Here is a 57,671-nt window from a genome sequence, read left to right on the forward strand (position 1 = left end):
TGGGAGTTGTTAAGTATGCTGCATCTGAATGGGAGAGGAAAATGACTGAGAACGACCTTGACAAGCTCGAGGCGCAAGGGCTCGACGTGAGTGCGTACCGCGAACAGCTGGCGGAACGCAGGGCACGCGAAGCCGAACAGCAGAGGCGCGACAGGGCGAGGTGGAACAATCCCACATCGCTCGAAAGGCTCACGCCCTACGTGGCGATACCCCGCAGCATTAAAACACAGTTTTTCAAGAGGATGGCCGGCAGGGCGCCTTGGTTCGGAAAGATAAAGTGGCTGCGCAAGTACACAGAGGGGCACATTGTGTATGTCGGTGTGGTAAAAGCCCCGGCCGAGGCATGGAAGGGCGAGAAACACGATGCCTCGACACACACTGTCGTTGGCGTGTATGCCACAGACGACGCCCATGCCTGCAACGCAGGGTGGGTGAGCCGGGTGGCCCTGGCCCTGAGGAACATGAGCGAGGGCAAGCAGCGCGTGGCGCCGGGGTGCGAGCGCATCATCGACATGATTGCCGACGAGGGCGACCGTGGCGAGATGGCTCTGCCGGAGACCGTGGCCGAGGGGGCAACGGCATTTGTGCGTCGGATCGACATCGACGACAGGGAGTTGCCAAATGGATATCTTCCCACCGACGGCATAGTGCCCCACTTCTGCTGGGAAGGCACCATCAGGTGCATCCCTGCCGACCTCTATGCCTGGCCCTCAGCCTGACGGCACGGCCGGCTTGCACCTTCATCATGTCGGATGTGGCGGATGTGGCCCACCGTAGGGCATTGTCGGTGGCGAGTGATGGCGTAGTTTTAGAAAATAAAATATTAACTTTAAAATCCAAGAAAATGAAGAGAGTTATCAATTCAATGGTTATGTTCTGCATGGTAGTGCTGTTGGCTGCGTGCAAGGGCGACATCGGGTCGCTTGTGAAAGAAAAAGAATATCCTATGGACAAGGCCGAGTCGTATGCCAAGTTGATAGATATGCTGAAAGAAAAGGTTGACCAGAAGCGGTTTAAGATAGTGGCTATGTCCTTCTGCGAGAAAGGAGAACTGACCAACAACATGTTGTTTGTGAACCTTACGATGATCAATCCCGACAACATGGCGTTCAAACAGACGTTTTATACCGACGGCACTGTGGGCGACATGGACGAAAAAAGCATGTCTTTCAACGACGTTGACTACAAAAAGCTGAAGGGCATAGAGCTGTCGGAGATAGACCCGGCTCAGCTGGAGAAATACATCACCGAGGCAAAGAAGCTCGTTCCGCAGGGATGCACATTCAAGTCGGTCAGGTCTTTCGACATGAATGAGGTGCTTCCTGAGAAGTTGTCGCTGGGTGTAGACGAAGCCGAAGTCGGTTCGATAAAGAAATCCATATCCATCGGTTTCACCGAAGACGGCAAGGAGACCGAGGAAAGCGCCGGCAAGGTGGTGAATGTATATTACACGGCCGATGTCAATGTCAATCCCGACGGCACCGTGTCGTTGGATGATTGACCATTGTTCCGCCACATGGTTATATCTTGTCTTGGGGCCATGCCCGCAGTAGGGCATGGCCTTATGTCGGGCCGTCTGAAGATACAATAGCTTATTATCAAAATAAACTGTTACTCGATGAAAACATTCAATTACGTGGCCAAGTCCGTTTACCGCGACAACTTGGTCAACATTATTCTGTCGTTGATGCTCATACTCGTACCGATTGTCCATCCTTTCGGTATAAAAATTGGCGCCGCCCGCATCCTCGACCCGTTTCCAACCACGGTCATCCTCGTTGTTGCGGGACATGTCTTGATAATCAGGGTGCTCATGGCCATCAGGCATGCGCGCTTGCTGGCCAAGGCCGGAGGCGTCATCACAGTAGACGGCGGCCGCATCACCTATCCGTTTGCAGGCAGGCGCAAGTCGGAGATGCGCGAGCTGTTGATAGCCGACATCACGGCCGTCAGCTATGACGAAGACGACGGCTTGCTTTCGGTAGAGCTCACCGACGGGTCGGAGGTGGTCTTCGACCTCGATTTGTTCGACAACCTCACCCGGTTCAGAGAGTTTGCCGCCCTCATCCATAAATAATGCGGCGTGCAGCACTACCAGCCGCCACCATGCCCCCTATGCCATAGCCTTGCCTGATGGATGTCCAATGCGGGCGGCCATTTGCCATTAACCCATGGTGCAGAAAGCCTGTGGCTGTACTTGGTGGAGCGATGCCACATGGCGTGAGTCAATGGGGGCGTTTGATGGGCATGGCCGGTTGTGCCGCGCCGTGCTGTTTTGCATGCCGTGCCGTGCTGTTTTGCATGCAGGGCAGTCGCATTGGGTCGCCGGACACCAGGCTCTATCTGGAAGTCATTAATGGCCGATGGCAGCGTGCATGCCGTGAAGCGCCTCATTGAGCAAAGGCTTGCGCCTGCGTCCGTTTGCCGTTGTGCAGGCTGTAGTGCAGGCGGGCCTCCCCTCCTGCCAAGGGCAGTGTAGTGGGGGGCTTGCCGCATGCTGCGCCCTTGTCTTCGTGATGGCCGTTTGCAGTGTGGGCAATGTCGTGCGTTTAGTGGGCGCTGCTGTCATTGCGTATGTTGCCGTATGGCAATTCCATATTTGCCGTATCGCATCCCGATACGTGTCGTTTCACAATCCCAAACGCTGCATATTCATTATGTGCTTCAGTCGTGGTTGCTGCCTGTGGCTTTCTTTCTTGCCTGAAGTTGTACATGTTTTTTCACCGTATTGTCCCCAATCGGGCGTCGGCCCCCGAACAACGGCCGTGGAATGTTGCTTTGCAGGGCTAAGTAGGTGTTCAAAATTAATTGCCATCAAATTGTGCGCTATGTAGGAGATGCATGCCAAAGTCCGAAGAGGGAGCGTAGCGGGCTACGCGACCGACGAGACTTTGGTATGCGGCCCGAAAGAGCACACAAGATGGTGGCAAAGATATAGAGGACACCTGCAAGGTCTATTGTATCGGTTAATTTTGAACAGATACTTATAATAATAACCCATTTAAGCTTTTTACGAAAAGTCTTTTTACCCCATTCCGTAAAGATTGTTAAATGTTGGGCGGTATCCGCACTTCGTCCGGGTTACGTTTGCTTTTGTTGATAAAACTTGTTAAGTTTGCGCACAAGCGCATATAGTGCCCTTGCAGGGCATCCCGGTGTTGCGCATGGTTGTGCCCGCCAATGTCCATTGCAGCCCGTGCATGGCTGTGATGCCTCATGCCATCAGTCGGGCGCAGTATAGTTGTGAATGCAGATTTGTATGAAGTAGTGTATGAAGAATGCGTTATTGATTGTAGCAATGATGTTTGGGCTGTTGCAGCCGGGCAGGGCCAGTGGTGTCGTTGGCAAGTGGTATTGTTCACAAGCCTTTCTCGACAGTCTGTACCTGTCGGCAGTATGCAATGAATATAAAGGCATTTTCGAATTCCGCAACGATGGTACATTCAGGCTGAACGTATCGGGTAGCACCGCCGCCGGCAGGCGGCATGTTTCCACTGTGCGCGGCAAGAGGTCTGGCCGTCAGGCTGGCACGGTTGGCGGCGGCACAATCTACATCAGGCTCCGTGGCCGTTACAGTGTGGCAGGCGGCGTGATAACAACCGAGGTTGACCCGGGCAGCGTGAAGTGTTACTCCAATTCCGGGCTCGACAATCCCGACATGTCAGACGAAACGATGTCAAACGCGGAGTTGAGATACATGGAATACCAGGCAGGAAGATATGAGGAAGCCGAAAAGCGGCTGGCAGAATACACACAGTTTGTTGTCGACAGTAAGCGGTATATGTGGTAGTGGGACAACCGAAGGTTTGTCGCCAACGATTCAGTGATGCTTGTTGACGGCGGAATAAGGCTGACCGCCGAGCGCGAGAAGCCGTCGGACCTAATCCATGAAAATTCGTCGCCCCATCTCAACCCCCTGTACGACAACCAAGATGCTGTCGGTGCCATCAAGGTGTTGGGCAACCGGAACAGTTCGCCGGCACAGTTGCAGCGTGCCGCCAGGACGCTCGAAAAAGCCGTGGAGGCCGATTCGGCAGCCAACCTGATGTTCAGCCTCGGCAATGTCTACCTGTTGGGCCGTGGCGTTGCCGCTGACGGCAATCGCGCGGCCGAACTGTTGGGCAAGGCCGCCGGTGCGGGCTATGCCAAGGCATATCATGTGCTCGGGATGATGTACAAGGAGGGTCGTGGAGGCGTGGCCCGTGATTTTGTCCGTGCATATACTTGTTTTTCAAAAGGAGCCGATGCCGGCAATCGCCAGTGCCTGTATGCAAAGGGCTATATGCTCTACAAGGGATTGGGTTGCGGGCAAGACTATGCCGCGGCAGTGGCTGCCTTTCGTGAGGCTGCAGGGATGAAAGATGGAATGTCGTGGTATATGTTGGGCATCTGCCACCGCAACGGATTCGGGTGCATGCAAGACTCGGCAGCCGCCAAATACTGCCTTCGGCGCGCCATTGTCCTCAAGTGCCGTGAGGCCAGGGCCGAAATGGTGCGCAAGCATGAGGAGACATACCTCAGCAACGTCTATGGTGATGATGAGAAATATGCCAGCCTGCCCATATCCATGCCCGACATCGTTCCGGCCTCTGCCGACACCATGCTTGTCCCTGGGCGCTACGAGGGCTTCATGGTGATGTACGACTACAGCGGCGACAGGCTGGTGGCGCTCTTGCGCATGTCCATGGCGGTAGACCGCGAAGGGCGCCGGGTTGGCGGCACCATCGTTACGGGCACCGACAGTGTGGCCTACAGCGGCGAGATTGCTGCCGACGGCCGCCTGGTGTTCACCGGCGGGCAGCTGACGCTTGCCGAGAGGTATGAGCGCAGCGGGGCGCTTGCATACAAGTCTTCTGATGGTGTTAATTCTTCGTAATTATCTATAAACCACCGATTTCAACGGATGTTAACCGCATCTTTTCCGCCTTTTTTCCCGCCGTCGTGCAAAAACACATTCCAATAGGCGTGGCTCAACCTCCATAATATTTACCGACATTTACCTCTCCGAAAAAGCCGTTATCTGCATCCATTAAAAATGTTTTTTCTTTACGGTGTACGGACAGAAATCGGTGGGAAGTGAGGGGTACATTAACAGTTCAAGATAGGTAAGGTATCCATTTCTGTAATGTATTAACAATGAGGAAATAGAGTAAGATAAGGTGAACTACCAGATTGCCCATAAAATATCAACGGATAAATTTGTATTTGTCGGAAATTTGTTGTATTTTTGCGACACAATTAACAATTATGCCTACACAAAGTAGCATCATAAGTAAGCAGATTAGTGGACTGGAAGCAGGAACAGTGTTCTTCTCGTCCGACTTGTCGGACACAGGTGTAAAGTCATCACTGATACAAAAGGTATTGGAACGTGAAACTAATGCCGGGAGAATTATGCGCCTTGGGCAGGGCATCTATTATATGCCCAAGGTTGATGATGTGTATGGTCTGGGCATTATCTACCCCTCATTGGAAGAGATAGCAAGGAGGCTGGCGGAAAGGGATAAGGTTCGCATTGAGCCTACGGGGGCTAATGCAGCCAATCTGTTAGGATTATCCACACAAGTGCCGATGAACCTATGTTTTCTAACGGACGGTAGCTCAAAGGAGATAAAGATGAGCAATGGTCGCACCTTGAAGTTTATCCACGCTCCGCTGAAAAACTTCACGTTCACGAACCGCACCCTGATGCTCATCACCTTTGCTTTGAAGGAAATAGGCAAGGACAACATTCTGTCCGAACAGACAGACCGCATCAGAAAGCTGCTGGCAAATATTCCATTGGAGCAAACCAAGGTGGACTTGAAGCTCATGCCGGCATGGATTCGGAACTACATATTGACATTCTATGACTAAGTACTTTGATTTGGACGACAATGGCAAGCGGCTCTTCATTGAGCAGACAGCCATTCATGTGGGCTTGCCCAAAACCGTTGTCGAGAAAGACCTTTGGGTTACGCTGATGCTGCAAGTGGTGTTCCAGCTGCCGTTTGCAGACAAGTTGGTGTTCAAGGGTGGCTCATCGCTAAGCAAGGTGTGGGGCTTGATAAACCGAATGTCGGAAGACATAGACCTCGCGTACGGCGACAACTTTGGCACATTTAATGGTGATAGCCCTACCATCAAACAAATCAAGAAGTTGCGCAAGGCTTCCTCGGTTTTTGTCCGCACGGAATTCTGCGATTCTTTGCGTGAAGCAATCGTGCGGCTGGGCTTGGATGCTTGGTGTAACGTAGAGCCACAAGAAGATGGCGAAGGCGACAACACTTATCCCGAGCCTCGTCAGGTATATGTAACCTATAAGAGCTTGTTTCCCGAAGAGTATGGTCAAATCACCTCTGAGTACATCAAACCAACGGTTATATTGGAGGTGAGCGCACGATCACTCATGGAGCCACACGCAGATGCAACAGTAAACAGTATGTTGTCAGAGGCTTATCCGCAAGTAGATACTCAAATTTTGCAGTCCAATATCCGTACCGCCCTCCCGGCAAAAACATTCTTGGAGAAAGCCTTCTTGTTGCACGAACTCTTCTCCACCGACAGATGTGCCAATGCTAATCGTAAGTCAAGGCATTTGTATGACTTAGAGCGCATGATGGATGAGCCTTTTGCACGTGAGGCCGTGACCGATGATGCCCTGTGGCAAAGCATAAGTCACCACAGAAAGCATTATACTTCGATGAAGGGTATAGATTATGACACCGACATCAGAAAGGTCATTACTTTGTTGCCACCCGAAGAATATCTGTCAGCATGGGAGCTGGACTACAACATCATGAGGGAAAAGATGATTTTGGCAGGAAATGCCATCCCCTTTAATCAGATGTTGGAGCGAATGACAGAGTTGCAAGCTCGCTTCCGCAGATAGTCACCCCAAGTCGAAAACTGTCATTTATGACGGTTTTCTGCACGAAATCGGGAAAATGGGGAGAAGTCCGCAGGTTTCTCTCCATTTTCTTGATTGTATTTCAATAAGTTAGCTTTCAAGTAGCATAATCGGGTTATAGACATCGTGTTCGACGACATTGCCGGAAAGCTGTGCGGCCGCTTCGGTTTGTATTCCACCAAGCTGCAGGAACCGGGTCGTCCCGTCTATTTCGAGCTCACGCGCCGCGCATCCCGCCCCGCCGGCGGCTGACGGCACTGCATGGCGGCCCCCGGCTCCTCCCTCGCATGCCGCATGGCATGGGGCGGGCCGGGGGCGTTTGGCGGTGGCTGCCGGCGGTTGCGGCCGGGCGTCACCTGAGATACTTGCCGTAGAACTCGGCAATCTTGTCGAATGGAATCTTCTCCATGTTGTCGTAGAGGTCGGTGTGGTTGGCCCCGGGGATGATGAGCAGTTCCTTGTTGTCGCCCTTCAGTTTCTTGCGCGTGTCTTCGCTGAAGTAGCGCGAGTGGGCGTTCTCGCCGTGAATGAGCAGCACCGCGCTGCGTATCTCGCCCGCATATCCCAATAGCGGCATGTTGAGGAACGAAAGGCTCGACGTCTTGTTCCATCCGCCGTTAGAGTTGAGCGAGCGCGGGTGGTAGCCGCGCTTTGTCTTGTAGTAGGCGTGGTAGTCTTTCACAAACTGCGGCACGTCGGCCGGCAGCGTGTCGGCCACCCCTCCTGCCAGGGCGTACACCCCGTTCCTGTAGTCTTCGGTTCGCTGTTCGTTGAGCTGCTGGCGCAGTTCGTGGCGCGCGTCGGCGCTGTCGGCAGCGTCAAAGTATCCGTTGGCCGTCACCCTGCTCATGTCGTACATCGTGGCCGCCACGGTGGCCTTGATGCGCGTGTCCACGGCAGCGGCGTTCACGGCCATGCCACCCCATCCGCATATTCCCAGTATGCCTATCCGCCCCGGGTCAACGTCGTCGCGCGACGACAGGTAGTCTACCGCGGCGCAGAAGTCTTCGGTGTTGATGTCGGGCGATGCCACATAGCGCGGCTGCCCACCGCTCTCGCCGGTGAACGAAGGGTCGAAGGCTATGGTCAGGAATCCACGCTCGGCCAGGGTCTGCGCGTAGAGGCCCGAAGCCTGTTCCTTCACAGCCCCGAACGGGCCGCTGACAGCCACGGCAGGCAGTTTGCCCGTGGCGTTTTTAGGGGCGTAGAGGTCGGCCGCCAGGGTTATTCCGTAACGGTTGTGGAACGTTATCTTGGTGTGTTCCACCTTGTCGCTTTGCGTGAAGACCTTGTCCCACGCCTCAGTCAAGTTCAGTTTCTCTTCCATAAATCTATTTGCGTTAGGATTGTTTTGTTGGGCGCAGGCCGCCGTGCTGCATGCCATGGCGAGCACGGCGGCGGCCAGTAAGTTTGTTTTCCTGTTCATAAGTAGCTGTTAAAAATTAACCGATACAATATACCTTGCAGGTGTCCTCTATATTTTTGCCACCATCTTGTGTGCTCTTTCGGGCCGCATGCCAAAGTCTCGTCGGTCGCGTAGCCCGCCAAGCCCTCTCTTCGGACTTTGGCATGCGGCCCGAAATAGCGCACAATTTGATGGCAATTAATTTTGAACACCTACTTATTATAGTTAGTTTTGTGTTGTCCGGGTGTCGGTTTACCTTATGAAGTTGGTCATTACTCTCGGTTCCGGCGTCGGTGCCGGGTGCCTGCCGTCCTCCATGTTCTTCAGCATCCACGCCATGTTCCTGCCCAGCGTGCGCATTGTTTGCAGCCCCTCGGCGTCTTGGCTGGCTTCGCCCGGAGTGCGCCCGTGCACGATGTTCCAGTATTGCGAGCTCACCACAGGCATGTTTGTTATGGTGAAATACTTGTTGAGGCGGTCTAAGGTTGCGCTGCCACCGCTCCTGCGGCACACGGCCACGGCTGCCGCTGGCTTGTATTGCATAAGGTCGGAGGCCGAGTAGAACAGCCTGTCGAGCAGGGCGCACAACGACCCGTTGGGCCCGGCATAGTAGACCGGCGAGCCTATTACGATGGCGTCGGCCGTCTGCAGTGCCGTCCTCACCTTGTCGTACAGCGTGTCGTTGAATACACACCGCCCCAGTTCGGCGCATTTGCCGCAGGCTATGCATCCCTGTACGGCCTTGGCCCCGATGGATATTATTTCGCTGTCAATGCCGTTTTTCTCTAATTCTCCCGCCACCTCGCGCAGCGCAACATACGTGTTGCCTTTGGCGTGTGGGCTTCCGTTTATCATCAGTACTTTCATTTCTGCTGGTTGTTTGTTGTCTGTCATTCAAGTTGTCTGGCTTGCGGCCAGCCTGCGCAGCCCCGTGGCTGCCGGTCGTTGATGGCCTGTTGCCGTTTATCGCCTGCAAAGTTACGCAAAAAGCCCCACGGCGTCGTTGCTGTGGGGCTCAAAGTTCTTTATTCTGAAGTCCATCTTACATTGTGGCGGTCACCGCCGTCGGCGGCACGCCATACTGCCTCTTGAACGCCGTGGAGAAGTGTGAGGGGTTTTTGAACCCAACCTTGGCGTAGACGTCGGCCACCCTGGCGCCGTTTTCGCGTATCATGTTGTATGCCACTTCGAGCCTCTTCTGTATTAGCCACTTCTCGGGCGTGAGCCCGCTCACCTTCTTGAAGTCGCGCTTGAACGTGGCCAGGCTCCTCCCTGTGTAGTGGGCCAGTTCCTCTTGCGTGAACTCATACATATAGTTAGAGTTCATGAAGTCGAGAATGTCAATCTTCCACGGCTCGTTGAAGTCGAACAGTGTTGGGGCGAAACGCTTGTCTATGTGCAGCAGTGCGAGCAGTCCCTCTTGCAGCTTCAGGTGCATGAAGTCGGCGTGGGGCTTCACTTCGGTGTCGAAGTATGGGGTGAGCGACGTGAACAGGCTTGCTATCTCGGCCGTCTTTGGCAGCTTCATCACCTGCGGCGGCAGTTTCGGCGTGTTGTCGTATGCATGGTTGTTGCCCAGTTTGGCAAACATCTCGCGCAGGAAGCCGCGCTTGAAGTTGAGGAATATTCCGCAGTATCGCTCGCCGTTGGCCGTGCGCTTGTAGAGCGTTATGTGGTGGTCGCGCGGAATGAACACGCATTCTCCCTTGTCTACGCGTATCTGCTGCTTGCCGTTGTCGACAATCATCATGCCCGAGTAGACGTAGTTGATGGCGAAGTCGTGCGACCGGTGTGTGCATCCGCTCGTATCGTCGTAGAAGAAGCTGAAGAACACGTCGTTGTAGTTGAATATCACGTGCATTGGGCCTTCAGCCTGTCCGGCGTTGTTCAGTCGTTCCATATATGTGGTGTTTATGTCTTTCTTTGTCCGTTTGGCCTTGCCGCCGTGCGCTTGTGGCATGCCGGCCCTGTTGCTGTCAGTTGCCCCCGAGCTTCCCTTCCTTGGCCAGTTCGGCCAGGGCCCTGGCCAGCGAGGGCCGTGTCACCCCGAGGCGTTGTGCCACCTCGCGCTGGTTGTGTATGGCCCCGTGGGTATCGAGGTATTTCATTATCCGTTTTTTCAGGTCGAGCAGCGCAAACTCGCTCACCTTCCTGCTCAGGAACACGCTGCGGTCGGATATGTCGGTGAGGAAGTTGCCCAGCATGACGGGCGACGAGAGCATGGCCTGCATGAAGCGGTCGCGGCCCACGAAGAAGAGCTCGCACGGCTCAGTGGCCTCGATCATCACCGGAAACCTGTTCTCGGTGGCGAAGACAAACGCCGAGGCCAGCAGCGCCGGCGCCTTTATTTCCTCGATGGTCAGCTCCTTGCCGTCGGCGTTGACCATGCCCGCGCGCACGGCCCCCGAGGCCAGTATGTAGAGCCCCTTGCAGCGGTCGCCCTGCAGGGCGATGATGTCGCCCGGGGCATAGCGCCTCAGGCTGTTTGGCGTTGCAAACAGAAAGGCTATCAGGTCGTCTTCGTCCATCCCCCTGAACGGGGCTATTTTTAGCAGTGCAGACAGTTCCATTGTGACATTTAACTATTATTTGTACCGAATGTAACCTATGGTACAGATTTATAGGATTTGCTTCCGTACCTTTGCCGCCGATAAGCAGCCGGGGCGCTCCCGTGCATTGGCCATGGCCGCCGGGGCATGCTTTGCGACAGACAAATATAATAAAAACATTTAGTTTGGCGACAACAGTAATCAAATAATTTAAATAAAAACAGAAAGAAATGGAGAATAGGATGTTTTGTTATCAGTGCCAGGAGACGGCAAAGGGAACGGGATGCATACTGAAGGGCGTGTGTGGAAAAGACGCCGCGACGGCCCGCAGCATGGACTTGCTGCTGTTTGTGGTGCGCGGCATTGCCGTGGCTGCCGACAGGTTGCGCAACAGCGGCGTTGACGTGGCCCACGATGTTGACGAGTTTGTGGTCGACGCCCTGTTCAGCACCATCACCAACGCCAACTTCGACCGCGAGAGCATAGAGCGGCGCGTGGAGAGGGCCTTGGCCGTGCGCGACGCTCTGAAAGCCAAAGCCGAGGCCATGGGGGTGGGGCTGCCCGCAGCCGACGAACTGGAGTGGGCGGGCTCACGCGACGGCTTCGACGCCAAGGCCGGCGAGGTGGGGGTGCTCAGCGAGCCCGACGAGGATGTGCGCTCGCTCAAGGAACTAATCATCTACGGACTGAAGGGCATGGCCGCCTACCTTGACCATGCCATGAGGCTGGGCCACGACGACGCCGACCTGCACCGGTTCATGCAGTCTGCGCTGGCCGATGTCACCGTGGGCGGGCTCGACGCGGCAGGGCTCACCGCCCTGGCCCTGAAGACCGGCGAGGCCGGTGTGCGCACCATGGCGCTGCTCGACGAGGCCAACACATCGGCCTACGGCCACCCCGAGGCCACCAGCGTAGACATCGGCGTGCGCAACAGGCCGGGCATACTGATCAGCGGCCACGACCTGAGCGACCTCGAGCAGCTGCTGGAGCAGTCGGCCGGCACGGGCATCGACATATATACCCACGGCGAGATGCTGCCCGCACACTATTACCCGGCGTTCAAGAAATATGAGCACTTTGCCGGAAACTACGGCAACGCATGGTGGAAGCAGCGCGAGGAGTTCGCCACGTTCAACGGCCCGATAGTGTTCACCACCAACTGCATAGTGCCGCCGCTGCCCGGAGCCGCATACAAGGAGCGCATGTTCACCGCAAACTCTACCGGATTCCCTGGATGCAGGCACATCGAGACAGGGCCCGACGGGCGCAAGGACTTCTCGGCAGTGATAGCCGCCGCAAAGAATTGCCTGCCACCCACGGAGATAGAGCGTGGCAGCATAGTGGGCGGCTTTGCCCACAACCAGGTGATGCAGCTGGCCGACAAGGTGGTCGGGGCGGTAAAGAGCGGGGCCATACGCAAGTTTGTGGTCATGGCCGGGTGCGACGGGCGCATGCGCAGCCGCGACTATTACACCGAATTTGCGTCGAGGCTGCCCAAGGATACGGTGATACTCACGGCCGGGTGCGCCAAGTACAGGTACAACAAGCTGCAGCTGGGCGACATCGCCGGCATACCCAGGGTGCTCGATGCCGGGCAGTGCAACGACAGCTACTCGCTCGCCGTCATAGCCCTGAAGCTGAAAGAGGTGTTCGGACTGGCCGACATCAACGAGCTGCCCATTGCCTACAACATCGCGTGGTATGAACAAAAGGCTGTCATCGTGCTGCTCGCACTGCTCAGTCTCGGCGTGAAGCAGATACACCTCGGGCCCACGCTGCCGGCCTTCCTGTCGCCCAACGTGGCCAAGGTGCTGGTTGACAACTTCGGCATCAGCGGCGTGGGAACCGTCGACGAAGACATGGAGAAATTCGGTTTGGCATGAAATGAAGGAGGAAAAGAAATGAAACAGACTGATTACCGTTCACAGACCGTAGGCCAGATAGTGGCCTCCGACTTCGGGGCGTCGGCGGTGTTCGCCCGCCTCGGCATCGACTTCTGCTGCCACGGCGGCGTAATGTTCGGCGAGGCATGCCGCCAAAAGGGCCTCGACCCCGCCGAGGTAGAGCGTGAGCTCTGTGCGCACAATGACAGACAGGGGGCGGGTGCATGCCCGTTTGCCGAGTGGCCTACCGACCTGCTCGTAGACTATGTGCTGAAGATTCACCACCGCAACATACGCGAGCGAGGCCCGCAGACGGCCCAATTGCTGGGGCGTGTGGTAGAAGTGCACGGCAGCCGCCACCCCGAACTGGCCGAGGTGGCCCGGCTGTTCAGCCAGTCGCTGGCCGACCTCGACAGCCATCTGTCGAAAGAGGAGCAGGTGCTCTTCCCATATATCTACGAACTGTTTGACGCCCACAGGCGCGGCACGTCCATAGCGCCGTTCGGCTGCGGCACAGTGGAACACCCAATAGCGGTCATGGAGATGGAGCACAGCGGCGAGGGAGAGCGCTTTGAGCGAATAGCCGCGCTCACCGCCGACTTTGCCGCGCCGGCCGACGCCTGTGCAAGCTATGCTCTGGCCATGCAGCAGCTGCGCCAGTTCAGAGACGCGCTGCACGAGCACATACACCTCGAGAACAACATCATCTTCCCGCGGGCCGTGGCCTTGGAGCAGGCTGTGGTCATGGGCTGACAGCATGTCTTTGTCAAAATACCATAGCAGCTGCCGGGCAGCATGGGGGCAAGCACCTTTGGGTGGGCCGCCATGGCTGCCCGGCAGTGGCATGATGGGCTGCGCAACACGCAGGCGGGCTTAAAAAATGGGGCAAGGGCTCGCGGATAGTAGCAAATGCTGTGGTATACGGTGTGTTTATGGCATACAGCTATAGTCATGTTAAAAAGTACTTAATTTTGGCGCTTAGGGATAAAATAAAATTTGTATCTTTGCAACCGTAAGACAGAAGGAAGGACAGACATACCGAACGAAATGAGGCGTTGCAGGCTGGTGGCATAAGCCTGGCTGGATAGGCAAGCATTGCAGGCAGTCTGAATGCTGATGCAAGATGTCTGTTCGTTCCGAATCCGGTTAGATGAGAATAATGAAACTAAGATACAATGGCAAATAGTAATTTGAAAGAAGCCAAGGCTGCAAAGAATGATGAGTTTTACACTCAATTCCATGATATAGAAATTGAGATGAACGCTTACCTTGAATACGACCCTGACGTGTTCAGGGGGAAGACCGTTTTATTGCCTTGCGATGACCCCGAGTGGAGCAATTTTACACGTTTTTTTGCCGCCAAGTTTGATGAGCTTGGATTGAAGAAACTCATTTCCACGAGCTATGCGCCTGATGCAAAAAAGATGAAACTCTTGTCTGCGCCCACGTTGTTTGAAACTGATGCTCCTCAATTTGATCCTTCAAAGGCTCAAACGAAAGGCAAGATATTCATTCTCGATAAAGACTTATCTGGTGACGGAAGAATAAACATTGATGATTTGCAGTGGGAATATCTTAATGGAGATGGTGATTTTAGAAGTAAGGAAGTTTCGAAATTACGTGATGAAGCAGATATTATTATCACCAATCCTCCATTTTCTCTCTTTCGAGAGTTTTTAGCTTGGATTGTTTCTGCTGATAAAAAGTTCATCATTATCGGAAATATGAATGCTGTAACATACAAAGAAACCTTCCCATTAATAAAAGGAAACAGGATGTGGATGGGATATTCTATTCATAGTGGTGATAGGGAATTTGAAGTCCCCGAGGAATATCCTCTGAATGCGGCTGGGTGGAGAATTGATGAGAATGGGCGAAAATTTATCAGAGTGAAAGGTGTGCGATGGTTTACAAATATAGACCATGGTCGCCGCCACGAACCACTCTGCCTTATGACAATGGCCGACAACCTGCGCTACTCGCGCCACAAGGAAATTAGGGGTAAAGCCGCATACGACCATTATGACAACTATGACGCTATAGAAGTTCCTTTTACAGACGCTATCCCTTCGGATTATGACGGAGTAATGGGCGTTCCCATCTCATTCCTTGACAAATATTGCCCGGAGCAATTTGAAATCTTAGGGATTACAAAGACATGGTTCGGCAGTGCCTCCAAAATTTATCCAGAACAAATCCAAGTTGACCGCTACGGAAAGAAATCTAAAGTGACTAAACTTAATGACGGAGCAGTGCTTCTTCATTATGAGATTCCTCAGAATGAAACATATTATATTGTTGACGGGAAATATTATACCCAAGTTTATGCAAGAGTACTTGTCAGACATATTAAACTATAATTTGCGTATCAGTAATCGGGCATACGTTGAAACTAAACATCCATTGCTGCAAATCGTTCCTCTACGGTTTAAATCTGCAAAGTTAGGGGCGTCGGCAATGGTGTATTCTTTAGTTTTCAATCCCCATTCGTTCCCTCTATCGGTCATCCCTAAGATTTCAACGTATGTGTTCTGATTTTACGAATGAGCACCCTTTCATAGAGCCGGATAAGTTGCCCGTCACGTTCTACATAAAATCGAGGTCCACCATTCAGCTTCCCTAACTTTGATTTAATTTTATCCATATCAGCCAATTCTAAACTTATCCCTAAAATTTCAAATTAACTTAAAACAAAAAATATGAAAACAACATTACATACAGAATGGACCGTAGCAGACATTTGCAAAGGTTTCACGTATAACGAGCTGGAAGGCAAAGGACTGTTCGGGCTTGACGGGCGGCTTACCATTCAGCCAGAGTATCAACGTCATTACATATACAATGACGGCAAGCGCGATGTGGCAGTCATCGATTCGCTGTTGAAAGGTTATCCTATAGGGCTTATTTATTTCAATTGCACCAGCGACGGGCGTTTTGAAGTTCTTGACGGTCAACAGCGCATTACCTCTTTCGGTCGGTTTGTCACCGGTAAATTTGCCATAATTTATGGAGGGCGTGAAGAATACTTCAGCGGTCTCCCCATAGAAGAGCAACAGAAGATAATGCAATCTCCGTTGCTCGTCTACGAATGCGAGGGAGAAGAAAGAGAAATCAAGGAATGGTTCAAGACAATCAATATAACAGGCATACCCCTGAATGAGCAGGAATTGCGCAATGCCATCTATTCGGGCGAGTTTGTCACGGCAGCCAAACGTGTGTTCAGCAATTCGCAAAACGCAGAAGTTCAAAAATGGAGCCATTACGTGAAAGGCGATGTGAAACGGCAGGACTATTTGGCTGAAGCCCTAAAATGGGTGTGTGCCGGCAAGGGGATGACCATAGACGCCTATATGAGCAAGCACCGCCGTGACACATCAATAGGCGAGCTTGACAATTACTTCCGCTCTGTGATAGATTGGGTTTCCACCACATTCACTATGATAGAGCGAGACATGTGCGGATTGGAGTGGGGAAGGCTTTACGAGACTTACCATAAAACGCCTTACAGCATAGACCATGTGACGCAGCGTGTGCTTGCCTTGCAAGCCGACGAGAGCATCAAATGCCAACGCAATATATATGAGTACGTATTAGGCGGCGAACAAGACAAAAGCCTGCTTCAGATACGCTTGTTTGAAGAGTCAACGAAGCGTGCGGCATACACCCGCCAGACAGAAGCGGCTAAAGAAAAGGGCGTTTCCAACTGCCCACTGTGCGCCATAGGCGACAATGCCAACAAGACACGCATATACAAGTTCAATGAAATGGATGCCGACCATGTGACTGCATGGAGCAAAGGCGGCGCTACTTCAATTGAAAATTGCGAAATGCTGTGCAAGACGCACAACCGCTCGAAAGGAAACAAATAATGTGACATGTTGCAGAATATACTTGTTTTGAGGGAGTTATAATAGTATGAATTCCTTCAAAACAAGTATATGCAGAATACATTTCAAGAAATTTCAATGCGTTGGCGTGCAGCAAAGCGTCCGATAGTAAAGCACTCTACCATGTGTGCTTATTTGCTGACGCTGCAAACCCATTTGCTTCCATATTTTGGGGCTAAGACAAGCATCACAGAAGATGATGTGCAACAGTTTGTAATTCATAAACTGTCGTGTGGCCTTGCTCGCAAAACCGTAAGGGATATGGTGGCTGTTCTGAAGTCTGTAGCCAAATACGGAAAGAAACACAAGATGTTTCCATTCGACGGTTGGGAGATTGAATATCCTACAGATATGGAAATGAACAGATTGCCGACTTTGTCAATAACGCATCAGCGCATACTGATGCGGCATCTGATTGAAACACCTACAACACAGAACATCGGTGTGCTATTGGCTGTTTGCACAGGCATGAGAATTGGCGAAGTGTGCGCACTGCAATGGAAAGATGTGGACTTCTGCCAACGTATTATCACGGTAAGGCGTACCGTAGGGCGGATTTACAATTGCGAATTGAAATCCACAGAGAAAATACACTCATCGCCCAAAACACGGACTTCATGCCGGGAGATACCCTTCTCAACGCTATTGTTCAAAAGTCTGCGAACAGTAAGGAAAGCCTCTGCCTCTCCGTTTGTGGTAGGTGCATCTGAACATTCCAAAGAACCACGTTCTTACCGTGACTATTTTTATCGGTTATTGAAGCGGCTTGGCATTCCTCAAATCGTGTTCCACGGGCTGCGCCACACCTTTGCAACCCGTTGCATAGAGAGCCAATGCGATTACAAGACGGTAAGCGCGATACTCGGTCATTCAAATGTGGCAACAACGCTCAACCTGTATGTTCATCCAAACATCCATCAAAAAAAGAAATGTATTGAGCGTATGAACAAGTTTCTTGGGATAGCAGAGCAATGAGTTGGAGTGTGCCCGCAGCCACTTCGCCACCATATCCAACTCCACCGTTACCTGCGATGTGGTGGAGAGCTATGCCGATTTGAGGAGTGTGATGACGAAGTGACAAACCGTGGGAATGCCGCCATTGGCGGGCGCAAGGCAAAAAATATGGCCGGGTGCATACGCTTCTCGGCTAATATTGCTAACTTTGCACCCGTTTTCTTAAAATCAAACGCCAATGATTATCACTATAGCCCGGCAATACGGGTGTGGCGCACTGGCCATCGGCAAGATGCTGGGCGCCGCCTACGGCATACCGTTCTACACGCGCAAGGGCCTGTTGGAGATGGCCCGCGCAGAGGGTGTGCTCGAAGAGATGGACGACTTCTTTGAGGAGCGACCCGTCGACGAACTGTTGTTTGCCATCTCGGCCCTCGGCCACAGCGAGGGCCCGGTGCACAGCAGGGCGCTCGACATACTGTCCGACATGATAGGGCAGCGCAACTGCATCATAATAGGCCGCTGCGGCAACTACATATTCCGCCGGAGGGCCGACCTCGTGTCGGTGTTCCTCAAGGGGCGCGAGGAAGAGCGTGTAAGGGCTGTGGCCGCCGAGCAGGGCATAGGCATGGCCGAGGCGCGCGAGACAGTGCGCGACATGGACGACAGCCGGGTGCGCTACCACAGGTACTACACCCACCTGCAGTGGGGCAACTCGAGCGACTACGACCTGTGCTTCGACAGCGTGAGGCTCGGGGCCGAGCGTTCCGTGGCGCTTATAAGGCAGTATATCGAAGGCATTGGCATAAAGTGAGGGCTTTGTCATGAAGTATATCACACAGTTTCTGATAATACTCGCCTTCTCGTTTGCGGGCGAGGCTCTGCACGCCATGCTGCCGCTGCCCATACCGGCCAGCATCTACGGCATCGTGATGCTGTTTGTGGCTTTGCAGATGAAATGGGTCAAGGTGAAGGATGTGCGCGAGGTGAGCACGTTTCTCATAGCTGTCATGCCGGTGATGTTTATCCCGGCGGCCGTCGGGCTGGTTGACTCGTGGGCCGACATTGCCGGCCATCTGGTGGCCTATGTGGCCGTGACCGTGCTTACCACGTTTGTGGTAATGGGCGTGGCCGGGTTGGTTACGCAGCGGATGATACGCCGCGGAAAGGAGGGTCGCTGATGGAACGCCTGTTCTGCGATTCGGTCTACTTCGGCGTATGCATCAGCCTGGTGTCTTATGCCGTTGGCGTGGCCCTGCGCCGCAAGACGGGCTGGGGCTTCATGAACCCGCTGCTCGTGTCGATAGTGCTCGTGATAGCCGCCCTGCTTGTGCTCGGTGTCGACTACGGGTCTTACAGCCGCGGGGCGGCATGGCTGAGCTACCTGCTCACCCCGGCCACGGTGTGCCTTGCCGTGCCGCTATACCAGCAGGTGGAGCTGCTCAAGAAAAACTACCGTGCCATAGTGTGCGGCATCGCGGCCGGGGCCCTTGCAAGCCTCGTCACGGTGTTGCTGCTTGCCCTTGCGTTTGGCTTCGGCCACGAGGCATACGTCACATTCCTGCCAAAGTCCATAACCACGGCCATAGGCATGGGCGTGTCTGAAGAGCTGGGCGGCATAGTGTCGGTCACCGTGGTGTCGATCATTGTCACCGGCGTGCTCGGCAACATCTTCGCCGAGAAGTTCCTAAAGCTGCTGAGGATAGAGGAGCCCATAGCCAAGGGCATAGCCATAGGCAGCAGTTCACACGCCATAGGCACGGCCAAGGCCATGGAGATGGGTGTGGTCGAGGGAGCCACGAGCGGCCTGTCGATAGTGGTGAGCGGCATACTCACGGTGATAGGCGCCTCGGTGTTTGCCCTGTTCCTGTGATGCCGGCCGTGGCCTGGCTGACCGTGGCTGCCGCCGTGGGCTCACATCGAGCAGAAGAGCGTGACGAGGAACGGTACGCTGAAGTCGGTGGCCATGCCGCAGTATATAGACACGGGCACGAGCCTCGGGCCGCATGTGCGGCTTATCACGGGCAGCGTGGTGTCCATGGCCGTGGCCCCTGCAGCCGCTATGGGTGCCAGTGTGCCGAACAGCCTTACGAGCAGCGGTGCCCCGAGCAGTGCAATCATCTCGCGCACAATGTTCGAGAGCAGGGCTATGGTGCCCAGTTCCGTGCCCCGGTAGCCGGTGATGAGCACGCTCGATATGGAGTAGTAGCCCATGCCGCTGCCCACGGCGAGCCATTCGGCCGGACTGTGGCCTCCGGCGAGCATGGCCACGGCCAGGCTTCCGGCCAGGCTGCCCAGTATTGACACGGCCGGCAGCAGTGCCAGTCCGGGGCTTAGGCTGCGGAACCGGGCCAGCATGGTGGTGTCGTTGCCTATGCCGTAGCCCACGAAGAATATCAGTGTGCAGAGCACCTCGAGGCTTATGGCGTCGAGGTCTGCCGTGGCGGGCACGGCGTGAAGCCGGCCCAGCACTATGCCTGCCACGAAGAAACCTATTATTCCGGCATTTGCCTTCATTGCCTGTCCCTCCCTGTCTTTTTCCACAGCAGCCAAGATGCCGCCGCGCTGCCTATGGTGGCAGCCGTGCCGATGGCTGCCGACCGCAGCCCTATCGACCCCAGCGAGTTGAATATGCCGTCGTTCGAGCCAATGCCCAGGCCCAGCATGAAGAGCAGCGCCCAGATGAGCGCCGTCACCACATGCTGCTGCCACCGTGACTTGTGGCGCCTCAGCGCGAAGCCCGCGGCCATGCCGGCGAGCATTGATGATATGACTGTGAACATTGTTTGTCTTAGTGTGGTTAATGCCCTTTGTATATGAATCCGTCTTCCTGGTATATGTGTTCTTCTTCGATGAGCCGCCTCAGTGTGGCGTCAACAGTCTCGGGTGGCTGCTTTATGCCCAGCAGTTCGGTGATGTGGTGGCGCATGCCGTCGCCCAGCAGCCTTTCTATGGCGGCCCTCACCTCTTCGGCCCCGGCTGTGTCGGCAGGGTTGCCTTTGCTTTCGAGGCACACGTCGCAGTGGCCGCAGGGCTGTGCCGTGTCTTCGCCAAAGTAGCCCAGCAGTTGCTGGCTCCGGCATTTGTCGTCGTTGTTGGCGTAGCGCATCATTGCACCGATGCGCTCGGCAAACTGCCTTCGCCTTTCTTCGTAGGCATCTTTGGGGAATACGAGCCTTGCGGGGTCTTCGCGCCTTCGCCTGTACCTGACGACAGGTGTGGCCCTGCGCGGTATGAACTTCAATACCCGTTTGCGGCCGAGCGCCTTCAGCGCCTCGTGCACCTGTGGCTGCATCAGTCCGGCCCGCTGTGCCACGATGCCCTCGTCGATGAAGCGGAAGTCGCTGAACAGTCCACCGTAGCTGCGCAGCAGCGTTATTATCACCTTGTCTTCGTTGGGCGTGTTGTTGGTAAGCCTGTACAGTTCGTCGCGCGTCACGGTCATCATCACCCTCGCAGCGTTGTCCTGCTCTTCGGCGTAATCAATGTATCCGGCGCGGTCGAGAATCTTCAGCGCCGAGTTCACCCTCAGCGGGAAGTGCTTGAACGTATGGCAGAATTTCTCGATGTTAAACTCAAACGTGATGTTCTCGCCATAGCCCTCGGCCACCTGGAAGAAATACGCCAAGTGCTCATACACCTTGCGTATGTATTCTTTTTCAGGGAAATTGTCGTCGATGCGCTTTGCCAGCTTCCGGCTGTCGGCCCCGTTGTACAGCAGCACGGCATAGGCTTTCGCGCCGTCGCGGCCCGCCCGGCCAGCCTCCTGGAAGTAGGCCTCCAGGCTGTCGGGGCAGTCGGTGTGTATCACCGTGCGCACGTCGGGCTTGTCGATGCCCATGCCGAAGGCGTTGGTGGCCACCATCACGCGTGCCTTGTCGCTTACCCATGCCTTCTGCCGGGCGTCTTTGTCGGCGTTGTCGAGTCCGGCGTGGTAGTAGGTGGCGCTAATGCCTTGCCCGGCCAGGTATTCGGCCACCTCCTTGGCCTTGGCCCTGCTGCGCACGTAAACGATGGCCGGCCCGTCGACGCGCTGCAGTATGTGCAGGGCCTCGGCTTCCTTGTCGGCAGAGTGCCTCACCACGTAGGCCAGGTTTTTGCGCTCGAAGCTCATCCTGAACACGTTGTGGCTGCCGAAGCCCAGCTTGTCTTGTATGTCGTCGACCACTGCCGGTGTGGCCGTGGCCGTGAGCGCCAGCACCGGCACCCCGGGCAGCATGGCCCTGATGTCGGCTATGCGCAGGTATGACGGCCTGAAGTCGTAGCCCCACTGGCTGATGCAGTGGGCCTCGTCGACGGTCACGAAGCACACCTTGATGTGCCGCAGCTTGGTGCAGAACAGTTCAGACGACAGCCGCTCGGGCGACACATACAAAATCTTAATCGCCCCGAAGACACAGTTCTCGAGCGTGGCCAGAATCTCGTCGTGGGTAAGTCCGGTGTGTATGGCCGCTGCCGCTATGTTGCGCCGCCTGAGGTTCATCACCTGGTCTTTCATGAGGGCAATGAGCGGTGTGATTACTATGCACACCCCCGTCATGGCCAGCGCCGGCACCTGGAACGTTATCGACTTGCCCCCGCCTGTGGGCATGAGTCCCAGCGTGTCGCGCCCGCTGCTTATGCTTTCTATTATCTCGCGCTGTATTCCACGGAAGCCGGCGTAGCCCCAGTATTTCTGAAGTATGTTGTCAAACTTGTCTTGCATGGCCCGTAGTTGTGGCTTGGCGTTGTCACTGCAGGGCTTCCTGGCTGTCGTCCGACGGCTTGATGTCTTCTATCTGCAGTTGCGCCTCGCCCCGCTTGTAAACATTTTCCTCTATGGTGTATACTATGTCGAAGCTGCGCTTGCTCTTGATGTACCTTGCTGCGGCGCTCTGGCCGAAGGCTATGCCGTTCATCACGTTGCTCGACTTGCTGTCTACAAGCTCGAGCTTGATGTGCTCCTGGTTGCGGCCCACCACCTTGCTTGTGCCATAGTCGTAGACGTTGCGGGTGCAGAACAGCGGCTTGGGGTTGTATGGCCCGTGCGGAGCGAACTTCTTTAGGTCGGCGTGCATCTTCTTGGTGATGTCCTTGAAGTCTATCATCTCTTCGATGTCGAGTATGGCCTGCGTCTGCTCCGGCTGTATGTGGTCGTCGACATACTGCTGGAAGCGCCGCCTGAACTCAGGTATGTTCGACGTCTTCATCGACAGTCCGGCGGCGTAGGTGTGGCCCCCGAAGTTTTCGAGCAGGTCGCGGCAGCTCTTTATGGCCTCGTATATGTCGAACCCGGCCACGCTCCTGGCCGAGCCCGTGGCCATGCCGTTGCTCAGCGTCATCACCACCGTGGGCCTGAAGTACAGCTCGGTGAGCCTCGATGCCACTATGCCCACCACGCCTTTCTTCCAGTTTTCGCCGTAGAGCACTATCGACGACAGGTGCTGCTGGTTTTCGAGCTTGGCAACGATGAGGTTGGCCTCTTCGGTCATCTGCTTGTCTACGTCCTTGCGCTGCTCGTTGTATTCGTTGATGAGCCCGGCCTCCTTCATTGCCCTGTTCAGGTCTTTCTCCACGAGCAGCTCCACGGCCTCGCGCCCGTTCTGCATCCTGCCCGAGGCGTTGATGCGCGGCCCTATCTTGAACACTATGTCGCTCATGGTCAGTTCGCGCCCCGTCAGGGCGCACACCTCGATGATGGCCTTGAGGCCCACCGACGGGTTTTGGTTGAGCTGCTTCAGCCCGTGGTAAGCCAGTATGCGGTTTTCGCCCGTCACCGGCACTATGTCCGAGGCTATGCTCACGGCGCAGAAGTCGAGCAGGGGTATGAGCCTTGAGAAAGGTATGCCGTTGTTCTTGGCGAAGGCCTGCATGAGCTTGAACCCCACGCCGCATCCCGACAGGTGGCTGAAGGGGTAGGTGGAGTCGGGGCGCTTGGGGTTGAGTATGGCTACGGCCGGGGGCATCTCCTCGTCGGGCACGTGGTGGTCGCAGATGATGAAGTCAATGCCCAGCGTCTTGGCGTAGGCAATCTCGTCGATGGCCTTGATGCCGCAGTCGAGCACGATGATGAGCTTCACCCCTGTTGCCTTGGCGTAGTCTATTCCCTTGCGGCTCACCCCGTAGCCTTCTTCGTAGCGGTCGGGTATGTAGTAGTCCATGTTTGAGTAGAACTGCTGCAGGAACTTGTAGACCAGCGCCACCGCCGTGCACCCGTCGACGTCGTAGTCGCCGTAGACCATGATGCGCTCCTTGCGCCCCATGGCGTCGTTGAGCCTGTCGACGGCCACGTCCATGTCGTTCATCAGGAACGGGTCGTTGAGTTCGTTGAGCATGGGCCGGAAGAAGCGCTTGGCAGCCGACTCGGTCCTGATGCCCCGGCGTATTAGCAAGTCGGCCAGTATGGGGCTCATGCCTATTTTCTCAGCCAGCTCCTTCGCGGCCTTTTCCTCCTCTGTTGTCTGTGGTTTGTAATTCCATTTAAAATGCATTATATATGTTTTTTCTTTTCTTCTTTGTCTGTGCGTTTGGCCTGTCATTGGCCGAATCGGCTTGTAAAGTTACAAAGAAAAAACTATATATGTGTGTATTTTCCAAAGTTTTTGCTTTTTTTGCCCAAAATGCGGTGGGGCCGTGCTGCCTCATTGACGCAGCGCGTGCGGGCATGGGGACATGTCCCCTTGTGCCCGCACGCCGTTGTGTGTGCCGGTTGCGCCTGTGCTCCGGGCCGGCTTTCGGTCAGCCTTTCCAGAGCCCGTGCAGGTTGCAGTATTCGCGTGCGCTGACGGCCTTGGCGTCGGTCTTGAATTCTGCCACCGGCTTGTCGCCCGGCTTGAGGTATTTCCTCATGGTCTCGGTCTCGGTGCAGAGCTCAATCCACTCTATGTAGTGTGCGTCGAGCATGGGGTGCTCGGTGCTGCCCACGGTCACCCTGTATCCGTCGGCTGTCTTCTCTATCACTGGCACGTGCTTCTCAACGGCTGCGTCGGTGGTGTTCTCGGCTATGAGGTCCATCGGCTGGCCGCAGCACGACAGTGTGCCGCCTGCCGGGTGAAGTACTTCTACGATGTTGCCGCATACGGCGCATTTATAAATTTGTCCTTGCTTTGTCATTGTTCTTGATTTTTTTGTTGTTTACATTGTTCTTGTTCTCGGTGGATGGCGGGGCGTCGCCCTGTGGCCCGTGGGCCGTGGCTGCTGTTTCCGCCAACCATCAGCAAAGATACGAAATAAAGTTCGGGAATGCTAATTTTTTGCGGATAATGTTGCGGTGTGCTTGGTTAAAAAATGATAAAGCGGCATTGTGGCCTCTTTCCGTGCCTGTCGTTGCGGGCTGGGGGAGCATGGGGGAGTGCTTGAAGGTGTGTTGAAAGTTTTTGTTAAAAAATGTCGCCAACGTTTGCTTGTTTGCCAAAATATGTGTAACTTTGCGGCCGGTTTGGTTCCGTAGCTCAGTTGGATTAGAGCAACGCCCTTCTAAGGCGTGGGTCCAGGGTTCGAATCCCTGCGGAATCACACTTTGCAACAAGCTGCATGTCAATGATATGCAGCTTGTTTTCTATTTAGGAGTTAAGGAGTTATTTAGGAGTTAAGGAGCTATTTAGGAGTTAAGGAGTTAGGTAGTGAAGGAGTTAAGACAATAGTTTTTGTGTATTATGGGGGTAGAGGGAGGTAGATGGAGGTAGACGGAGTTACAAGGAGGTAGAGGACAATAGCATTGACTGTCTCTTCCTGTAACACTTTCCACATGCCCCTGGGTTCTCGTGCTCACAAAACTATTGTCTTAACTCCTTCACTACCTAACTCCTTAACTCCTGAAAACAATTCCTTTGAAAACAATTCCTTGAATATTGCCATTGTCTTCTAACTCCTTAACTCCCTGTACGCTCCCCCTATGTTTGTCGGGTGGACCGGGTTATAGGAGTTAGAGGGCAATAGTGCCGCCGGGTAGGGAGTAAGAATTAGGGAGTAAGAATTAGGGAGTAAGAATTAGGGAGTAAGAATTAGGGAGTAAGAATTAGGGAGTAAAAATTAGGGAGTAAGAATTAGGAAGTAAGAATTAAGAGTTAAAGTTAAGAGTTAGGAATTAAGTAGCAAGACTATTGTCTTAACTCCTTAACTTCCTAACTCCTTAACTCCTAACAAGTCTCCTTGACTCCTAACAAGTCTCCTAAACTCTTAATCCTTGACTTTTATCAGGTCGACCGAGCGCTTCAGGAATGCGTCGAGGGCGGCTCCCTTTAGCATGCCGTTCTGCAGCAGTGCCAGGTCGATGAGTTGGTGCACTATGCTGTTGCCCTTGGCATAGTCGGCCAGCACGGCCTTCTTCTTGTCGCGCTGCTCGCCCACGGCCTTCTCGGTGTTGGCCAGGTCGTCTTTCTCTTCCTGCGTTATCTCCTCGGGCTTCTTCTTGCCCTGGCTCTGGTGTATGGCGGCGAGCCTGGCCTGCTGTCCTTTCAGTTCACTGACGATGGGCTTCAGCGCCTCGGCGGTGGCGTTGTCGCAGTCGGCCAGCACCTTCTTGATGAGCGGGTGGTCGCTGTTGAGCACCATGCTGTAGCTGTCGGGCATCTGTGCATAGAATCCCATGCCCGACTGGAAGCGGCTGATGTCCTTCATTCGCCGCATGTATTCGCTTTGGGTTATTACCACGGGCTGTGCCTGCTCACCCATGGCCTGCACCTCGACATAGATCTCGGCCTTGTCGAGCTTTGGCAGTTGGCTGCTGAACACAGATGACAGATTGTCAGCCTCGTCGGCCTCCAGCTCTGTCTTCTTGGCGTCGTCCTTGGCGATGAGCCTGTCGGTCACGTCGCCGTCCACCCTGGTGAAGCGGCTCTTCTCAAACTTCTGCTCGAGCATCGATATTGCCGGCACGTCGAGCTGCCCGTCGAGCAGCAGCACGCTGTAGCCCTTGGCGCGGGCAGCCTCGATGTAGCTGTACTGCTCTTCCTTGTTGGTGGCGTAGAGGTAGATGAGCTGTCCGTCCTTGTCGGTCTGGTTGTCTTTGATTAGCGTGCGGTATTCGTCGAAGGTGAAATGCTTGCCCTCGGTGTCCTTGAACAGGGCGAAGTCTTTGGCCCTGTCGTAGAAGCTCTCCTCGCTCAGCATGCCGTAGTTGATGAAGAGCTTCAGGTCGTCCCATTTCTCCTCGTAAGCCTTGCGGTCTTCCTTGAATATCCCCTGCAGCCTGTCGGCCACCTTCTTGGTGATGTAGGTGGATATCTTCTTCACGTCGCGGTCGCTCTGCAGGTACGAGCGGCTCACGTTGAGCGGTATGTCGGGCGAGTCGATCACTCCGTGCAGCAGGGTGAGGAACTCGGGCACGATGCCCTCTACCTGGTCGGTGACGAACACCTGGTTGCAGTACAGCTGTATCTTGTTGCGCTGCAGGTCGATGTTCGACTTTATCCTCGGGAAGTAGAGTATGCCGGTGAGGTTGAATGGATAGTCGACGTTGAGGTGAATCCAGAACAGGGGCTCGTCCTGCATGGGGTAGAGCGTGCGGTAGAACTGCTTGTAGTCGTCGTCCTTGAGCGTGCTGGGGGCCTTGGTCCACAGCGGCTCCACGCTGTTTATGATGTTGTCTTCGTCGGTGTCCACCTGCTTGCCGTCTTTCCATTCGGTCTTCTTGCCGAAGGCTATTGGCACGGGCATGAACTTGCAGTACTTGTCGAGCAGGCCCTGCAGCTTGTGCTTGTCGAGAAACTCCTTGCTGTCGTCGTCTATGTGCAGCACGATGTCGCTGCCGCGGCCGTCGCGCTCGGCGTCGTCAATCTCGTATGCGGGGCTGCCGTCGCAGCTCCACTTCACGGCCTTGGCCCCCTCGCGGTAGCTGCGGGTGATTATCTCGACCTTCTTGCTCACCATGAACGACGAGTAGAAGCCCAGTCCGAAGTGGCCTATTATGTTGTTGGCGTTGTCCTTGTATTTCTCGAGGAAGTCGTTGACGCCCGAGAAGGCTATCTGGTTGATATACTTGTCAATCTCTTCCTCGGTCATGCCGATGCCCCTGTCGCTGATGGTTATGGTGCCGGCCTTCTCGTCTACCGATATGCGCACGGTCAGGTCGCCCAGCTCGCCCTTGAAGTCGCCGTTTTCGGCCAGTGTCTTCATCTTCTGCGTGGCGTCTACGGCGTTTGAAACCATTTCGCGCAAGAATATCTCATGGTCTGAGTAGAGGAACTTTTTGATGACGGGGAATATGTTCTCTGTGGTAACCCCGATGTTGCCTTTTTGCATGATATGTCTTAGTTGTTATGTTTATTGGTCATTGTGCCTTGGTGTGCCGCCTGCCCTTGCCGGGCAGCAGCAACCGATGGTTTGTTTGCAAATAGCGTGCCAAACTGCTTGGCGGGGCCCTGTCGCGGTAGTTGCCTGCCTTGCGGCTGGTTGTGGTGGCTGTGGCTGTGGCCGGTGGCTCGGGCGTTGGTGACAAGTGGTGACACCAAAGTTACGGTTTGTCTGTTTTACGGTATAGTGCCAAATGTAATAGTATATATAGATATCTATTACATTTTGGCACTACTATACCTACCGTATTCCCGCCTGTCCCTGGTTGTCACCATGTGTCTGCCTTGGCCATCCTGCCGCTGCCTGTCGTTGCCAGTGCGGTTGCCCGTCGGCAGGCTGCTTGCCGCTTGCTTGTCCACACGGTGTGCCAGGCCGGCATGAAGGCGGGCGGCAGGCGGTTGTCGGGCCACGAGGCTGACGGCTGCCGCCGTGGCCCGAATCGGTTTCCGGGTGCCTCGGCCGGGGTGGGGCAGTGCCCGGGCAGCCGCCCCGCGGCGGCCGGTGCAGTATGGCCGGTCGATGTGGGCCGTCCGGCCTTCACGTATGGCCCTTGCCGCGGTGCGGTTCGGCCCGTGCCGTGGCGCGTGGGTGGCTTGGTTGTCGCCGGGGTGGTGTTTTTTCCGTCTGGAAAAGGGGAATTTTTGTTTTCTGCACAATTTTCCACCGCCATTATTTGCATCTTGTCGTCTTTATGTGTTATCTTTGCAATAGATAATCAGCAACCCGGGCAACCATGGGCCAGGCCCCCTTGGCGCCCGCTTGCGTTATCCACGCAAAAACAACGCCGTAAGCCTCGGCCGCCCGGCGCGTCCCGCTCCTGCGCGGCGGGGCATTACTGAAAAACTAAAACTATAACGAACCAATGACAGAAACCTCTAAGAACCTGATAGCCGAATACTACGCGCTCCATCTCGGCGAGTTAAGGGCCTTCGTGGCCAAGTGCACCGGCAGCCCCGCCGACAGCGAGGACATGGTGCAGACAATATTCCTGCGGCTGCTGCAGACCGACAAGATGATATCGGCCGTCACGCTGCCGTGCCTGGTCTACTCGGCGGCACGCAACATCGTGGCCGACTACTGGCGCCACCGCAAGTCGGTGGAGCGGCACGAGACTTACGTGAAGAGCCACTGCGACTGTGGCACCGACAGCGGGCCGGCATCGGTGTATGCGCCGGCCGAGATAATGCAACTGCTCGAGAGGGGCATGGCACGGCTGTCGCCCAAGTCGAGGCGCATCTACACCATGAGCGTGGTGGGCGGCATGCGGGTGTCTGAGATATCCGACACGCTCGGCGTGGCCTACAAGAGCGTTGAAAACAGGCTCGGGGCCGCCCGCAAGGAGATGAGGCGGTATATGAGCCGTATGCTTGCCTGAGGCATGCCCCCGGCGAGGGGCGCGGCCAGCGCCGGCAGTCGCCCCAAGGCCGGAAATATTGACCGGCAGGCAAAGAAATGAGCGAATGATGCCGCGGTTTGGCGGAAAAGTTGTACTTTTGCATTGTTTTAACGCTTTAGGACAACACAGATTATGTTTTCAAAGAAAAAAAGATGGCACGCCCTGCCCGGGCAGGAGCTCACCGAGCTTGACAAGCAGGTGATGTACTGGGAGAAGAAAGGCAAGCTCGTGCCAACGCGCGACCTGGTGAAGACGCCCGAGCAGATAGAGGGCATACGCCGCAGCGGCGTGGTCAACACGGGCGTGCTCGACGAGGTGGCCCGCCGTATTCACGCCGGCATGACCACGCTCGAGATAGACCGTATTTGCCACGACTATTGCGTGGGCCATGGCGGGGTGCCGGCATGCCTCGGCTACGAGGGATTCCCCAAGAGCGTTTGCGTGAGCATCAACGAGGTGGTGTGCCACGGCATACCCAAGGACACCGTGGTGCTCAAGGAGGGCGACATCGTCAACGTTGACTTCACAACCATACTCGACGGCTACTACGCCGACGCTTCACGCATGTATGTCATCGGAAAGACAACACCCGAGAAGGAGCAGCTCGTCAGGGTGGCCCGGGAGTGCCTCGAGATAGGGGCCGAGGCCGCCAAGCCTTACTGCTTCGTGGGCGACATAGGCCACGCCATACAGAAGCACGCCGAGAAATACCACTACGGGGTGGTGCGCGACCTGTGCGGCCACGGCGTGGGGCTTCAGTTCCACGAGGAGCCCGAGGTGTTGCACTTCGGCCACCGCGGCACGGGCATGCTGCTCGTGCCGGGCATGGTGTTCACCATAGAGCCCATGATCAACATGGGCACGTGGAAGGTGTTCATCGACGCCGACGACGAGTACGGCTGGGAGGTGATTACGGGCGACGAGAAACCCAGCGCCCAGTGGGAGCACACTTTCCTCATGACCGAACACGGGGTTGAGATACTGTCATACTGATAACGGATGCTATGGAAAAGAACAAAGACATATATATATTAGGCATAGAGAGCAGCTGCGACGACACCTCGGCTGCCGTGCTGCGCGACGGGGTGCTGCTGAGCAACGTCACCGCCAGCCAGGATGTGCACAAGGCCTACGGTGGCGTGGTGCCCGAGCTGGCCTCGAGGGCCCACCAGCAAAACGTGGTGCCGGTGGTCGACCAGGCCCTCAAGCGGGCGGGCATCACCAAAGACAGGCTGTCGGCCGTGGCCTTCACCCGCGGGCCGGGGCTCATGGGCTCGCTGCTCGTGGGCGTGAGCTTCGCCAAGGGGTTCGCGCGCTCGCTGGGCATACCGCTCATCGATGTCAACCACCTGCAGGGCCATGTCATGGCGCATTTCATCAAAGAGAGCGACGACGACACTTCGGCGCCGCCGCTGCCATTCATCTGCCTGCTCGTGAGCGGGGGCAACTCGCAGATTGTCAGGGTCAACGCCTACAACGACATGGAGGTGCTGGGCCAGACCATCGACGACGCCGCAGGCGAGGCCATCGACAAGTGCTCGAAGGTGATGGGGCTGGGATACCCCGGGGGGCCAATCATCGACAGGCTCGCAAGGCAGGGCAACCCGCTGGCTTACAAGTTTGCCGAACCGCAGATACCGGGCCTCGACTACAGCTTCAGCGGCCTCAAGACGTCGTTCCTCTACTCGCTGCGCGACTGGGTGGCGGCAGAGCCCGACTTCATCGAGCGCCACAAGGAAGACCTGGCCGCAAGCCTTGAGCACACCATAGTAGACATACTCATGAAGAAACTGCGCAAGGCTGTCAAGCAGACCGGTGTAAAGCACGTGGCCGTGGCCGGAGGGGTGAGCGCCAACAACGGGCTCAGGGCCGCCTTCCGCGACCATGCCGAACGGTACGGCTGGACCATATACATACCAAAGTTCAGCTACACCACCGACAACGCCGCAATGATTGCCATCACGGGCTACTACAAGTACCTCGACGGGGTGCATTGCAGCATCGACGCACCGGCGTTCTCGAAGGTGACGTTCCAATAGACAAACAGACTTACTACACTCATACATACACAAAAGCACATCATGGAGTTTGAAAGCAAGATAATAAGCAGGGAGATAAGCCAGCTGCTTTGGGAGAGGGAGCAGACGCTCGGCACCGCCGAGAGCTGCACCGGCGGGCGCATAGCCGAGGCCATCATTTCGGTGCCCGGGGCGTCGAAGTATTTCAAGGGGGGCATCATTTCTTACGCCAACGAGATAAAGGAGCGCATGCTCGGGGTGCCCCACGAACTCATCGAAGAGAAGACGGCCGTTTGCGAAGAGGTGGCCGTGGCAATGGTCGAGGGGGCTTGCAGGGCTCTGTGCACCGACTTCGCCATAGCCGCAACCGGGCTGGCCGGGCCCACAGGTGGGTCGAAGGAGATACCCGTAGGCACCATCTGGGTGGCGTGCGGATCGCCGGGCAGCGTCAGGACGCTCAAGGTCGAAGAGGACCACGGGCGTGACATCAACCTGGCCATAGCCACAAAGAAGGCCATGCAACTGTTCCTCGACTTCCTGCGGGAAGAAGAAACCGAGCAGGCCGGCGACAACGGCGGAGGGGCAGGCGAGTGACCGCGCCGAGCCGCGGGCAGCACCGCAAGCTCTGGCTGCCGACACAACGCCAGCAAGGCCGGCACATGGTGACAGCGAAAGAAAAAAATCATTAAAACGCTGATTTTTAGGGCAAATATTTTGTTTTTAGAAAAAAATGCCGTACCTTTGCAACCTGTTTGGAATAAGTTACTAAAAAGAACAAAGAAAACTTAGATAGAAATGTCGAAGATTTGTCAGATTACGGGTAAGAAGGCACAGATAGGCAACCATGTGTCTCACTCAAAGCACCGCACAAAGCGCAGCTTTGACGTTAACCTTTTCAGAAAGAAGTTCTACTATGTTGAGGAGAACTGCTGGATAAGCTTGAAGATCAGCGCTGCAGGCCTCCGCTTGATTAACAAGGTAGGGCTCGACGCTGCATTGAAGCAAGCCGTCTCCAAAGGATACTGCGACTGGAAGGAAATAAAAGTGATAGGAGACTAATTCATTATGGCAAAGAAAGTTAAAGGCAACCGCGTACAGGTTATACTGGAGTGCACTGAGATGAAGAACAGTGGACTGCCCGGCACAAGCCGCTATGTCACCACGAAGAACCGCAAGAACACTCCCGACAGGATGGAGCTCATGAAGTACAACCCCATCCTCAAGAAGATGACTCTCCACAAAGAGATTAAATAATTTTTTAAAGGCACTTTACACATGGCAAAGAAAACCGTCGCAACCCTCCACGAAGGCTCAAAGGATGGTCGCGCTTACTCAAAAGTGATAAGGATGGTCAAGAGCCCGAAGACGGGTGCTTACATCTTTGATGAGCAGATGGTTCCCAACGAGGCCGTAAAGGACTTCTTCAAGAACTAAGATACTTTTATTCATAACATCCGGCAGGCCACCCCACGACTGGGTGGCCTGCTTGCTGTTTTGTATGGTGGCTGTCTCCCAGCCCTCCCAGCTCTCTCAGCTCTCCCAGCTCTCTCAGTCCTCCCAGCTCTCGCAGCCCTCGCAGTCCTCCCAGCTCTCCCAGTCCTCCCAGCTCTCCCAACTTCCGGTATACCCCCTGTTTTATCCCCATAATCTTTCCGACTCTCGGTTTTTATTCGTATCTTTGCAGATGATAAGTGCATACCGGCGCCCAGGGGCCCGTGCCCCGCGCCGGCCGGCATTGTCTCAGCACAAAATATCGCGATATGGGAATATTCGGCTTTTTCAACAAAAACAAGAAAGAAACGCTCGACAAAGGTCTAGAGAAGACCAAGACAAGCGTCTTCGACAAACTGGCCCGAGCAGTGGCCGGCAAGTCGAAGGTTGACGACGATGTGCTCGACAACCTCGAGGAGGTGCTCATCACGAGCGACGTCGGAGTGGACACCACCCTCAAGATCATCAAGCGCATCGAAGAGCGCGTGGCGCGTGACAAGTACATCAGCACATCAGAGCTCAACGGCATACTCCGCGACGAGATAGCGGCGCTGCTGGCCGAGAACAACTCCGACGACAACGACAACTGGGAACTGCCCGCCGACCATTCGCCATACGTGATACTCGTCGTAGGCGTCAACGGGGTGGGCAAGACCACCACCATAGGCAAGCTGGCTTACCAGTTCAAGAAAGCCGGCAAGAAAGTATACCTCGGCGCTGCCGACACCTTCCGTGCCGCAGCCGTAGAGCAACTGTGCATATGGGGCGAGCGCGTCGGCGTGCCAGTCATCAAGCAGCAGATGGGCAGCGACCCCGCGTCGGTGGCATTCGACACGCTCAGCAGCGCCAAGGCCAACGGGGCCGACGTGGTGCTCATCGATACCGCCGGCCGACTGCACAACAAAGTTGGCCTGATGAACGAGCTTAAGAAAATCAAGGACGTCATGAAGAAGGTGCTGCCACAGGCACCCGACGAGGTGATGCTCGTGCTCGACGGTAGCACAGGGCAGAACGCCTTCGAGCAGGCCAAGCAGTTCTCGGCCGTCACACAGATTACATCGCTGGCCATCACCAAGCTCGACGGCACAGCCAAGGGCGGGGTGGTCATAGGCATCAGCGACCAGCTCAAGGTGCCTGTCAAGTACATCGGACTTGGCGAGGGCATGGAAGACCTGCAGCTCTTCAGCAAGCGCCAGTTTGTGGATTCGTTATTCAAGAAAGACTGACAGTGAAGAAGCCAACGGTAGACATCATAACCATGGGGTGCTCCAAGAACCTCGTGGACAGCGAGACGCTCATGGGGCTCTTCGAGGCCAACGGATACAGCTGCACGCACGACAGCGACACGCCCGAGGGCGACATAGTGGTTATCAACACGTGCGGATTCATCGAAGACGCCAAGCAGGAAAGCATCGACACCATTCTCGAGTTCGCCCAGGCCAAGGAAGAGGGGCGCATCAGTCGCCTCTATGTGATGGGGTGCCTGTCGCAGCGTTACAAGGCGGAGCTCGAGGCAGAGATACCACAGGTAGACAAGTATTACGGCAAGTTTGACTACAAGCAGCTCATTGCCGACATGGGCAACCCGGGCACCGAGGTGTGCGGCGCCACGCGCCATGTCACCACGCCCCGCCATTACGCTTACCTGAAGATCAGCGAGGGCTGCGACCGCACATGCGCCTACTGCGCAATACCCATCATGACCGGAAGGCATGCCAGCCGCCCCGTCGACGAGATAGTGGCCGAGGTGGAACAGCTCGTGGCCGGGGGCACCACAGAGTTCCAGGTGATAGCCCAGGAACTGACATACTACGGCGTCGACATCGACGGCAGGCAGCACATTGCCGAGCTCGTCGACAGGATAGCGTCGGTGCCGGGCGTGCAGTGGGTGAGGCTGCACTACGCCTACCCGGCGCATTTCCCTTGGGATTTGCTCAAGGTCATGGCCGAAAGGCCCAATGTGTGCCGTTACCTCGACATAGCCCTGCAGCACATCTCTGACAACATGCTGTCGAGAATGCGTCGCAACGTCACCAAGGACGAGACATACAGGCTCGTCGAGCGACTGCGCGCCGAGGTGCCGGGCATACACATCAGGACAACGCTCATGGTGGGATTCCCGGGCGAGACCGACGACGACTTCGACCAGCTGATGGACTTTGTGCGCTGGGCACGGTTCGAGCGCATGGGGGCCTTTGCTTATTCAGAGGAAGACGGCACTTACTCTGCCGAACACTACGCCGACGACGTGCCGCCCGAGGTGAAGCAGCGGCGGCTCGACAGGCTCATGGCGCTGCAACAGGAAATCAGCGCCGAGGTGGAGGCTGCAAAGGTGGGCAGTGTCATGAAGGTGGTCATTGACCGCCGTGAGGGCGACTACTACGTGGGCCGCACGGAGTTCTGCTCGCCGGAGGTCGACCCCGAGGTGCTGCTGCCCGCAGCCGAGCGGAAACTGGCCGTGGGCCACTATTACGATGCCAAGATAACAGGTGCGGAGGAATTTGACCTCTATGCCACAACAATATTCGACTGACTCTGTTTCTCATGAACAACAAGGATTTTATAGCCGAACTGTCGCGGCGCACAGGATACACCGCAGCCGCAACGCAGAAGATGGTCAACACCATCGTCGACGCGCTCGGCGATGCTTTCCAGGACGGCACCGCGGTGGCCATCGACGACTTCGGAACCTTCGACGTGCGCAAGAAGATGGAGCGCATAATGGTCAACCCGAGCACGCAGCAGCGGATGCTCGTGCCCCCGAAGCTGGTGCTGGGCTTCAGGCCCGTAGACGACTGGAAAGACAAGGTTAAGACACAATTGCAATGACACTGCCGCCCATGAACATGATTACTGTGCAGGAGCTGGCCCGTGTGCTGGCCGAGAGAAAGAAGCTCGAAGAGAGCGTGGCACGCTCGTTCGTGTCCACGATGTTCGACGTGGTGCGCGTTGCCCTCGAACGTGACAAGCTGGTCAAGGTGAAGGGGCTGGGCACGTTCAAGCTCATTGAGGTGAGCGCCAGGGAAAGCGTCAACGTTAACAGTGGCGAGCGCATGCTCATTGGCAGTTACGGAAAGATTACATTCACGCCCGACTCCATAATGAAGGAGATTGTCAACAAGCCCTTCTCGCAGTTTGAGACCGTGGTGCTCAACGATGGGGTGGAGTTCGACGACATAGAGCAGCAGGGGAGTGAACCCGTGCCGGAACCGGCCGTAGAGTCTGATGGCGACATTTCCGAAGGCTATGCCGACTCGGATGCCGAGCAAGAGGCTGAACCGGCGGCCGAAATCGATACCGAACCCGATGCCGGCGATGGCAGCGGCATGAACGGCAATGCTGCCAATGGCCTTGGGCAGGAGGGTGCGTCTCGTGAGCCGGATGGTGGTCTTGCCGGGCCCGAAGCTGTCGACGGTGGCTCTTCCGGCCCAGACGCCGCAGATGTGGAGGCCGGGCCCGAAGCTACGGGCGCCACGTCCGTGGCAGGGCCTTCTGTCGGGGCTGTGACCGATGCCGGCGACAAACGTGCCGCAGCTGGGTCTTTGGAAAACCACGCGCAACCTGCTGCCGTCAGCGTGGCTGGCCCCGATGCGGGGCAGTCTTCGGCTTCGGATGCCGAAGCCCAGGCAGAGGCAGACGCTGGCGAGACCGTCATTCCGGCCGTTGACCGTGTGGAAGAGAGCGCCGGCGGGACAGGCATTTCCCCTTCTTCGCCAACAGCATGTGCGGAAAAGGCAGACGATGGCGAGGCTGTGCCCGTGCCGGAGACCGGAGGTCGGGGGCGCGGCGTGCGCGCGGCTATGCTCAGCCTGCTGGTTGTGGTGCTCATGGCTGCATCGGCTTACGGCGGCTATCTGTTCGGGCTCTACAAAGCCTACGGCCCGGCCCTGGCCAAGGACGGCAGCCGCGGGCAGACCGCTACGCAGGCAAAGCCGGCGGAACAGCCGGTAAAGAGTGTGCAGCCTGCCGCAACAGCCGACTCGGCCGCGGCGAAGGCTGCACCTGCCGATACCGCCACGGCGGTGCCACCTGCTGTCAAGGCCGCTGCCCCCGCGGAGAAAGCAGCAGGCAATGATGAAGGTGGCAAGGCCCGGCCTGCCGAGGCCAAGGCGTTCGACCCGGCAAAGTATGACGCCATAGACAGCAGGGTGCGCACAGGTGCATACCGCATAGTGGGCACCGACCGCGTGGTAAGAGTGAAGCAGGGCGAGAGCCTGCAGCGCATCAGCGACCGCATGCTCGGCCCGGGCATGGAGTGCTACATAGAAGTTTACAACGGCCTGTCTGCCAATGCCGACCTCAAGGAGGGGCAGGCGCTGAAGATACCCAAGCTTGAACTGCGCAAGAAACGGCGTTAGGGCCGCGGCGGTTTCCGGCAGCACAACACGGTTGGGTGTTGGCGGAAACCGCGCTCAGGTCACAGTCGCCGTTGTTAACAGACACAGGGCGGAACCGGCCGACTTGGGCATAAAGCCCGCCTGCGGAGCCCATGGGCGCCGGTGGCGGGCCTGAGTTGTGCCGGGGCGGTGCTACCGATGCCGCGTGGCTGCCGGCCACAGCCTTATTGCCCGTGTCTGACGCGCATTTTGCCTATTCTGAAAAGTTTCTTAAAATGTAGTGTCTGAAAAACGTTTTTAATATAATTTAGATAGCTATATTCCGTTTTCACCCACTTATTGAGTATTTTTGCACCTACTTTTAAGCAGCATAGAACATAAACAACAAATAGACACATAATTATGGCAGAAGCTATTGATATCCGCGAACTTAACCTGCGGATAGAACAACAAAGCGCGTTTGTTACCAACCTCACCTCCGGCATGGATAGGGTGATAGTGGGCCAGAAGCACCTGGTGGACACCTTGCTCATCGGTTTGCTCAGCGATGGGCACATACTGCTCGAAGGCGTGCCCGGACTGGCCAAGACGTTGGCAATCAAAACATTGGCCCAACTTATTGATGCCGACTACAACCGAATCCAGTTTACACCCGATTTGTTGCCTGCCGACGTAATCGGAACGATGATATACTCTCAGAAAGAAGAGAAGTTCCAGGTGAAGAAAGGCCCGGTGTTTGCCAACTTCGTGCTGGCCGACGAAATAAACCGCGCCCCGGCCAAGGTGCAGAGCGCACTGCTCGAGTCGATGCAGGAGAAGCAGGTGACCATAGGCAGCGAGACGTTCGGGCTGCCGGAGCTGTTCCTTGTCATGGCCACGCAGAACCCCATCGAGCAGGAAGGTACCTACCCGCTGCCCGAGGCCCAGGTTGACCGCTTCATGCTGAAGGTGGTGATAAGCTATCCCACGATAGACGAGGAAAAGAAAATCATACGCGAGAACATTGCCGGCAGCCTGCCAAAGGTGATGCCAGTGACCACGGCCGCCGAGATACTGCAGGCGCGCAGCGTGGTGCGCGAGGTGTACATCGACGAGAAGATAGAGCAGTACATTGCCGACATCGTGTTTGCCACGCGCTATCCCGACCGCTACGGGCTCAAGGAGCTCAAGGACATGATAGCCTTTGGCGGCAGCCCCCGCGCCAGCATCAGCCTTGCAAAGGCGTCGAGGGCATACGCGTTTATCAAGCGCCGCGGCTACGTGGTGCCCGAAGACGTGCGCGCTATCGCCCACGACGTGCTCCGCCACCGCATCGGCCTGACCTACGAGGCCGAGGCCAGCAGCGTGACAAGCGAGGAAATCATCAGCCGGATAATAAATAAGGTTGAAGTGCCTTGACGATGGAAGCCCAGGAGATTATAAAGAAAGTACGCAAAATCGAGATCAAGGCCCGCGGGCTGAGCTCGAACATCTTCGCCGGGCAGTACCACACGGCGTTCAAGGGCCGTGGCATGGCTTTCAGCGAGGTGCGCGACTACCAGTTTGGCGACGACGTGCGCGACATCGACTGGAATGTCACCGCCCGCTTCCACCGCCCCTATGTCAAGGTGTTCGAGGAGGAGCGTGAGCTCACGGTGATGCTTCTCATCGACGTGAGCGGCTCGCTCGACTTCGGCACGCGCCGCCAGATGAAGCGCGACATGGTGACGGAGATTGCCGCCACGCTGGCTTTCAGCGCCATACAGAACAATGACAAGACCGGGGTGATATTCTTCTCAGACAAGATAGAGAAGTACATACCGCCCAAGAAAGGGCGCAGGCACATACTCTACATCATCCGCGAGATGCTCGATTTCAAGGGCGAGAGCCGGCGTACCGACATCAACGTGGCGCTGCAGTTCCTCTCGAGCGTCATCAAGAGGCGTTGCACCGCCTTCGTGCTCAGCGATTTCTACGTGCGCGACAGTTTCTCGCAGTCGCTCACCATCTGCAACCGCAAGCACGACATCGCTGCCATACAGGTCTACGACCCCTTTGCCAAGGAGCTGCCCGATGTGGGCCTGCTCAAGGTGGTCGACGCCGAGACCGGCTTCGAGCAGTACATCGACACGGGCAGCAGGCGCCTGCGCCAGGCCCACCGCCAGTACTGGCTCAACCGCCAGGCCATGCTTCAGGATGCGTTCAACAAGAGCAACGTCGACAACATATCAATATCCACCGACGAAGATTTCGTCAAGTCGCTGCTGCTGCTCTTCAAGAAGCGCGGCTGACGGCTTTAGTCGTGGCGCCGCCATGGCTGCCATGAATGCAAACAAAGACACTCATTGATGAAGAAGATTGTAGCTTTTATATTACTGATGGCCACTGTGTTGCCGCTCTCGGCACAAGTGTCGGTAGAGGCCCGCATAGACTCTATCGAGATGTTCATCGGCGAGCAGGTGCACGTCACGCTGACGGTGACGGCCGGCGACAAGGCCAACGTGGCCTTCCCCGTGTTCAAGCCGCAGCAGATGGTCACGCCCGGGGTCGAGGTGCTCAGCTCGACCGAGACAGGCAAGGAGCCGCTCGACAACGGCATGGCCTCATACAGCCGCATATACACGCTGACCTCGTTTGACGGAAAGCTGTATTACCTGCCACCGTTTGCCGTGACCGTCGACGGAAAGCAGTACAAGAGCAAGAGCCTTGCGCTGAAGGTAATCGAGGTGCCGGTAGACACGGCCAACGTCGACAAGTTCTTCGGGCCCAAGGGCGTGCAGGACAACCCGTTCTCATGGGGCGACTGGAGCCTGCCGTTCTGGCTCAGCGTGCTCATGCTCGTGCTCGGCGCGTTGGGCTATTACCTCTATGTGCGGCTGCGCACGGGCAAGCCCGTCATAGCCTCGATAAAGGTGGTGAAGCGCCTGCTGCCCCACCAGAAGGCCATGAAGGCCATCGAGCACATCAAGGAGGAGAAGATGGTGCAGTCGGAAAACCAGAAGGAATACTACACACGGCTCACCGACACGCTCCGCAAGTACATAGAGGAGCGCTACGGCTTCAGTGCCATGGAGATGACCAGCAGCGAGATAATAGAGCGGCTGATGGCCGTGGCCGACGACAAGTCGCTCGACGAGTTGCGCGCGCTCTTCCGTACGGCCGACCTTGTGAAGTTTGCCAAGTACTCCACGCTCATCAACGAGAATGACATGAACCTTGTCAATGCCATTGAGTTCATCAACCAGACCAAGCTCGAGAACATGCCCGCCGAAGAGGTGGTGCGCCCCCAGCTCACCACAGAGCAGGTGCGCACGGTCAAGACGAGGCGCGTGCTGCGCGTGGCAGTGTGGCTGCTGGCCGCCGCCTGCGCCGCCATACTTGTCTACGTGGTCTACGCCATGTACAGGCTGATGGCTTGAACGCCCGCGGGCATAGGCTGACATAAAGATAAAGAGGATACCGAAAGATGGAATTTGCCAATAAAGAATACCTTTTCCTGCTGCTGCTCGTCATACCCTACCTGCTGTGGTACCTGATGTACAGGAAGAAGAGCGAGCCCACGATGCGCGTGGCCGACACGTTTGCCTACAGGTTTGCCCCGAAGAGCTGGAAGGTGCGGCTCATGCCGCTGCAGATGCTGCTCCGCGTGGTGGCTTTCGTAATGCTGGTCATTGTGCTGGCTCGCCCGCAGACGCAGAATTCGTGGAAGAACAAGACCGTCGAGGGCATCGACATCATGCTCGCCATCGACGTCTCCACCAGCATGCTGGCCGAAGACCTCAAGCCCAACCGCCTCGAGGCTGCCAAGCAGGTGGCCGCCGAGTTCATATCGGGACGGCCCGACGACAACATTGGCCTTACCATTTTCGCTGGCGAGGCCTTCACGCAGTGCCCCATGACCACCGACCACTCGTCGTTGCTCAACCTGCTGCAGAACGTGCGCACCGACATAGCCGCGCGCGGCCTCATACAAGACGGTACGGCCATAGGCATGGGCCTGGCCAGCGCCGTGAGCCGACTCAAGGACTCTAAGGCAAAGAGCAAGGTGGTAATACTGCTCACCGACGGAAGCAACAACATGGGCGACCTGTCGCCAATGACCTCGGCCGAGATAGCCAAGAGCCTCGGCATAAGGGTCTACACCATCGGCGTGGGCACCAACAAGGTGGCGCCTTACCCGATGCCGGTGGCCGGAGGGGTGCAGTATGTCAACGTGCCGGTCGAGATAGACACGCGTACGCTCAGCGACATCGCCGCCACCACCAACGCCGACTTCTACAGGGCAACCAACACGGGCGAGCTGCACGAGATATACAAGGAGATTGACAAGCTCGAGAAGTCGAAGCTCAGCGTAACGCAGTTCAGCAAGCGCTACGACGCCTACCAGCCCTTTGCGGCCGCTGCAGCCCTGGCGCTGCTGCTGGAGCTGTTGCTGCGCATCACCGTCTTCAGGAGAATACCGTAACCAAATCAAGGATAAAGAAAACAGTGAGTAATCATGTTCAGATTTGAAGATCCCGCATACCTGTATCTTTTGGCCGCCGTGCCGGTGCTGGCGCTCATACGCTTCGTGCTTGCCCGCAGGCAGCGCAGTCGCTTGCGCAGGTTTGGCGACCCGGCGCTGCTGCGCCAGCTCATGCCAGGCGTGTCGCGCTGGCGGCCCGATGCCAAGTTCTGGCTTCTCGAAGCCGTGCTGGCGCTGCTCGTGGTCATGCTCGCGCGGCCGCAGATGGGAACCAAGATAAGCCACGAGAAGCGCACCGGAATAGAAACCATCATTGCCATGGACATAAGCAACTCCATGTTTGCCGAAGACGTGGAGCCGAGCCGCCTTGACAGGAGCAAGATGATGGTCGAGAACCTTGTCGACAACTTCACCGACGACAAGGTTGGCCTGATAGTCTTCGCCGGCGACGCCTTCGTTCAGCTGCCCATCACCAGCGACTATGTGTCGGCAAAGATGTTTCTCAGCGACATATCGCCATCGATGATAGCCACACAGGGCACCGACGTGGCAAGGGCCATCGAGATGGCCACCCACAGCTTCACCCAGCAGCAAGGCATAGGCAAGGCCATCATCGTCATTACCGACGGCGAAGACCATGAGGGTGGGGCTGTCGAGGCTGCCGAGGCCGCCCGCAAGAAGGGCATGCGCGTCTATGTGCTCGGTGTGGGCTCGCCAAAGGGTTCGCCCATACGCATGCCCGACACCGGCGACTACATAAAGGACAATGCGGGCAACACCGTCATGTCGGCGCTCAATGAAGACATGTGCAAGCAGATAGCCGAAGCCGGAGGCGGGGCATACATCCACGTCGACAACAACAGCAACGCCCAGGAGCAGCTCAACTCTGAGCTCGACAAGCTGGCAAAGAAAGAGACATCGAGCACTATTTACAGCGACTACGACGAGCAGTTCCAGGCCTTCGGGCTCATAGCCCTGCTGCTGCTCATCATCGAGACATGCCTGCTCGACAGGAAGAACCCGCTGTTCCGCAACGTAAGGCTCTTTGCCCGCCGCAAGAAGGCCGTAGCCATGGCGGCGTTGCTCATCGCGTCAACGGCCACGGCCATGGCGCAGTCCGACCGCCAGTACATACGCGACGGCAACCGCCTCTTCCGTGCCGGCGACTATGCCGGGGCCGAGGTGGCCTACCGCAAGGCCATCGAGAAGAACCCGCGCAACCCGCAGGCTGAGTTCAACCTGGGCAACGCCCTGCTCGCACAGAAGAAAGACTCGGCGGCCATCACCTCGTTTGAGGCGGCCACGAAGCTCGAGTCAAACTCTTTGCGAAAGGCGCAGGCTTACCACAACATCGGAGTGGTGTGCCAGGGCCACAAGCTCTATGCCGAGGCCATCGAGGCCTACAAGGCTGCCCTGCGCCTAAACCCCAAGGACGACACCACCCGCTACAACCTCGAGCTGTGCAAGCGGCAGCAGCGCAAGCAGCAGCAACAGCAGCAGAACAAGCCCAAGGAAGACAAGGACAACAAGCAAGACGGGCAAGACAAGAACAAGAAAGACAAGGACAACAAGCAGCAGCAGCAAAAGCAAGACCCGGAGAAGATGAGCAAGGAGAACGCCGAGCAGCTGCTCAACGCTGCCGTGCAGCAGGAGAAGAGCACGCAGGAGCGGATGAAGAAAGCCATGCAGCAGCCGCGTTCGCGCAAGTTGCAGAAAAACTGGTGATAGAGTAACGTTATGAGAAGAGCATCTGTATTATTCGCATTTATCATGGCCGTGATTGCGGCAGCGGCACAGAGGCTGGTGGCCGATGCCCCGGCCGAGGTGGCCGTCGGCGAGCAGTTCCGCCTTACATATACCGTCAACACGCAAAACGTCAACGGCTTCCGCGTGGGCACCATACCGGCAGAGCTGGAGGTGCTCATGGGGCCGAGCACGTCGTCGCAGTCGAGCTTCCAGATGGTTAACGGGCACACCAGCTCATCGTCGTCAATCACTTACACATATATAATATGCGCCAACAAGGCCGGCACCTACTCGATACCTGCCGCCCACATCAGTGTAGGGGGCAAGACCATTGCCTCAAACCAGCTCCGCATCAAGGTTAGCGGAGCATCGAGGCAGGGGGCGCAGGGCCAGCAGGGCCAGGGCGAGGGCGGCTTGCGGCCGGCAGGCTCGCGCATCAGCGGTTCCGACCTGTTCATAAAGGTCAGCGCCAACAAGCGCAGGGTGCACGAGCAAGAGCCCATACTGCTTACATACAAGGTCTACACGCTCGTCGACCTGACGTCGCTCAAGGGCAACATGCCCGACCTCAAGGGCTTCCACACCCAGGAGGTGCAGCTGCCGCAGCAGAAGAGCTACAAGATAGAGACTGTCAACGGGCGCCCATACCGCACGGTGACATGGAGCCAGTATGTGATGTTCCCACAGATTACCGGCAAGCTCGAGATACCGAGCATCACCTTCGACGGCATTGTGATACAGCAAAACCGCGATGTCGACCCGTTCGAGGCGTTTTTCAACGGAGGCTCGGGCTATGTCGAGGTGAAGAAGAAGATAAAGGCTCCGGGCCTCACCATACAGGTCGACCCGCTGCCGGCGCGCCCCGCAGGGTTCTCCGGCGGAGTGGGCAGCTTCACCATCTCGGCCCAGCTCAACAAGACCGACATCAAGGCCAACAACCCTGTCACGCTGCGTGTCATAGTCAGCGGCAGGGGCAACCTCAAGCTGATAAAGAAGCCCGAGGTGAAGTTCCCCAAGGACTTCGACACCTACGACGCCAAGGTGACCGACAAGACCAAGCTCACGAGCAACGGCGTGGAGGGCAACATGGTTTACGACTTCCTTGCCGTGCCGCGCAACCAGGGCAAGTATGAGATACCGCCCATAGAGTTTGTTTATTACGACACTGAGGCCAACGCCTATAAGACTGTAAAGACGCAGGCCTTCACCCTGAACGTGGCCAAGGGCTCGGGCAGTGCCAGCGTGAGCGACTATACGGGCGATGCTGCCGACGACCAGCTCAACAAAGACATACGCGGCATCAAGACAGGCGATGCCGACGTTCACGACATCGGCGACTTCTTCTTCGGCTCTACAGCCTACTGGGTGGCCATGTGCGTGCTCGCTGCCATCTTCGTGTCGCTGTTCGTAGTCTTCCGCCACCGCGCCATAGCCAACGCCAACATCGACCGCATGCGTGGCAAGAAAGCCAACAAGGTGGCCACAAAGCGCCTGAAGAAGGCCAACCGCCTGATGTTGGATGGCAAGGCTTCGCTGTTCTACGACGAAGTGTTGCGCGCCCTGTGGGGATATGTGGGCGACAAGCTCAGCATACCCGTCGAGAAACTGTCGCGCGAAAACATCAGCCAGCGGCTCGCCGAGCGCAGCGTGGGCGACGAGACCATAGCCCTGTTCATCGGGGCGCTCGACGAGTGTGAGTTTGAGCGCTACGCCCCGGGCGACGTCAAGGGCAACATGAGCAAGACGTTCGAGGCTGCCATGACAGCAATAATGAGAATAGAGGAGACAATGAAGAAACGCAAGAAGAGCGCCGCAGCCACGGCCACGGTGTTGCTGCTCGCCCTCATGGCGTGGCTGCCGTCTGACGCCGGGGCCATAACCAAGGCCAACGCCGACAGCGCCTACGCCCGACAGCAGTACCAGCAGGCCATCAAAGACTACGAGGAACTGCTGCACGACGGCGTCAGCGCCGAGCTTTACTACAACCTGGGCAACGCCTACTACCGCACCGACAACATCACCCGGGCCGTGCTCAACTACGAGCGAGCCCTGTTGCTCTCGCCCGGCGACGGCGACATACGGTTCAACCTGCAGATGGCACGCAGCAAGACCATCGACAAGATAACGCCCGAGTCGGAGATGTTTTTCGTGACATGGTACCACGCGCTGGTCAACATCATGAGCGTCGACGGGTGGGCGCGGACGGCGCTCGTCTCGTTTGCGCTGGCCATAGTGCTCGCGCTGGCCTACCTGTTCTCGGCCCGTATATGGGTGCGCAAGGTGGGTTTCTTCGGCGGGCTGGCCTTCATAGCCGTGTTCATATTGGCCAACCTCTTCGCCTACCAGCAGCGACAGGAACTTGTCAACCGCACAGGCGCCATCATCATCTCGTCGGCCGTGCCTGTAAAGAGCACGCCCTCGAAGAGCGGCACCGACCTGTTCATACTGCACGAGGGCACCAAGGTCGAGATAACCGACGGCACCATGCGCGGCTGGAAGGAGATACGTGTGGCCGACGGCAAGGAAGGCTGGATTGAGACTTCAAAGATTGAAATAATATAAATGACATCCGCTGATGGATTTTGAGCCGATAATACAGTTCGACAAGCAGCTGCTGCTGGCGCTCAACGGCAGCGACTCTCTATTTCTCGACGGCTTGGCCATGGCCCTGACCACGGCATCCACGTGGGTGCCGCTATATGTGGCGCTGTTCTACCTTGTGCTCAAGAACAACGAGAACGTGCGCCAGATACTGCTTGTGGTGGCCTGCGCGGCAGCCTGCGTGCTCCTTGCCGGCACCGTCGACGACACCCTCGTCAAGCCGCTCGTTGCCCGCTGGCGGCCCACCCACGACCCGCAGATAGGCATCCTGGTCGATGTGGTCGACGGCTACCGTGGCGGCAAGTACGGTTTCTTTTCGGCTCATGCGGCCAATACGTTCAGCGTGGCCGTGTTCTTCTGCCTGCTCGTGCGCAGCAGGGCTCTCTCGGTGGCCCTGGTGGCGTGGTCGCTCACCAACTGCTGGACCCGCGTATACCTCGGGGTTCACTATCCCGGCGACATACTCTGCGGACTGCTGTGGGGCGGCCTTGTGGGCTTTGCCGTCTATTGGGCCTACTGCCGCATCTACGTGCGCATGAAGGTGGGCAAGGGCTTCATCTCTTCGCAGTACACATCCACCGGCTATCAGCATTCCGACATCAACGTAGTGCTGTCGGTGCTGGCCTTCACGCTGGTCTACTGCATCTTCCGCGGCTGTCTCACCCTGGCTTAGCCTGCCTGCAGGCCGCCGGCGTGGCACATGGCCCGGGCCCCGGCAAGGCCCCGGCGACCGTCATGCCACAGGCTTAGGCCGTATGTCGCGCCGTGCGGCGCGGCCATCATTAATTGACAAACAACATGGATACAAAACACATACGCATAAGCGATTACGACTATCCGCTGCCCGACGGGCGCATAGCAAAGTTCCCGTTGGCCGAGCGCGACCACTCTAAACTGCTCGTCTACGACCACGGGAGCATAGACGACGACATATTCTGCAACCTCCCCTCACATCTGCCCGCAGGGGCATTGATGGTTTTCAACAACACCAAGGTGATTCAGGCCCGCATACATTTCCGCAAGGACACGGGCGCGCTCATCGAGGTCTTCCTGCTCGAGCCTGCCGCCCCGGCCGACTATGAGCAGATGTTCCAGGCCACGGGCTGTTGCTCGTGGCTGTGCCTTGTGGGCAACCTCAAGAAATGGAAGGAGGGCCGGCTCAGCCGCAGCTTCACCGTCAGGGGGCACAACGTGACCCTGAGCGTGGAGCGTGGCCCCGAGCACCACACCAGCCACCGCATCGACTTCAGCTGGGATTGCCCCGAGGTGACCTTTGCCGACATTCTAGATGCCGTGGGCGAGCTGCCCATACCGCCATACCTCAACCGCAAGACCGAAGAGAGCGACAAGACCACCTACCAGACGGTGTACTCGAAGATAAAGGGCAGCGTGGCTGCGCCAACGGCGGGGCTGCACTTCACCGACAGGGTGCTCAAGGCCATCGACGAGCGCGGCATCGAGCGCGAGGAGCTCACGCTGCATGTGGGCGCCGGCACGTTCAAGCCGGTGAAGAGCGCCGAGATTGAGGGCCACGAGATGCACACCGAATATATATGCGTCCACCGCCACACCATAGAGCGGCTCATTGCCCACGGGGCGCAGGCCATTGCCGTGGGCACCACCAGCGTGCGCACGCTCGAGAGCCTCTACTACATGGGGCTGAAGCTGGCCGCAAACCCCGACCTGGGCGAGGAGCAGCTGCACGTGGGCCAGTGGGAGCCCTATGAGACCGACGCGGGCCTGCCACCAGTCGAGGCGCTGGGCCACATACTCAGGTTTCTCGACCGCCACGGGTTGGGTTCGCTGCACTCGAGCACGCAGATAATAATTGCCCCGGGCTACAAATACAAGATAGTGAAGATGCTCGTCACCAATTTCCACCAGCCGCAGAGCACGCTGCTGTTGCTTGTCAGTGCATTTGTCAACGGCGACTGGAGGCGCATCTACGACTATGCTCTGGCCCACGACTTCAGGTTCCTGAGCTATGGCGACAGTTCACTGCTTATACCCTGACACGATAAAGAACAGATTTATGAAGATAGGAGACAAAGTACGCTTTTTGAGCGAAGTCGGCGGCGGGCGTGTCGCCGGTTTCCAAGGCAAGGACGTCGTCTTGGTTGAAGACGAAGACGGCTTCCAGATACCCACTTCCGTGGCCGACGTGGTTGTGGTCGACGACGATGACTACAGCACGCGCCGCATCGTTGAGAACAAGATGAAGCCGGCTGCCACCGTTGCCGACGACGACAGCGATTACGACCCGGCCGACAGGCCCGTCACCTTCAAGGCCCCCGCCGAGGAGCGCAAGGGTGGCGACATGCTCAGTGCCTACCTGGCCTTCGTGCCTGTCGACGTGAAGGCCATCACGTCGTCGCGCTTCGAGACATATTTCGTCAACGACAGCAATTACTACATGCACTACGTCTACTCTGTGGCCGAAGGCGCCGGGTGGCAGTTGCGCTCAACGGGCGAGGTGGAACCCAACACCAAGCTGTTCATAGAGGAGTTTGGCCGCGACGAGCTGGGCACCATGGAGCGCGTTTGCATACAGCTGTTGGCCTACAAGCGCGACAAACCGTTTCTGATGAAGCCGGCGGTCGACGTGCAGCTGCGCATCGACCCTGTAAAGTTCTATAAGCTGCACACTTTCTGCGAGAACGATTTCTTCGAGCAGCCGGCTCTCGTGCTTGCCGTCATTGAAAACGACAAGCCCGCCCGCCCGCTGGTAATCGACGCCAAGCGCCTCAAGCAGGAGATGATGGGCAAGGCGGCTGCCGACTCGCAGCCATCCCGTCCGCAGCCAAAGCATGCCGGGGCCGACGGCAAGGACGAACCGCTCGTGGTCGACCTGCATGCCGGCGAACTGCTCGAGACCACTGCTGGCATGTCGGCCGCCGACATACTGAACTATCAGCTGGAGACATTCCGCAACACCATCAGGCAGTATGAGAAGCAGAAGGGCAAGAAGATTGTGTTCATCCACGGCAAGGGCGAGGGCGTGTTGCGCCACGCCTTGGTCAACGAGCTGCGCTACCGCTTCAAGAGCTGCCAGTATCAGGACGCCTCGTTCCAGGAGTATGGCTACGGGGCCACACAGGTTACAATAAAGTGATGGCATCATGAGACATGGTTTCGTTACAGTGGCCGCTGCCGTGCCATCGGTGCGCGTGGCCGACACCGACTTCAACCTGCGCGCCATAGAGTGCCAGATAGCCCGCGCCGAGGGCATGGGTGTCGAGGTGCTGTGCTTTCCCGAGCTCAGCCTCACGGGCTACACATGCCAAGACTTGTTCCGCTCGCAGCTCCTCGTCGACAAGGCCGAGGAAGCCCTGCTGCAGTTGCTCGACTTCACCCGCAAGCTCGACGTCATATCCATTGTGGGCCTTCCGGTGGCCGTGGGCGGACTGCTGCTCAACTGCGCCGCCGTGGTGCAGAAGGGGTGCCTGCTCGGCATAGTGCCCAAGACATACCTGCCCAACTACAACGAGTTCTACGAGAAGCGCTGGTTTGCCTCGTCGCGCGACCTGCGCCCCACCGAGATTTACCTTGCCGGCAGTTCGGTTGTGCTGTCGCCCGACCCCAAAGTGTTTGTCACCGTCGACGGCACAAGGTTTGGCATCGAGATTTGCGAAGACGTGTGGGCACCCGTTCCGCCGAGCAACAACCTCGCCCTGGCCGGTGCCGACATCGTGTTCAACCTCTCGGCCAGCAACGAGCTGATAGGCAAGCACGCCTACCTCAAGTCGCTGCTGGCCCAGCAGAGCGCCCGCACCATCAGCGGCTATGTGTATGCAGGCAGCGGTTTCGGCGAGAGCACGCAAGACGTGGTCTACGGGGGCAATGCCCTTGTCTATGAAAACGGAGCCCTGCTGGGCGAGGGCGACCGCTTCTCGCTCGAGCCCCAGTTGCTGGTGGCTCAGGTCGATGTGGACAGGCTGCGCTCCGAGCGCCGCACCAACACCACGTTTGTCAACGCCTCGCGTACGGCCGGCGCCACGGTGGTGCAGGCCAAGCCCGTAGAGGCCCGCGACTTCATGCTGTTGCGCGACGTCGAACCGTGGCCCTTTGTGCCGCAGGGCAGCGACAGCGAGGCAGCCCTCAACGAGGTGCTCGACATACAGACGCTGGGCCTCGCCCAGCGACTGGCCCACACCAAGTGCCGCCAGGTGGTGGTGGGCATTAGCGGCGGGCTCGACTCCACGCTCGCCCTGCTCGTGTGCGTTAGGGCCTTCGACAGGCTGAAGATAGACCGCCGCGGCATCATCGGCGTTACCATGCCCGGTTTCGGCACCACCGACCGCACCCACGACAATGCCGTGGCGCTCATGCAGTCGCTGGGCGTGTCGTCGCGCGAGATAAGCATCAAGGCCAGTGTGGAGCGGCATTTCATGGACATAGGCCACGACATGGGCGTTCACGACGTGACCTACGAGAACAGCCAGGCACGCGAGCGCACACAGATACTGATGGACCTGGCCAACGAGCTGGGCGGATTCGTCGTCGGCACGGGCGACCTCAGCGAGCTCGCCCTTGGGTGGGCCACATACAACGGCGACCACATATCTATGTACGGCGTCAACGCCGGGGTGCCGAAGACGCTCATACGCCACCTCGTGAAGCACATAGCCATGACGGAGGTCGACGGGACGTCGCGCGACACCTTGCTCGACATCATCGACACGCCCATCAGCCCGGAGCTGATACCGGCCGACGAGCAGGGCAACATAAGCCAGAAGACCGAGAGCCTGGTGGGCCCCTACGAGCTCCACGACTTCTTCCTCTACTATTTCGTGCGCTTCGGCTTCCGCCCGGCCAAGATTTACATGCTGGCCCGCCGCGCCTTCAACGGCTCGCACCCCGAGGCAGGCCGCTTTGACGACGAGACCATACGCTACTGGCTCACTACGTTCTTCAGGAGGTTCTTCAGCCAGCAGTTCAAGCGCTCCTGCCTGCCCGACGGGCCAAAGGTGGGCAGCGTGAGCCTCAGTCCGCGCGGCGACTGGCGCATGGCCAGCGACGCCTCGGCCGACATCTGGCTCAAAGAGTGCTCCGAGCTGTAGGCCGGTAGGATGGTCACATGTTTTGCTTTTGTCGCCGTTCGGCTTGCACCACGTTTGCAGTGCAGGCCGTGCGGCGGCTTCCGTTGTGGCCGTATGTGTTGACTGCCTGCCCGACAACAGGGCCAGGCGGGATATGGATATGATGGAATGATGGGTTAAAAAGACTTAAAGCAATGCCGTTTTTTACTCAGCATGGCTCCGTGTTACAGTAAAAACCATTAACTTTACTCCCGTGTTGCGGGCGCCCCCGGCGTTGCAAGGGTGGCACCCACAGGTAAACCAAGAAAAAACTATGCAAGATAACGACAGAAATTCACTCGACAGGTATATCGAGGAGATATGCCGCGAGCAGGTGCTCACGGCCGACGAGGAGCGCGAGCTGGCCGGGCGCATAGCCCGGGGCGACGGCAAGGCCGCCGAGAAGCTCGTCACGGCCAACCTGCGTTTCGTCATTTCAATGGCCAACAAGTACCGCGGGCGCGGGGTCGAGGTTGAAGACCTAGTGAGCGAGGGCAACATTGCCCTGATGAACGCGGCCGCCAAGTTTGACGCTTCGCGCAGCCGTTTCGTGTCGTATGCCGTGCCGATGGTGCGCCGTGCCATGGAGCAGGCCGTAGAGTCGCAGGGCGCGCTCTACCGTGTGCCGCGTGGCGAGGCCACCGCAGCCGAGAAGCGCCGCAGCCGTGCGCTGTCGGTCGACGCTCCGCTTGGCGGCAGGGAAAACATCAACCTGCTCAGCCTGCTGGTCAATCCCAACGCCCCGGAGGCCGACGCCATGTTTGACGACAGTCCGCACGGCAGCCTTTTGGCCGACGCCCTCGGCGTGCTCGACGAGCGCGAGCGCAGGGTGGTGGCCGCCGTCTTCGGCATAGGTTGCGAGCGGCTCACCATGGCCGAGGCCGCTGCCGAGATGGGGCTGAAGCGCGAGCGTGTGCGCCAGATACGCGACAAGGCCGTGAGAAAACTGTCGAAGCAACTGAAGGCCGCCCATGGACAGTAATTCACCCAAGCGCCGACAGGGCGCCATGGCCGCAGGAAGCGGGCGCGTGAGCGAGACTGACAGTTACAGGCGCGACCACCTGATACGTGTCATCGAGCGTTGCGTTGAGGGCATGACGCTCAAAGAGCTCGAAGCCATGAGCTACGATATGTTCACCAAGGGATATATCGAGGCCGAAGATTTATGACCTTTCAAATCATTATGTTATGAATAAATTGTTTGTCTGCATTGTGGTGCTGGCCGTTGTTGCCTTTGCCGCAGTGCTTCACGGGCAGTCGTCGCGCGAGCCGTTCTCTACGGTGGGCGTCGACGGTTTTGCGGCCTTGGCCGACTCGTCGGGCGTTCAGCTTGTCGACGTGCGCACCGATGCCGAGTATTCAGAGGCCCATCTGCCCGGGGCGATGCTCATCGACGTAAAGTCTGCTGGCTTTGACAGCGTGGCCACTGCCAGGCTCGACCGCAGCCGCGTGGTGGCAGTGTATTGCCGCAGCGGCAGGCGCAGTGCCGACGCCGCGCGCAGGCTGGCTGCATCGGGCTACCGGGTGGTAAACCTCGACGGTGGCATCATGGTGTGGCAGAAGGCAGTGCGCCCCGTGGTGAAATGAGGCTCCAATCCGGTGGGCGCAGCCGCATAGAGCGCGACAAGGCCACCGTGCACCGCATGATTGAGCTGTATTGCCGCCGCAAGCTGGGGTTGCCCGGCATAGTGGGCGAGTATGCCGAACTGGCCGACTACGCCATGCGCAGGCTCGAGCGCTGCCGCTTTGGCGAGGGCAAGCCGGCGTGCAAGAACTGCCCCGTACACTGTTACTCGCCGGCCAGGCGCACGCAGATACGCCGCATCATGCGGTGGGCCGGGCCGCGCATGCTCATCTACGCCCCGTTGGAGGCGTTGCGCCACCTGTTGTCGCGCTGAGGCGCAAGGGGGCACCCGATAAACATGGGGGGCATTTTAGGAGTTCAGGAGTACAGGAGTTCAGACAATAGTTTTTGTTTGTAATGGAGTTGGAGGGAGGTAGAAGGAGTTACAAGGAGTTAGAGGACAATAGCATAGACTATCATCGTGCAGCCCTTTCTTAATTCTTTGCTCGGAGTACAGACAATAGTTTTGGGAGCACGGGAACCCTGGGGGCATGGGGAAGTGTTGCAGAAAGATATAGCCAATGCTATTGTGTTACAGGAAGAGATAGTCAATGCTATTGTCCTCTAACTCCTTGTAACTCCTTCTACCTCCCTCTACCTCCCTCTACCTCCCTTTCCATTATACACAAAAACGTGAGGTTGCATGTGTGCTGCCGTTTTGCAGCGCAATACGGCCTGTTCCGCCCTGCCGCATGGCCCTTACGGGCCTTTGTTTCGGCCCGTGCTGTGTGGGCGTGAGGCCCGGCGTTGCAGGCTGGTGCGCCGAGCCTTGCATTTTTTACGACAAATCCGTTTTCCGCCCCGTGCCGGGGCCATTGCCAAGGCTGTGTTTGCTTGGCAGCTGCCATGACGCAACAGGTGCGCCCTCCGCGGAACTGTCCACGGCAGGCGCACCTGTTGCGCATCGCGTCTGCTTGTTTGTCGTTGCAGGGCGTCAGAAGGGCAGGTCGTCGGCACTGGTGTCGCCGGCTGCCGAGTCGGATGCAAACGGGTCGTCGCCGACTGCGGCATTCTGTGCCGGCGGGAACGGTGCCTGTGCCACACCTGCGGCGGCTGCGCCCATGGCTGCTGCCGGCTGCTGCTGTGCCACGCGGTTGACAGCCCATGCCCTGAAGCTGTTGAACCATCGGTCGCGCCACTGTCGTGCGTCGATGTCGAACGACACGGTGAGCTCTTCGCCCATCTGTATGTTGAACTGCGATATCTTGTCGGCCCCAAATACCTCGAAGCACATCTTGCGGGGGTATTGGTCATGGTTCTCGATTACGTATTCTTGTGCCTTCCACTCGTTGCCCGTGCTTTTCGACGTGCCCGTCTTCGGGTTGAGTATGGCTATTATCTTTCCTGTAAAATCCATTTGAGTGTGTTGAGTTTGTTGTTAAACGGTTGTAGAGCTGCACCGCCCGTTCAGCTGAACGGCAGGTCGTCGGTGTTTGAGCCGGCGGCAAACGGGTCGTCGGAGGCAGCACCGGGCTGTGCCGGCGGGAACGGGGCTGCCGTGGCAAAGTCGGTGGCGGCCGGTGCTGCCGGCTGCATGGCGTTGCGGTTGACGGCCCACACCCTGACACTGTTGAACCAGCGGTCTTGCCACTGGCGCGCGTCGATGTCGAACGACACGGTGAGCTCTTCGCCCATCTGTATGTTGAACTGTGCTATCTTGTCGGTGCCGAACACCTCGAAGCACATCTTCTTGGGATACTGGTCGTGGCTCTCGATGACATACTCCTGCACCTTCCACTCGTTGCCCGTGCTTTTGGATGTGCCGGTCCTCGGGGGCATGACGGCGATTATTTTTCCGGTGAATTCCATAAGTTGCTGTAATTTTTATTGTACAATGCTTTTAAGCGATTGCGAAATTACAAAAATAGTTTTAAATTGGGCAACTTTTCGTGCGATAATTTTGCTTTTCACATTGTTATTTTGTATTTTTGTAGACATTTTAATCAAAGGATAGATAACTAATTAAAGAAATAAGCACACATGAGATTTACTTTGTCGAGCACTGCGCTAAGCAGCAAACTCATTGCCCTGTCGAGGGTTATCAACAGCAAGAACTCATTGCCCATACTGTCAGACTTCGTGTTCGAGGTGGAGGGCAACACGCTGAAGCTGACCGCATCAGACAGCGAGAACATGATAAAGACGTCGGTGGAGCTCAACGAGAGCGACGAGGACGGCAGCTTTGCCATTGGCAACCATGACCTGCTCGAGGCCGTGAAAGGCTTTTCGGAGCAACCTCTGACATTCGAGGTTGACCGCAGCAGCAACCTGGCCAAGATTGTCTACCAGAACGGGCAGTTCTCGCTGTCTATTGAGAGCGCCGACGAGTTTCCGCAGGCATTGCAGGTGGGCGAGGGCGCAAGCACGATAACCATAGGCAGCGACCTGCTCGGCGACTGCATCAACCGCTCCATCTTCGCCACGGCCCAGGGCGAGCTGCGCCCCGTGATGAACGGCCTTTACTTCGACCTCACGCCCGAGTGCCTGTCGATAGTGGCCACCGACAGCCAGCGGCTCGTGCGCAACAAGGTGTTCGCCGTGAGCAGCGATGTGCCCGCGTCGTTCATCCTGCCCAAGAAGCCGGCCACGCTGCTCAAGAACATGCTCGGCAAAGACGTGAGCGAAGTGACCATAAGGTTTGACGAGCGCAACGCCGAGATAACCTTCGACGACTGCATCATCATCTGCAGGCTCATCGAGGGCCGCTACCCCAACTACAACGCCGTGATACCGCTCAACAACCCCAACCACCTGACCGTTGACAGGGTGGCGCTGCTGAGCGCCCTGCGCCGTGTGCAGCCCTTTGCCAGCTCGAGCAACCTTGTGCGGTTCCACATAGAGAACAGCGTGCTGCAGCTCGACGCCGAGGACTACGACTTCTCTAAGACAGCCACCGAGAGGATGGCGTGCGACTACAACGGGCTGCCCATGAGCATCGGGTTCAACGGCTCGTCGTTCATCGACATGCTCAGCAACTTTGAGTGCCAGGACATAGTGATACAGCTGGCCGACCCGAGCCGGTCGGGCGTTTTGGTGCCGTCGGAGCAGCCCGAGGGCCAGGATGTGCTCATGCTGCTCATGCCAATGCTCTTAAACGAATAACAACGCTGGCAGGATGAGACTAAACCTTAACAAGCCCCTCGTGGTGTTCGACCTCGAAACCACGGGTCTGGATTTGGTGAAAGACCGGATCATACAGCTGTCTTACATAAAGGTGAGCCCCGACGGGCAGGAGAAGCGCGTCAACCTGATTGTGAACCCCGGCAAGCCCATACCGGCCGAAGTGACTGCGCTCACGGGCATCAGCGATGCCGACGTGGCCGGAAAGCCGTTGTTCAAGGAGATTGCGGCCAGGCTCTGCGATGAGTTCCGCGGGTGCGACTTCGCCGGGTTCAACTCAAACCACTTTGACATACCCATGCTCGCCGAGGAGTTCCTGCGCGCCGGCATCGACTTCGACTTCTCAAAGTGCCACCTCATAGACGCCCAGACCATATTCCACAAGATGGAGAGGCGCAACCTGGCAGCGGCATACAAGTTTTACTGCGGGCGAGCAATGGAAGACGACTTCGAGGCACACAGGGCCGACCAAGACACCGAGGCCACCTACAGGGTGCTGATGGGCGAGCTCGACAAGTACAGTCCAGAGACCGAGCCCGACCCGGAGCGGCAGTTGCAGAACGACGTTGCCTTCCTGGCCGACTTCTCGCGGCAGAACAACAACGTCGACTTTGCAGGGCGTGTGGTCTGGGCCGACATGAAGGACGCGCAAGGCAATGTGGTGACAGGGCCCGACGGCAAGCCCCGCCAGGTGGAGGTGTTCAACTTCGGCAAGCACAAGGGAGAGCCCGTGGCGCAGGTGTTGCGCTACGACCCCGGCTATTACAGCTGGATACTCTCGGGCGACTTCACTTACAACACTAAACAGGTGCTCACCCGCATACGTCTGCGCGAGAGCAAATTAGGCTGACAACGAAATATGCTGAAAGGTAAAAAGATAGTGCTGGGCATCACCGGCTCGATAGCGGCCTACAAGGCTTGCTACATCATACGCGCCCTGGTGAAGGCCGGGGCCGAGGTACAGGTGGTGATAACACCTGCCGGCAAGGAGTTCATAACGCCGATCACGCTGTCGGCACTGACGCAGAAACCCGTCATCAGCGACTTCTTCTCACAGCGCGACGGCACATGGCACAGCCACGTGGCGCTCGGGCTGTGGGCCGACGCCATGGTCATTGCGCCGTGCACGGCATCGACCCTGGGCAAGATGGCGGGCGGGGTGGCCGACAATATGCTGGTCACCACGTATCTGTCGATGAAGGCCCCGGTGTTCATAGCCCCGGCCATGGACCTCGACATGTATGCCCACCCCTCAACACAGGCCAATCTCGAGAGGCTGCGCTCCTATGGCAACCACATCATTGAGCCGCAGAGCGGATACCTCGCCAGCGGCCTCGAAGGCAAGGGGCGCATGGAAGAGCCCGAGGCAATTGTCAAGGCCGTCGACGACTATTTCCGCGGCAACACCGGGCAATTGGCCGGCAAGCGCATCATGATAACAGCCGGGCCTACCTTCGAGCGCATAGACCCGGTGAGGTTTGTGGGCAATTACTCCAGCGGCAAGATGGGGTTTGCCCTTGCTGGCGAGTGCGCCCGGCGAGGGGCCGACGTGACTCTCATTGCAGGGCCGGTGGCCCTGAAGGAGGGCAGGGGCATAAGGCGCATCGACGTTGAGAGCTGCGACCAGATGTACATGGCCGCCGTGAGCGAGTTCGAGGGGTGCGACGCCGCCATACTCTGTGCCGCCGTGGCCGACTTCCGGCCCGACACTGTGGCCGACAGCAAGATAAAGCGCGGCGACAGCGACCTGGTGCTGAGGCTCAAGCCCACCCACGACATTGCCTCGGAGCTCGGGCGGATGAAAAAGCCGGGTCAGAGGCTCGTGGGATTCGCGCTCGAGACCGACGACGAACAGGCCCACGCCATGGGCAAGCTGGAGCGCAAGAACCTCGATTTCATTGTGCTCAACTCGCTGCGCAACAAGGGAACGTGCTTCCGCTCCGACGAAAACCAGGTGTGCATACTGACACGCGAGGG

Annotated in this window: 56 protein-coding genes and 1 tRNA gene (2 of these 57 running past the window's edge); 45 read left to right on the plus strand and 12 right to left on the minus strand. The window is 57.2% G+C overall.

Annotation, left to right across the window (positions count from 1 at the left end):
• The 8 genes from M3089_RS00625 to M3089_RS15785 all read left to right on the plus strand — a co-directional run.
• On the plus strand, positions 1–719 hold the 3' portion of the coding sequence (locus M3089_RS00625; protein WP_249081210.1) for a hypothetical protein. The gene continues 1 nt to the left of window position 1, outside the view; only the last 719 of its 720 coding nucleotides appear in the window; its start codon straddles the left edge of the window (only 2 of its three bases are visible, at positions 1–2); its stop codon occupies positions 717–719.
• Positions 720–844: 125 nt separating this feature from the next.
• The gene (locus M3089_RS00630; protein WP_249081211.1) at positions 845–1,501 is read left to right on the plus strand and encodes a hypothetical protein; all 657 of its coding nucleotides are present in this window, start codon (positions 845–847) and stop codon (positions 1,499–1,501) included.
• 117 nt (positions 1,502–1,618) lie between these two features.
• A complete protein-coding gene (locus tag M3089_RS00635) occupies positions 1,619–2,077 on the plus strand; it encodes a hypothetical protein (protein WP_249081212.1) in 459 nt (152 codons plus the stop codon).
• A gap of 1,194 nt (positions 2,078–3,271) precedes the next feature.
• Entirely contained in the window at positions 3,272–3,790 is a 519-nt protein-coding gene (locus tag M3089_RS00640; protein WP_249081213.1) for a hypothetical protein, read from the plus strand.
• A gap of 36 nt (positions 3,791–3,826) precedes the next feature.
• Positions 3,827–4,876: a tetratricopeptide repeat protein gene (locus M3089_RS00645; RefSeq protein WP_249081214.1), complete on the plus strand. Its 1,050-nt coding sequence runs from the start codon at positions 3,827–3,829 to the stop codon at positions 4,874–4,876.
• Positions 4,877–5,247: 371 nt separating this feature from the next.
• Positions 5,248–5,856 carry a DUF6088 family protein gene (locus M3089_RS00650; RefSeq protein WP_249081215.1) on the plus strand — a complete coding sequence of 203 codons (609 nt, stop codon included), beginning with the start codon at positions 5,248–5,250 and terminating at the stop codon, positions 5,854–5,856.
• Complete coding sequence (locus tag M3089_RS00655; RefSeq protein ID WP_249081216.1) at positions 5,849–6,871, plus strand: nucleotidyl transferase AbiEii/AbiGii toxin family protein; 1,023 nt, start codon at positions 5,849–5,851, stop codon at positions 6,869–6,871. Before M3089_RS00650 ends, M3089_RS00655 begins: the two co-directional genes overlap by 8 nt.
• Positions 6,872–7,015: 144 nt before the next feature.
• Positions 7,016–7,141 carry a hypothetical protein gene (locus tag M3089_RS15785; RefSeq protein ID WP_262922127.1) on the plus strand — a complete coding sequence of 42 codons (126 nt, stop codon included), beginning with the start codon at positions 7,016–7,018 and terminating at the stop codon, positions 7,139–7,141.
• A gap of 100 nt (positions 7,142–7,241) precedes the next feature.
• On the opposite strand, the gene M3089_RS00660 is transcribed toward M3089_RS15785, so the two are convergent.
• The 4 genes from M3089_RS00660 to M3089_RS00675 all read right to left on the minus strand — a co-directional run bounded on the left by M3089_RS00660 (position 7,242) and on the right by M3089_RS00675 (position 10,864).
• Entirely contained in the window at positions 7,242–8,273 is a 1,032-nt protein-coding gene (locus tag M3089_RS00660) for an alpha/beta hydrolase (protein ID WP_249081351.1), read from the minus strand.
• A gap of 273 nt (positions 8,274–8,546) precedes the next feature.
• The gene (locus M3089_RS00665) at positions 8,547–9,161 is read right to left on the minus strand and encodes a flavodoxin family protein (RefSeq protein ID WP_249081217.1); all 615 of its coding nucleotides are present in this window, start codon (positions 9,159–9,161) and stop codon (positions 8,547–8,549) included.
• Between the two features lie 175 nt (positions 9,162–9,336).
• Positions 9,337–10,155, minus strand: a complete 819-nt coding sequence (locus M3089_RS00670; protein ID WP_249081352.1) for a helix-turn-helix domain-containing protein — start codon at positions 10,153–10,155, stop codon at positions 9,337–9,339.
• 115 nt (positions 10,156–10,270) lie between these two features.
• Positions 10,271–10,864, minus strand: coding sequence for a Crp/Fnr family transcriptional regulator (locus M3089_RS00675; RefSeq protein ID WP_249081218.1), 594 nt, complete (start codon positions 10,862–10,864; stop codon positions 10,271–10,273).
• A 209-nt stretch (positions 10,865–11,073) separates the two neighbouring features.
• Between M3089_RS00675 and hcp the strand changes: the two genes are divergently transcribed.
• From hcp to M3089_RS00715, 8 genes are all read left to right on the plus strand, one after another.
• Entirely contained in the window at positions 11,074–12,726 is a 1,653-nt protein-coding gene (gene hcp / locus M3089_RS00680) for a hydroxylamine reductase (protein ID WP_249081219.1), read from the plus strand.
• Between the two features lie 18 nt (positions 12,727–12,744).
• A complete protein-coding gene (gene ric, locus M3089_RS00685; protein ID WP_249081222.1) occupies positions 12,745–13,479 on the plus strand; it encodes an iron-sulfur cluster repair di-iron protein in 735 nt (244 codons plus the stop codon).
• 422 nt (positions 13,480–13,901) lie between these two features.
• Positions 13,902–15,086, plus strand: coding sequence for an adenine-specific methyltransferase EcoRI family protein (locus M3089_RS00690; RefSeq protein ID WP_249081224.1), 1,185 nt, complete (start codon positions 13,902–13,904; stop codon positions 15,084–15,086).
• A 339-nt stretch (positions 15,087–15,425) separates the two neighbouring features.
• Positions 15,426–16,595, plus strand: coding sequence for an HNH endonuclease family protein (locus tag M3089_RS00695; RefSeq protein WP_249081226.1), 1,170 nt, complete (start codon positions 15,426–15,428; stop codon positions 16,593–16,595).
• A gap of 69 nt (positions 16,596–16,664) precedes the next feature.
• Complete coding sequence (locus M3089_RS00700; protein ID WP_249081227.1) at positions 16,665–17,588, plus strand: tyrosine-type recombinase/integrase; 924 nt, start codon at positions 16,665–16,667, stop codon at positions 17,586–17,588.
• A 217-nt stretch (positions 17,589–17,805) separates the two neighbouring features.
• Positions 17,806–18,381 carry a cytidylate kinase-like family protein gene (locus M3089_RS00705; RefSeq protein ID WP_249081228.1) on the plus strand — a complete coding sequence of 192 codons (576 nt, stop codon included), beginning with the start codon at positions 17,806–17,808 and terminating at the stop codon, positions 18,379–18,381.
• Positions 18,382–18,391: 10 nt separating this feature from the next.
• Complete coding sequence (locus M3089_RS00710) at positions 18,392–18,748, plus strand: CidA/LrgA family protein (protein ID WP_205110691.1); 357 nt, start codon at positions 18,392–18,394, stop codon at positions 18,746–18,748.
• A complete protein-coding gene (locus M3089_RS00715; RefSeq protein WP_205110689.1) occupies positions 18,748–19,440 on the plus strand; it encodes an LrgB family protein in 693 nt (230 codons plus the stop codon). The genes M3089_RS00710 and M3089_RS00715 overlap by 1 nt, the downstream gene beginning before the upstream one ends.
• Before the next feature lie 41 nt (positions 19,441–19,481).
• On the opposite strand, the gene M3089_RS00720 is transcribed toward M3089_RS00715, so the two are convergent.
• From M3089_RS00720 to M3089_RS00740, 5 genes are all read right to left on the minus strand, one after another.
• Entirely contained in the window at positions 19,482–20,084 is a 603-nt protein-coding gene (locus M3089_RS00720) for a lysine exporter LysO family protein (RefSeq protein ID WP_249081353.1), read from the minus strand.
• The gene (locus M3089_RS00725; RefSeq protein WP_249081229.1) at positions 20,081–20,350 is read right to left on the minus strand and encodes a LysO family transporter; all 270 of its coding nucleotides are present in this window, start codon (positions 20,348–20,350) and stop codon (positions 20,081–20,083) included. The genes M3089_RS00720 and M3089_RS00725 overlap by 4 nt, the downstream gene beginning before the upstream one ends.
• 17 nt (positions 20,351–20,367) lie before the next feature.
• Entirely contained in the window at positions 20,368–22,272 is a 1,905-nt protein-coding gene (locus M3089_RS00730) for a RecQ family ATP-dependent DNA helicase (protein WP_249081230.1), read from the minus strand.
• A gap of 25 nt (positions 22,273–22,297) precedes the next feature.
• The gene (gene recJ, locus M3089_RS00735; protein WP_205110683.1) at positions 22,298–24,037 is read right to left on the minus strand and encodes a single-stranded-DNA-specific exonuclease RecJ; all 1,740 of its coding nucleotides are present in this window, start codon (positions 24,035–24,037) and stop codon (positions 22,298–22,300) included.
• 247 nt (positions 24,038–24,284) lie between these two features.
• Entirely contained in the window at positions 24,285–24,659 is a 375-nt protein-coding gene (locus M3089_RS00740) for a desulfoferrodoxin (RefSeq protein ID WP_205110681.1), read from the minus strand.
• Between the two features lie 327 nt (positions 24,660–24,986).
• On the opposite strand from M3089_RS00740, the gene M3089_RS00745 reads away from it, so the two are divergent.
• Positions 24,987–25,061 (plus strand) — tRNA-Arg (locus M3089_RS00745).
• Positions 25,062–25,724: 663 nt separating this feature from the next.
• Here M3089_RS00745 and htpG read toward each other — a convergent pair.
• Positions 25,725–27,788 carry a molecular chaperone HtpG gene (gene htpG / locus M3089_RS00750; protein WP_249081231.1) on the minus strand — a complete coding sequence of 688 codons (2,064 nt, stop codon included), beginning with the start codon at positions 27,786–27,788 and terminating at the stop codon, positions 25,725–25,727.
• 913 nt (positions 27,789–28,701) lie between these two features.
• Between htpG and M3089_RS00755 the strand changes: the two genes are divergently transcribed.
• From M3089_RS00755 to M3089_RS00875, 25 genes are all read left to right on the plus strand, one after another.
• Positions 28,702–29,214, plus strand: coding sequence for an RNA polymerase sigma factor (locus M3089_RS00755; protein WP_205110668.1), 513 nt, complete (start codon positions 28,702–28,704; stop codon positions 29,212–29,214).
• 153 nt (positions 29,215–29,367) lie between these two features.
• The gene (map, locus tag M3089_RS00760) at positions 29,368–30,228 is read left to right on the plus strand and encodes a type I methionyl aminopeptidase (RefSeq protein ID WP_262922128.1); all 861 of its coding nucleotides are present in this window, start codon (positions 29,368–29,370) and stop codon (positions 30,226–30,228) included.
• An 11-nt stretch (positions 30,229–30,239) separates the two neighbouring features.
• Positions 30,240–31,274, plus strand: a complete 1,035-nt coding sequence (tsaD, locus tag M3089_RS00765) for a tRNA (adenosine(37)-N6)-threonylcarbamoyltransferase complex transferase subunit TsaD (protein ID WP_249081232.1) — start codon at positions 30,240–30,242, stop codon at positions 31,272–31,274.
• A 42-nt stretch (positions 31,275–31,316) separates the two neighbouring features.
• The gene (locus tag M3089_RS00770; RefSeq protein WP_249081234.1) at positions 31,317–31,847 is read left to right on the plus strand and encodes a CinA family protein; all 531 of its coding nucleotides are present in this window, start codon (positions 31,317–31,319) and stop codon (positions 31,845–31,847) included.
• Positions 31,848–32,048: 201 nt separating this feature from the next.
• Positions 32,049–32,312, plus strand: coding sequence for a 50S ribosomal protein L28 (gene rpmB, locus M3089_RS00775; protein ID WP_205110662.1), 264 nt, complete (start codon positions 32,049–32,051; stop codon positions 32,310–32,312).
• Between the two features lie 6 nt (positions 32,313–32,318).
• Entirely contained in the window at positions 32,319–32,507 is a 189-nt protein-coding gene (gene rpmG, locus M3089_RS00780) for a 50S ribosomal protein L33 (RefSeq protein ID WP_205110661.1), read from the plus strand.
• 21 nt (positions 32,508–32,528) lie between these two features.
• A complete protein-coding gene (locus tag M3089_RS00785; RefSeq protein WP_205110659.1) occupies positions 32,529–32,687 on the plus strand; it encodes a DUF4295 domain-containing protein in 159 nt (52 codons plus the stop codon).
• A gap of 326 nt (positions 32,688–33,013) precedes the next feature.
• Complete coding sequence (ftsY, locus tag M3089_RS00790) at positions 33,014–33,970, plus strand: signal recognition particle-docking protein FtsY (protein WP_249081236.1); 957 nt, start codon at positions 33,014–33,016, stop codon at positions 33,968–33,970.
• A 2-nt stretch (positions 33,971–33,972) separates the two neighbouring features.
• Entirely contained in the window at positions 33,973–35,277 is a 1,305-nt protein-coding gene (gene rimO / locus M3089_RS00795) for a 30S ribosomal protein S12 methylthiotransferase RimO (protein ID WP_205110654.1), read from the plus strand.
• A gap of 11 nt (positions 35,278–35,288) precedes the next feature.
• Positions 35,289–35,573, plus strand: a complete 285-nt coding sequence (locus M3089_RS00800; RefSeq protein ID WP_205110652.1) for an HU family DNA-binding protein — start codon at positions 35,289–35,291, stop codon at positions 35,571–35,573.
• Positions 35,574–35,584: 11 nt separating this feature from the next.
• A complete protein-coding gene (locus tag M3089_RS00805; protein ID WP_249081237.1) occupies positions 35,585–37,102 on the plus strand; it encodes an HU family DNA-binding protein in 1,518 nt (505 codons plus the stop codon).
• Between the two features lie 381 nt (positions 37,103–37,483).
• Positions 37,484–38,479: an AAA family ATPase gene (locus tag M3089_RS00810; RefSeq protein ID WP_205110648.1), complete on the plus strand. Its 996-nt coding sequence runs from the start codon at positions 37,484–37,486 to the stop codon at positions 38,477–38,479.
• A 2-nt stretch (positions 38,480–38,481) separates the two neighbouring features.
• The gene (locus tag M3089_RS00815; RefSeq protein ID WP_205110715.1) at positions 38,482–39,351 is read left to right on the plus strand and encodes a DUF58 domain-containing protein; all 870 of its coding nucleotides are present in this window, start codon (positions 38,482–38,484) and stop codon (positions 39,349–39,351) included.
• 57 nt (positions 39,352–39,408) lie between these two features.
• Positions 39,409–40,479 (plus strand): BatD family protein, encoded by a 1,071-nt coding sequence (locus M3089_RS00820; protein WP_249081238.1) that lies wholly within the window; start codon positions 39,409–39,411, stop codon positions 40,477–40,479.
• Between the two features lie 47 nt (positions 40,480–40,526).
• Positions 40,527–41,525 (plus strand): vWA domain-containing protein, encoded by a 999-nt coding sequence (locus M3089_RS00825; RefSeq protein WP_205110644.1) that lies wholly within the window; start codon positions 40,527–40,529, stop codon positions 41,523–41,525.
• Positions 41,526–41,558: 33 nt separating this feature from the next.
• Entirely contained in the window at positions 41,559–43,250 is a 1,692-nt protein-coding gene (locus M3089_RS00830) for a VWA domain-containing protein (protein WP_249081239.1), read from the plus strand.
• A gap of 12 nt (positions 43,251–43,262) precedes the next feature.
• Positions 43,263–45,833: a BatD family protein gene (locus M3089_RS00835; RefSeq protein WP_249081240.1), complete on the plus strand. Its 2,571-nt coding sequence runs from the start codon at positions 43,263–43,265 to the stop codon at positions 45,831–45,833.
• A 13-nt stretch (positions 45,834–45,846) separates the two neighbouring features.
• Positions 45,847–46,545, plus strand: coding sequence for a phosphatase PAP2 family protein (locus M3089_RS00840; RefSeq protein WP_205110637.1), 699 nt, complete (start codon positions 45,847–45,849; stop codon positions 46,543–46,545).
• Positions 46,546–46,670: 125 nt separating this feature from the next.
• Positions 46,671–47,885, plus strand: coding sequence for an S-adenosylmethionine:tRNA ribosyltransferase-isomerase (locus tag M3089_RS00845; RefSeq protein WP_249081241.1), 1,215 nt, complete (start codon positions 46,671–46,673; stop codon positions 47,883–47,885).
• Between the two features lie 19 nt (positions 47,886–47,904).
• On the plus strand, positions 47,905–48,984 hold the full coding sequence (locus tag M3089_RS00850; RefSeq protein WP_249081242.1) for a DUF2027 domain-containing protein: 1,080 nt from the start codon (positions 47,905–47,907) through the stop codon (positions 48,982–48,984).
• A 7-nt stretch (positions 48,985–48,991) separates the two neighbouring features.
• A complete protein-coding gene (locus tag M3089_RS00855) occupies positions 48,992–50,932 on the plus strand; it encodes an NAD(+) synthase (RefSeq protein WP_249081243.1) in 1,941 nt (646 codons plus the stop codon).
• 292 nt (positions 50,933–51,224) lie between these two features.
• Positions 51,225–51,932, plus strand: coding sequence for a sigma-70 family RNA polymerase sigma factor (locus tag M3089_RS00860; RefSeq protein WP_249081244.1), 708 nt, complete (start codon positions 51,225–51,227; stop codon positions 51,930–51,932).
• Positions 51,922–52,119 (plus strand): hypothetical protein, encoded by a 198-nt coding sequence (locus M3089_RS00865; RefSeq protein ID WP_249081361.1) that lies wholly within the window; start codon positions 51,922–51,924, stop codon positions 52,117–52,119. Before M3089_RS00860 ends, M3089_RS00865 begins: the two co-directional genes overlap by 11 nt.
• A gap of 19 nt (positions 52,120–52,138) precedes the next feature.
• Complete coding sequence (locus tag M3089_RS00870) at positions 52,139–52,537, plus strand: rhodanese-like domain-containing protein (protein ID WP_249081245.1); 399 nt, start codon at positions 52,139–52,141, stop codon at positions 52,535–52,537.
• The gene (locus M3089_RS00875) at positions 52,534–52,848 is read left to right on the plus strand and encodes a nitrous oxide-stimulated promoter family protein (RefSeq protein ID WP_249081247.1); all 315 of its coding nucleotides are present in this window, start codon (positions 52,534–52,536) and stop codon (positions 52,846–52,848) included. Before M3089_RS00870 ends, M3089_RS00875 begins: the two co-directional genes overlap by 4 nt.
• Before the next feature lie 660 nt (positions 52,849–53,508).
• On the opposite strand, the gene M3089_RS15840 is transcribed toward M3089_RS00875, so the two are convergent.
• Complete coding sequence (locus M3089_RS15840; RefSeq protein ID WP_317236381.1) at positions 53,509–53,931, minus strand: DUF3127 domain-containing protein; 423 nt, start codon at positions 53,929–53,931, stop codon at positions 53,509–53,511.
• 50 nt (positions 53,932–53,981) lie between these two features.
• Complete coding sequence (locus tag M3089_RS00885; RefSeq protein ID WP_249081248.1) at positions 53,982–54,383, minus strand: DUF3127 domain-containing protein; 402 nt, start codon at positions 54,381–54,383, stop codon at positions 53,982–53,984.
• A 171-nt stretch (positions 54,384–54,554) separates the two neighbouring features.
• Between M3089_RS00885 and dnaN the strand changes: the two genes are divergently transcribed.
• The 3 genes in view from dnaN to coaBC are tightly spaced (at most 13 nt apart) and all read left to right on the plus strand, a layout consistent with a single transcriptional unit that may run on beyond the window.
• On the plus strand, positions 54,555–55,676 hold the full coding sequence (gene dnaN, locus M3089_RS00890) for a DNA polymerase III subunit beta (protein ID WP_205110619.1): 1,122 nt from the start codon (positions 54,555–54,557) through the stop codon (positions 55,674–55,676).
• A 13-nt stretch (positions 55,677–55,689) separates the two neighbouring features.
• Positions 55,690–56,544, plus strand: coding sequence for a 3'-5' exonuclease (locus M3089_RS00895; protein WP_249081249.1), 855 nt, complete (start codon positions 55,690–55,692; stop codon positions 56,542–56,544).
• 9 nt (positions 56,545–56,553) lie between these two features.
• Positions 56,554–57,671: the 5' portion of a bifunctional phosphopantothenoylcysteine decarboxylase/phosphopantothenate--cysteine ligase CoaBC gene (gene coaBC, locus M3089_RS00900; protein ID WP_249081250.1), read on the plus strand. Its footprint extends 76 nt past the window's final position; only the first 1,118 of its 1,194 coding nucleotides appear in the window; its start codon is at positions 56,554–56,556; the stop codon falls past the right edge of the window.

Source organism: Marseilla massiliensis, from assembly GCF_023336985.1.
GTDB classification, from domain to species: Bacteria; Bacteroidota; Bacteroidia; order Bacteroidales; family Bacteroidaceae; genus Prevotella; species Prevotella intestinigallinarum.

Bases quoted from the DNA above. Each gene is read 5' to 3' on its own strand.
- dnaN (WP_205110619.1), top strand. From the start codon at position 54,555: ATGAGATTTACTTTGTCGAGCACTGCGCTAAGCAGCAAACTCATTGCC.
- M3089_RS15840 (WP_317236381.1), bottom strand. From the start codon at position 53,931: ATGGATTTTACAGGAAAGATAATAGCCATACTCAACCCGAAGACGGGC.
- M3089_RS00825 (WP_205110644.1), top strand. From the start codon at position 40,527: ATGGAATTTGCCAATAAAGAATACCTTTTCCTGCTGCTGCTCGTCATA.
- M3089_RS00840 (WP_205110637.1), top strand. From the start codon at position 45,847: ATGGATTTTGAGCCGATAATACAGTTCGACAAGCAGCTGCTGCTGGCG.
- M3089_RS00855 (WP_249081243.1), top strand. From the start codon at position 48,992: ATGAGACATGGTTTCGTTACAGTGGCCGCTGCCGTGCCATCGGTGCGC.
- M3089_RS00830 (WP_249081239.1), top strand. From the start codon at position 41,559: ATGTTCAGATTTGAAGATCCCGCATACCTGTATCTTTTGGCCGCCGTG.
- M3089_RS00655 (WP_249081216.1), top strand. From the start codon at position 5,849: ATGACTAAGTACTTTGATTTGGACGACAATGGCAAGCGGCTCTTCATT.
- M3089_RS00725 (WP_249081229.1), bottom strand. From the start codon at position 20,350: ATGTTCACAGTCATATCATCAATGCTCGCCGGCATGGCCGCGGGCTTC.
- M3089_RS00695 (WP_249081226.1), top strand. From the start codon at position 15,426: ATGAAAACAACATTACATACAGAATGGACCGTAGCAGACATTTGCAAA.
- recJ (WP_205110683.1), bottom strand. From the start codon at position 24,037: ATGCATTTTAAATGGAATTACAAACCACAGACAACAGAGGAGGAAAAG.
- ric (WP_249081222.1), top strand. From the start codon at position 12,745: ATGAAACAGACTGATTACCGTTCACAGACCGTAGGCCAGATAGTGGCC.
- M3089_RS00835 (WP_249081240.1), top strand. From the start codon at position 43,263: ATGAGAAGAGCATCTGTATTATTCGCATTTATCATGGCCGTGATTGCG.
- M3089_RS00845 (WP_249081241.1), top strand. From the start codon at position 46,671: ATGGATACAAAACACATACGCATAAGCGATTACGACTATCCGCTGCCC.
- M3089_RS00870 (WP_249081245.1), top strand. From the start codon at position 52,139: ATGAATAAATTGTTTGTCTGCATTGTGGTGCTGGCCGTTGTTGCCTTT.
- M3089_RS00730 (WP_249081230.1), bottom strand. From the start codon at position 22,272: ATGCAAGACAAGTTTGACAACATACTTCAGAAATACTGGGGCTACGCC.
- M3089_RS00875 (WP_249081247.1), top strand. From the start codon at position 52,534: ATGAGGCTCCAATCCGGTGGGCGCAGCCGCATAGAGCGCGACAAGGCC.
- map (WP_262922128.1), top strand. From the start codon at position 29,368: ATGTTTTCAAAGAAAAAAAGATGGCACGCCCTGCCCGGGCAGGAGCTC.
- M3089_RS00770 (WP_249081234.1), top strand. From the start codon at position 31,317: ATGGAGTTTGAAAGCAAGATAATAAGCAGGGAGATAAGCCAGCTGCTT.
- hcp (WP_249081219.1), top strand. From the start codon at position 11,074: ATGGAGAATAGGATGTTTTGTTATCAGTGCCAGGAGACGGCAAAGGGA.
- M3089_RS00710 (WP_205110691.1), top strand. From the start codon at position 18,392: ATGAAGTATATCACACAGTTTCTGATAATACTCGCCTTCTCGTTTGCG.
- rpmG (WP_205110661.1), top strand. From the start codon at position 32,319: ATGGCAAAGAAAGTTAAAGGCAACCGCGTACAGGTTATACTGGAGTGC.
- M3089_RS00690 (WP_249081224.1), top strand. From the start codon at position 13,902: ATGGCAAATAGTAATTTGAAAGAAGCCAAGGCTGCAAAGAATGATGAG.
- M3089_RS00850 (WP_249081242.1), top strand. From the start codon at position 47,905: ATGAAGATAGGAGACAAAGTACGCTTTTTGAGCGAAGTCGGCGGCGGG.
- rpmB (WP_205110662.1), top strand. From the start codon at position 32,049: ATGTCGAAGATTTGTCAGATTACGGGTAAGAAGGCACAGATAGGCAAC.
- tsaD (WP_249081232.1), top strand. From the start codon at position 30,240: ATGGAAAAGAACAAAGACATATATATATTAGGCATAGAGAGCAGCTGC.
- M3089_RS00885 (WP_249081248.1), bottom strand. From the start codon at position 54,383: ATGGAATTCACCGGAAAAATAATCGCCGTCATGCCCCCGAGGACCGGC.
- M3089_RS00700 (WP_249081227.1), top strand. From the start codon at position 16,665: ATGCAGAATACATTTCAAGAAATTTCAATGCGTTGGCGTGCAGCAAAG.
- M3089_RS00715 (WP_205110689.1), top strand. From the start codon at position 18,748: ATGGAACGCCTGTTCTGCGATTCGGTCTACTTCGGCGTATGCATCAGC.
- M3089_RS00895 (WP_249081249.1), top strand. From the start codon at position 55,690: ATGAGACTAAACCTTAACAAGCCCCTCGTGGTGTTCGACCTCGAAACC.
- M3089_RS00815 (WP_205110715.1), top strand. From the start codon at position 38,482: ATGGAAGCCCAGGAGATTATAAAGAAAGTACGCAAAATCGAGATCAAG.
- M3089_RS00675 (WP_249081218.1), bottom strand. From the start codon at position 10,864: ATGGAACTGTCTGCACTGCTAAAAATAGCCCCGTTCAGGGGGATGGAC.
- M3089_RS00820 (WP_249081238.1), top strand. From the start codon at position 39,409: ATGAAGAAGATTGTAGCTTTTATATTACTGATGGCCACTGTGTTGCCG.
- htpG (WP_249081231.1), bottom strand. From the start codon at position 27,788: ATGCAAAAAGGCAACATCGGGGTTACCACAGAGAACATATTCCCCGTC.
- M3089_RS00665 (WP_249081217.1), bottom strand. From the start codon at position 9,161: ATGAAAGTACTGATGATAAACGGAAGCCCACACGCCAAAGGCAACACG.
- M3089_RS00640 (WP_249081213.1), top strand. From the start codon at position 3,272: ATGAAGAATGCGTTATTGATTGTAGCAATGATGTTTGGGCTGTTGCAG.
- M3089_RS00755 (WP_205110668.1), top strand. From the start codon at position 28,702: ATGACAGAAACCTCTAAGAACCTGATAGCCGAATACTACGCGCTCCAT.
- M3089_RS00865 (WP_249081361.1), top strand. From the start codon at position 51,922: ATGGACAGTAATTCACCCAAGCGCCGACAGGGCGCCATGGCCGCAGGA.
- M3089_RS00810 (WP_205110648.1), top strand. From the start codon at position 37,484: ATGGCAGAAGCTATTGATATCCGCGAACTTAACCTGCGGATAGAACAA.
- M3089_RS00740 (WP_205110681.1), bottom strand. From the start codon at position 24,659: ATGACAAAGCAAGGACAAATTTATAAATGCGCCGTATGCGGCAACATC.
- M3089_RS00805 (WP_249081237.1), top strand. From the start codon at position 35,585: ATGAACATGATTACTGTGCAGGAGCTGGCCCGTGTGCTGGCCGAGAGA.
- M3089_RS00630 (WP_249081211.1), top strand. From the start codon at position 845: ATGAAGAGAGTTATCAATTCAATGGTTATGTTCTGCATGGTAGTGCTG.
- M3089_RS00670 (WP_249081352.1), bottom strand. From the start codon at position 10,155: ATGCACGTGATATTCAACTACAACGACGTGTTCTTCAGCTTCTTCTAC.
- M3089_RS00635 (WP_249081212.1), top strand. From the start codon at position 1,619: ATGAAAACATTCAATTACGTGGCCAAGTCCGTTTACCGCGACAACTTG.
- M3089_RS00785 (WP_205110659.1), top strand. From the start codon at position 32,529: ATGGCAAAGAAAACCGTCGCAACCCTCCACGAAGGCTCAAAGGATGGT.
- M3089_RS00650 (WP_249081215.1), top strand. From the start codon at position 5,248: ATGCCTACACAAAGTAGCATCATAAGTAAGCAGATTAGTGGACTGGAA.
- ftsY (WP_249081236.1), top strand. From the start codon at position 33,014: ATGGGAATATTCGGCTTTTTCAACAAAAACAAGAAAGAAACGCTCGAC.
- M3089_RS00645 (WP_249081214.1), top strand. From the start codon at position 3,827: ATGCTTGTTGACGGCGGAATAAGGCTGACCGCCGAGCGCGAGAAGCCG.
- M3089_RS00720 (WP_249081353.1), bottom strand. From the start codon at position 20,084: ATGAAGGCAAATGCCGGAATAATAGGTTTCTTCGTGGCAGGCATAGTG.
- M3089_RS00860 (WP_249081244.1), top strand. From the start codon at position 51,225: ATGCAAGATAACGACAGAAATTCACTCGACAGGTATATCGAGGAGATA.
- M3089_RS00705 (WP_249081228.1), top strand. From the start codon at position 17,806: ATGATTATCACTATAGCCCGGCAATACGGGTGTGGCGCACTGGCCATC.
- M3089_RS00800 (WP_205110652.1), top strand. From the start codon at position 35,289: ATGAACAACAAGGATTTTATAGCCGAACTGTCGCGGCGCACAGGATAC.
- M3089_RS00660 (WP_249081351.1), bottom strand. From the start codon at position 8,273: ATGGCATGCAGCACGGCGGCCTGCGCCCAACAAAACAATCCTAACGCA.